Genomic DNA, 57,671 nt, shown 5'->3' with positions numbered 1-57,671 from the left:
GTGGCCTCTGGCCGCTTTGGCGTGACCGCCGAATACCTGAGCAGCGCTGACCAGATCCAGATCAAAATGGCACAAGGTGCCAAGCCTGGGGAAGGCGGTCAGTTGCCTGGCCATAAAGTGTCGCCCTACATTGCGAAATTGCGCTTCTCGGTGCCTGGCGTCGGCTTGATCTCTCCACCACCACATCACGACATTTACTCGATTGAAGATTTGGCACAGCTGATTCATGACCTGAAAAACGCCAATCCAAAAGCCTCGATTTCGGTCAAACTCGTGTCAGAAACCGGCATCGGTACCGTGGCAGCGGGCGTGGCCAAGGCCAAGTCCGATCACATCGTGGTCGCTGGTCATGATGGTGGGACAGGCGCTTCACCAATTTCTTCGATCAAACACGCAGGCACGCCATGGGAGCTTGGTCTGGCCGAAACCCAGCAGACCCTCGTACTCAACCAGTTGCGTGGTCGCGTCGTGCTGCAAGTCGATGGCCAGATGAAAACCGGCCGTGACGTGCTGATTGGCGCCCTGCTGGGTGCAGACGAATTTGGCTTTGCCACCGCACCGCTGGTGGTTGAAGGCTGTATCATGATGCGTAAGTGTCACTTGAACACTTGCCCGGTCGGTGTTGCCACCCAAGATCCAGAACTGCGTAAGAAGTTTACCGGCCAGCCTGAGCATGTCGTGAATTACTTCTTCTTTGTCGCTGAAGAAGTGCGTGAACTGATGGCCAGCATGGGCATTGCCAAGTTTGATGACTTGATTGGCCGTGCCGATTTGCTGGACATGAAAGCCGGCATCGAGCACTGGAAGATCAATGGCCTGGACTTCAGCAAAGTATTCCACTTGCCAGACATGCCAGCCAGTGTGGCACGCAAAAACAATGACGTGCAAGATCACGGCATCGCCAAAGCATTGGATAACAAATTGATCGCATTGGCTAAACCGGCGTTGGAAAAAGGCGAAAAAGTTACGCTTGAGTTGCCAATTGTGAACACTAACCGTACAGCAGGTACCATGCTGTCACACGAAGTGGCGAGCCGTTATGGCAACGCCGGTCTGCCCGACGGTACCATCCACGTCAAATTCACTGGCACCTCCGGTCAGAGTTTTGCGGCATTCCTGGCCAAGGGCATTACCTTTGAGCTGACAGGTGAAGGCAACGACTACGTGGGTAAAGGCCTGTGTGGTGGTCAGATCATTATCAAACCACCTGCAACATTCCGTGGCTTATCCTATGAAAACATCATCGTTGGTAACACCGTGATGTACGGTGCGACCACAGGCAGCAGCTTCTTGAGCGGTGTGGCGGGTGAGCGCTTCTGCGTACGTAACTCAGGCGCAACTGCCGTGGTTGAAGGCGTAGGCAACCATGGTTGCGAATACATGACTGGCGGGACCGTGGTGGTACTGGGTCAGACCGGCCAGAACTTTGCAGCCGGGATGAGTGGCGGCATTGCCTATGTTTACGACATTGACGGCCAGTTTGCCAAACGCTGCAATATGAGCATGGTGTCACTGGAAAAAGTCGAAGCGGCGGAAGCAGATGTTGGCAAAGTACAACACCTAGGCCTGCCAGACGAAGTGATTCTTAAAGGCTTGATCGAGCAGCACCTGGCGTTGACAGGCAGCCCTCGAGCAAAAGAACTGTTGGCCGACTGGTCAGCCGCGCGTGCAAAATTTGTTAAAGTATTCCCGAACGAATACAAACGCGCACTGACCGAAATGGCTGCAGCCTCCGCCAAGCAAGCCGCATAATCGTTTTTGTTAATTGAATGCCCCGCGTGATTGGCGGGGCTGTTTAAAGTTGTGTCTGTCACGAGCAACTGGGAAGAGATGATTTCACATGGGTAAAGTCACAGGTTTTATGGAATTTGACCGACTGGCAGAAGAAAATCTGCCCGTTCAGGATCGCGTCAAGAACTACAAAGAGTTCGTCCTGCATTTGACAGACGACCAGGCCAAACAGCAAGGGGCACGCTGCATGGATTGCGGCATTCCATTTTGCACCACCGGCTGTCCAATCAATAACATCATTCCTGACTGGAATGACCTGGTCTATCATCAGGACTGGCGCAGCGCGATTGACGTGTTGCATTCCACCAACAACTTCCCGGACTTTACTGGCCGTATCTGCCCCGCCCCTTGCGAGGCAGCCTGCACCTTGAACATTAATAACGACGCCGTCGGGATTAAGTCCATCGAGCACGCCATCATCGACAAAGCTTGGGAAAACGGTTGGGTCACACCACAAATCAACCCGAACAAAACTGGCAAAACAGTGGCGATTGTGGGGTCTGGCCCCGCAGGCCTCGCCGCAGCACAACAACTTGCTCGCGCGGGCCATGCCGTGACCGTGTTTGAAAAAAATGACCGTATCGGCGGCTTGCTGCGGTATGGCATTCCTGACTTCAAACTGGATAAAGCAAACATTGACCGCCGGATGGCGCAGATGGAAGCCGAAGGCGTGACCTTCAAGGTGAATCAGCATGTCGGTGAAAACGTCAGCGCGGCCGATCTGGAGCGTGACTTTGATGCCGTCATCCTGGCAGGTGGCGCAGAACAGCCACGTGACCTGCCCGTGACAGGTCGTGAACTCGATGGTGTTCATTTCGCCATGGACTTCCTGACCCCTAACAACAAAATGGTGGCCGGCGACAACGTCCCTAACCAGATTAAAGCCACCGGCAAACATGTGGTGGTTATCGGCGGTGGCGATACCGGTTCTGACTGCGTAGGCACCTCCAACCGCCATGGGGCAGCCAGCATCACCCAGTTCGAGTTGATGCCTCAGCCGCCTGAAAAAGAAGACAAATTTATGGTGTGGCCAAACTGGCCACTCAAAATGCGCACCTCCAGCTCGCATGAAGAAGGCGCGAATCGTGACTGGTCGGTCACAACCAAAGAGCTGATCGGCGAGAACGGCAAGGTGAAAGCCCTTAAAGGTGCACGTGTGGAATGGAAAGATGGCAAAATGTCTGAAATTCCAGGTTCAGAGTTCACCATTCCTGCTGATCTGGTGTTTTTGGCCATGGGCTTTGTCTCACCGGTACAAAAAGTGCTGGATGCATTTGGCGTGGAAAAAGACAACCGCGGCAATGCCAAAGCCACGACCGATGGCGAAGGCTGTTACAAAACCAGCAAGGACAAAGTCTTTGCTGCCGGTGACATCCGTCGCGGCCAGTCTCTGGTAGTCTGGGCGATTCGTGAAGGCCGTCAGTGCGCACGCGAAGTCGATGCGTTCCTGATGGGCAGCTCTACTCTGCCACGCTAGTCCAGGTTGCCGTGAGACGCAAAACGCCGATGGTTTTCATCGGCGTTTTTATTTGTCATATCGCAAAAAAACCGCATTCTTTCAGGTGAAACAACGGCTTGGCCTTTATAATCATGCTTTTAGCTGATGTGCGTACGACCACAGCAGCACAGGCAACCGAAACCAGAGCAAATGACCACTCTTCAAAATGACACTTTTCTGCGCGCCCTGTTGCGCCAGCCTACTGAATATACCCCGGTGTGGATGATGCGCCAGGCAGGCCGCTACCTGCCTGAATACCGCGAAAGCCGCAAAACCGCGGGCAGCTTTATGCAACTGTGCCAGAGCCCGGCCTTTGCCACCGAAGTGACCCTGCAACCGCTGGACCGCTATCCCCAACTGGATGCGGCCATTCTGTTCAGCGACATATTGACCGTCCCTGATGCCATGGGACTGGGCTTGTATTTTGAAGAAGGGGAAGGCCCCAAGTTTGAGCGGACTTTACAAGAAGAGGCAGACATCCTCAAACTGGAAGTGCCTGACATGGCCAAACTGCAATATGTATTTGATGCTGTCAGCAGCATCCGTCAAGCACTGAATGGCCGTGTTCCTTTGATCGGTTTTTCAGGCAGTCCATGGACACTGGCCACCTACATGGTGGAAGGCAAAGGCGGCACCGACTTTTTGAATACCAAAAAAATGGGCTATGCCAGACCCGAATTACTGCACCGCATTCTGGAAATTACGGCGCAAACGGTGACGCAATACCTCAATGCACAGATTGCGGCCGGTGCACAGGCGGTGATGATTTTTGACTCTTGGGGGGGGGCCTTATCGCATCAAGGCTATCAGGAGTTTTCACTGCAATACATGCAGAAAATTGTCGCTGGCCTCACTAAAACCGCAGAAGGCAAACCGGTGCCCAGCATCGTGTTTACCAAAGGCGGCGGGTTGTGGCTGGAGTCACAGGCGGCTATCGGTGCCGATGCCCTCGGATTAGACTGGAGCGTGGATCTCGGCCAGGCACGGGCACGCGTGGGTAACAAGGTTGCCTTGCAAGGCAATATGGACCCGGCGATCCTGTTGAGCTCTCCTGCCGCCATCGAAAAAGAAGTCGCGCAGATTCTGGCCAGCTACGGCCATGGTCACGGCCATGTCTTTAACCTGGGCCATGGCATCACGCAATGGACACCTCCTGAGCATGCGGCCTGCATGCTTGAAACCCTGCGCAAGCTCAGTCCACAGTATCACGTGTAAACGTCGTCACCGCGCGAGCTTATTGCGGCCAGACTGTGCTGTGATGAGCTCACGAGGCCTTGTTTTGGCGAGGCAAAAACGTGAGACTTGCGCGGGACTGAATCGCCACAAGTAGTGATCTCGCACAGTGGCGATCGGCGCGATGCCGGCGAGCATGGGTAAATGGCTGGCGTTACCAGAGTCGCCCGCCACCCAAACGGCCTGCTTCCGCCCTAGCTGGCAAACGTGTTGTGTCAACACACTTTCGGTCAACAACTGGTTTGCCGCTGTTTGCGGGTCAAAATGCTTGGCCTCTATCAGCTCCTTTTCCCAACTGTCGTCCAACACCTCATACTCAGCAGTGCGCCAATCAGCCACCATCCAGGCGGGATGCGATAACCGCAGATAAAACATCAAGTCAAACTGGTATTTATTGAGCAGAATCAATTGATCCTGTTTGCTAACCAAGGGCTGGACCTTGGTTGCCAGCAGGAAAGAAGCTGTTTTTTGCGCGTGCTGAATCACCATACCCATGGCTATCACACAGGTCACGGCCGCCGCCAAAAATGTGACCCACAAACGCTTGGGGAAGCGGTGCTGCCAGGCTTGCCGCATACCCATGGCTGTCAAGACCGCCATTGCCGGCAAAACTGGCATGATGTAGCCCAGTGGTTTGGAAACCGGGATCGAAAAAAATAGTAGGATCAATGCCAGCCAACATACCATCAGCCAGGCCACATCCTGCTGCCGTGAACTCCAGCGCTGGACTTCTCGCTTGCGCAAGCGGGTCAACCACAGAGAAGCGGGTAAGGTCAGCGCCAATAGCACGGGCAGATAAAACCAGAACGGCTGCTGATTGTTAAAGTGCGTGCCGGTGAAGCGCTGCACATGGTGATGAATAAAAAAGTACTCCAGAAAACCCTTAAACTGCGATTCCATGCATAAAAACCAGGGACTGGCCATCAGAAAAAACAATACCAGCGCTGGCCACCATAAGAAATACTTGAGAGACGCAAGACGGCGACTCACCAGCAGCCAGCCACCAACGACCAGCACAGGCAAGACCATGCCAATCAGGCCCTTGGCCAGAACGCCTCCGGCAGCAAACACCATCGCCATACACAGATATTTTCGCTCCAGCTGGCCTTGTTCAATACTCCAGATAAATTCTGCTGCCAGCATGATCGTCATGGCAATCATGCTGGCAACCAACATATCCAGATTGGCAAACTGGGCACTGGCAAAAAAGAATGGCTGCGTCACGAGGGCGACAAAAGCCAGTACCGCAGTTTTTTTGTCCAGATGCCTGGCTGTAAACCAATACAGCGCGATCGCCATCAATAAGGCAGCCAGCAAGGAGGCCAGCCTGCTAGCAAGCAGCGAAGGGCCAAACAGCTTGAAACTGGCCGCCGTGATCCAGTAAAACAAAGGCGGTTTATGAAAATATGGCAAGCCATCCAAATGAGGAATCGCCCAGTTTCCAGAGGTCAACATCTCCCAGGCAATGCCGACATAGCGGCCTTCATCCGGCAGAGTAAGTGGCCGACAAACGGCGGCTATGCCCAACCAAAGCAGGGTGACCGCTAACCACAGGAAGTGACTCAAATGACTGTTTTGTTTTATTTGTACTGGCGACATGCCTATCCGCTTGTGATTGATGAACGACTGAATGGCGAGTCAGGATTCATCACACGCTGATAGGCGCCATGTTAATTCCCGACATCCAGCACTCACCAGCAAGGCGTATGCCAAATAAAATCACATTTACAATCAACCACCTATAATCAAAACCAATTTACTCTGTGCATTTTTTGCAGGGCTATAAATGCGTTTAATCAGCCGGGTGCACTTTTTGCAGTGCGCTTGGGCACCATCAGCCGAAAAAGGAAAATAAAAAAGCCTGCAATCGCAGGCTTTTTTCAGGTAATCCTCTTTCTACTTCAGAGACATGCGCGACATGGTCTCGTCTTTATCTTTCCACTGATGTTTGAGTGCCCCAAGCACATGCACGATAAATGCAGCCAGCATCAGGTTGGCAAATAACTCGTGAGACTCTTTAAACACATCGCGCAAATCGGCATTATCCAGCCCGCCGAACACCTCCAGCCCAAACCACTTCAAGCCGAACTTGCTGTAAAGCGTCATGAGTACGCCGCTCAATGGGATCAAGACCATCAGCAAATACAGTATGTGATGCACGGCTGTCGCCAACTTACGCTCCAGCGCTGAATAGCTGGCCAGCATGGCAGGCGGGGTATGTGTCACACGCCAGTAGACACGGAAAATCACCAGCCAGAGCAAGGTAAAGCCGATGGACTTGTGCAGATTAAAATACAGTGTCCGGGCTGTGGCCGGCTCGTCCATCTGCCAGGTGACGATCCCCAGATCGAACAGATCAAAGGCCGTTTGTTTTGGCCCGTCTTTCGGCAACTCGCCCATGTACCAGCCCAGGGCAAACATGCCAATAATGACCAGTGCGATGAGCCAGTGCAGAATAATCGCCACCTTGGTATAACGCTGGGTTGAACTCATTGAATCTCCTTTGTAGATGAATCTGACCAGCCTGTGACAGCGGTCACTATGACTGCATGCATGAATTGTTTATGATGCATGAATCATTCATGGGTAAGCTGTCATGTTATCAAAAATCAACCGCTTTGGTGTGCGTCTTGTATACGTATTTGTAACGCTGTGTAGCCAGGCCTGGGCCGACGACTTTGAATTTAAACAGGTGGCGGACGGCATCTATGTGCACCATGGCAAGCATCTGGATATTGATGATGGCTATCAGGGCGACATCTGCAACCTCGGCGTCATCATTGGCCAAGAGGCCATTGCCGTGATTGACAGTGGCGGCAGCAAACATACCGGTGACCAATTACTCGCCGCCATTCGCCGCATCAGCCCCTTGCCTATCCGATATGTCATCAATACCCATGTCCATCCAGACCACACCTATGGCAACGCCGCTTTTCAAAATGGCACTACCCACTTTGTCGGTCACGAAAAACTGGCCACCAACATGCTGCTGCGCAAGGAGCAATATGAAAAACTGAATGCGCGCCTACTGGGGGCTGACGGTGCGGCAAGCCCCACCATCCCCCCGGATACCCTTGTGCATGCTGAGCAGACGCTGGACCTGGGGCACCGCATCCTGCAACTACAAGCGCGCAAGGTGGCCCACACCCATACTGACCTCACTATTCTAGACACGCAAACCAATACCCTGTTTGCGGGCGACTTGCTGTTTGCGCAACGGACGCCAGTGGTAGAAGGCGACCTCAAAGGCTTGATCGCCGTGCTGGAGCAAATCAACCAGCAACCATACTCGCTCATCGTCCCCGGCCATGGGTTAGAGAGCAGCGACCAGAAAACCATCATTGGCAACGAGTTACGCTATCTCAACTTGTTATTAAGCGATATCAGAACCAGCATCAAAAAAGGCATCAGCATGGAACAAACCATGGACACTGCAGCCGCCTCTGAGCATGACAACTGGGTATTGTTCGACATCGCCAACCGGCGCAATGTCAATGTGGTTTACCCGCAACTGGAATGGGAATAAGTCAAGCTACAAAAACCGCTTCGCCAGCCTCGCTTGTTGCTTCAAGCCGAGATTCACTAGCCTCGGCGCCAGTCCATTCAACCAGGCAAAAAAGCTTTGCGGTTGACCGATAAACAGCTCTTGTTGGTCTTTGAGCAGCGCCTGGATAATTTTATCCGCAACAAATTGCGGTTCATCAATGGCTTGGCCGGACGCTTGCCACATGGCATTGGTGCGGTCGTCATTCATAGGCGTGGCGATAGCGCGTGGGGCGATATAAGTGACCCCGATGTTGCTATCGATGAGCTCACGCCGCAAGGCCTGGCTAAAGCCATGGATGGCAAATTTGCTGGCGCAGTAGGTGGCAAAATGCGGAAACCCCAGCGAACCAAAAATAGAGCCGACAAATGCCAGATGCCCGCGGCCGCGCTGGCTAAAATAGGTGACAAATTCACGGCTTAATACCAAGGTCGCCGTGACATTGGTATGAATCATGTTGTCAATGTTCACTTCGGCCTGCTTGGCAAACTCGGTGAACTCAATGATGCCAGCATTGTTCATCAGCAAATCGACATGCCCCATCTCGCGCAAAGACTGCGTGAGCACTTGACTGGCCATATTCGGCTGCGCCAGATCGGCAACGATAATGTGCGCCTTGCCACCCTGACTGGTAATTCTTTTTTGCAAGACATGCAGTTTAACCGGATCTCGGCCAACGAGCCCGACGACGGCCCCTCTTGCACTCAACGCAAGCGCAAGCACCGAACCGAGGCCACCGGTCGCACCGGTCAATACCACATGTAAATTACGCAACTCCATGACTGATGGCTCCTAAGCTGCTTGTTGCAGCGTGTGATTGATCGCCGCTTGTGCCGCGACATGTTTAAAGATCTCGCCATACAAGCGGTAAAACCGTTTGGCCGCATGAATGATCGCTTGCTGGTCTTCTGCTTTGGTCACTTGATTCATGAGACTTTCGTAGAAAGTGACATGGCTAATATCCAGCGACCCATGCGAAAACAGATAGCTAAAAGCTTTTTTGGGCAACTGCAGTGCCTGCATGATTTTTTCGCCGGCCTGGGTGGCCACCGCTGTGCTCGTGCCTTCAAGCACTAACACCATGCCAAAAAAGCCCAGTGGATTCACGCGGTGTATCATGTCGTAGGCATAAGCCACCATCACCTCGGTTGCATGGCAAGCGGCATCTTGCTCGGTTGCACTGTGACGCACAGACTCCTTGTCGCCACCGCAGGCTTCAATATCATTCAGCACCCATTCCTGATGCCCCATTTCTTCTTCGATATATTCACCAATCGCGGTCCGCAACCATTCATACTCACCGCTCAACCGGCCGCCGCAGGCCATCAGTAACGGCGTGGTGTGCTTAACATGATGATAGGCTTGCGTCAGAAAAGCACGATAGGTTTCCAGGGTGATGTTGCCCTGTGCGCCTTGTTGAATCAAGGGCAAAGTCATTAAGGTGTTGCGCTCCTGCTCAGTGGCGCTCAATAATTGCTGATAAAAACTCATGCGGAAATTCCTTCATAAAGGGCGTTGATTTCTGCGGCATACGCGGCAGCAATCACATCGCGTTTTAAACGGCCATTGGCCGTCAGTTGTCCGTTTTGTGGGGTAAAGGGCTGCTTGGCATATATCACATCGCCCACTTGCGCATAATCAGGCAAGCCCTGATTCGCCCGTGCAATGCCTTGCGCCACTTGCGCCTGACTTGCCTGTGGTGCAAGCACCACCACCGCCACGTTATACGGCCTCGCTTCTCCAAACACACAGGCCTGTAACAATCCGGCCTGCTGAATCAATGTCGTTTCGACCCACTCTGGCGACACGTTGCGCCCGAATGAAGTAATAAACAGATTTTTTTTGCGGCCAGACAGGATCCAGTGACCTTCGGCATCCTGGTAGGCCAAATCGCCGGTCGGCAAGTAACCGTCCACATCAAGCGCTGGTTCAGTGATCGTCCCATCTGCCGCCATATACCCAGCGTAAATGGCTCCTTTGACCCACAACTCGCCGTGGCTATCCACGCGCAATTGCACGTGCGGCAAGGGCTGACCAATACTGCCTGGCTGATTGGCCAGTGGGGTATTCAGTGTGACCACCGAGGCACATTCGGACAAGCCATAGCCTTCGTATACCGGCAACCCCAGTGCATGTGCCTGTAACAGCAGCTCTGGCGCCACCTTGGCGCCCCCCACTGCGACAAAGCGCAACTGAGCCAGGGCCAGCTGACCGGCTTGCAGGCAAGCCACCAGCGCACGCAACAACTCTGGAATCAAAATGGCCGTGGTAGCCTGGCTGGCTTGCAGGCCACGGTAGAGCTTGAAGATATCAAACTGGCTACCGCTAAAGCCAACGGCCTCGCAGCTGTAGACCACGACGGTGGTGCCAGAGATCAGGCTGGCATAAACGCCGGCGACATTTTCCAACAAGGTGGCAAGTGGCAACACGCAAAAATGGCAGTCATCGTGGCCCGGTTTGACCAGTGCCCGAATCGAACTGGCAACTTCCCACATGTGGTCTTCGCTCAGGCAAACGCCTTTGGGCGCGCCGGTCGTGCCAGAGGTATAAGTAATTTTGGCCACAGGCGCCGCCCTATCATGCGCCTGCACGCGAAGCACCGTGACCATCTTGTCGGCCACCTGCCATTCAGCAACTAGCGCAGCCTCGGGGAACAGGCCTAGCCAGACTGCGGGCGTATCAGTCAACACCAGGCTGACGCCCGCATCCAGAATGGCATGCTGCTTTTGCGTTGCAGAGAAAAAGGCGGGCACCGGTACATTGGTCCAGGCCGCCGCCAGTATCGCCAGATCCAGCACGATCCAGGCCGGGCTATTATCAAGCGCCAAGGCGACACTGGCTTGCGGTGTCAACGTCATCAACGCCGAAGACACGCGCGTGATTTCTTTGGCAAGGGCAGCATAGCTCAGTTGCGTCTGTGCGCCCTGTAAGGCAATCTGCTCGGGAACTTGAGCCGCCTGCGCTTGAATTTCGTTGAGTATCATGATCGGGGCTTATAAAGGATCAGCCACACCGCGAATCGCCACAATTTGCGGGATATGTTTGTAGTAGCTGCCCCATTTTGCACGTTCTTGCGCGTCCAGACGATCAGGATTCGCCGCCGCTAATGGATATAAGTCTCGCCCACCCTTGATCAGGCCATTTTGCAAACTGTGATGTGCGGTCGCAACGCCCCATGGTAAATTCATACTCAGGCTATGTTGAATCACATGCGCAATCAGCACGCCGGCATTACGCGGATTGGCCACCGCCAGGTTACCAAAATAGGTGATTTCCTCACGTGCAATGTCGCGGCCAAGCTGGCGCGACATCAACTGCTCAATCGGCTCATCAATATACTGCTCGAGAAACAGACGGCCATGGGCGGCATGATGCAAACCAAAGGCGGCCATCAGCACACCACTGGCATCCCGCAAGGCCACTAATTGCGGCATAAACTGGCTGACTTCTGCACCATAAATCTGTTTAAACACCGCAGCAATAAAGGCCTCCACCTCCTGACGGCAGGGGCCCCCTGCTCGACCAGGTGTCCGGTAATTTCATTGACCTGATAACGCTTGGCCTGGGCAAAGTCTCTCAGCTCATAGGCAGAGGCCGCGTGATAAAATGCTGTGTTTGGTTCTGAATGTAACATGTCAACCGTCTCGCAAAGAATGCTCTTGGGCTTTCATTTGCAATCCTTATGCCAGATCAATTTATACTTATAAATCATCATCTTAATCAAAAGCCACCCCACAAACCCCTGCATATTTTGCAGCCTTTTAAAGGCTGTGTATTCAGCTTCTGCACATTTTGCAGAGGCTGATCGTCTATGAGCTGGCGCAGCCCTGTCAAGGATACAGTGTTTTCCCAATGCAAATCAGTCGTTTATCTTAGTATTAACGACGTGTACGGGAATGTGGCACACGGTTTGCATTTGATGTCCACGTTTTTGAAAACAAGAGACGCACGTCCAGCCCATCGTGCGAAGATGGATAAAAACAGGCATACACACTAAGCGATGAATACTCAAACAATAACGCAACCCTGGTTACCTGAACCGACCTTGGCCATGCTGTGGAAAGCGTGGCTGCTCTCCGCCATGGTGATTGTCTGGCTGGCCAATGGCACAAGCATAGATCTCTATCTGGCCGACCAGCACTTTGACTTTGCTCAACAGGCCTTTAGCCAAAAGCATGCTTTTTTTTACGAAACCATCATGCATGAATATGCCAAGCATCTGCTGACCTTGCTCTGGCTCACCCTGTTGTTGATCAGCAGTGTGCCTGAACGCTGGGTCGGCAAGCGGCTGACAGCCTCCATGCGCTATAAATTACGCTGGATTCTTTTTTTGGCCTTGCTCAATGCGCTGCTGGTCTCTGGCCTCAAACAACAAATGCCGCATGCTTGCCCCTGGGATGTCGTGCGTTATGGCGGCGAGCTACAGTGGGCGCCTACATTCAGCAGCCATGCCGGGATTGAAGAGGGACACTGCTTTCCAGCCGGACATACCACCAGTGGCGTCTGGCTGTCGGCGCTCTGTTTGTTGTGGCTGCCGCACGCCCCGCGTAAAGCTCTGCTGGTGGCGCTGTCTGGCCTGGCCGTCGGCTTAATGCTGGGTTGGGCGCAACAAGTCAGAGGTGCCCACTTTTTATCGCATACCCTGACATCGCTTTGGCTAATGTGCAGTTGGCTATTGCTGGTCCTTACTTATACCAAGAGTCGTATTGAATGAAACTATTTGCAAACCTCAAGCGTGCTTTGTACGTACTGTTTACCCCCCAAATCTGCCTGATTTGGGCCGTCAGCCTGTGGTTGATGCTGACCAGCAACCATGCGCTGTTTAGCCACATCCTGAATCTCTACCCCTGGAATGCAGAAAATGCGGGCTTTATTATCAGCTTGAGCCTGTTTTTCACGTTTAGCATTACCTGGTGGCTCATGCTGTTGAGCCATGGCAAATCTGCTCGCTGGGTGTTGGCGGTGATTGTGTTGTCTGCCGCCTGGGCCGCGTTTTATATGGATGAATTCGGCGTGATTATTGACCATGTCATGCTGGACAACGCCGTCAAAACAGATGCACGTGAAGTCATGGGACTGTTATCGTGGGGCTTTTTCATCAAAATGCTGTTGCTGGGTGTGATACCGGCACTGGTATTGATCAAAGCCGTGCCTGCCCGTTTTTTTGTGCGGGATGCGCTTAGCATTCGCCTCAAACAGATCGGCCTGTTGATGTTGGGCATGGTCCTGGTAGTGATCCCCTGTAGTGCAGATTACGCGACCTTTATCCGCGAACACAAACTGGTACGCATGTATGCCAACCCCACCTTTTTTCATTACTCGCTGGTGAAGTGGGCCTCGAAAAAAGTGTTTACCCGCAGTATTACCGGCTTGCAGAAAACCGCGGTAGATGCGGTCAATGTAGGGGAGCCGCGTCACCATGAACTGATTATTATGGTGGTCGGTGAAACCGCCAGGTTCGATCGCTTTTCATTGAACGGCTACCATAGGCTGACCAACCCCAGGCTGAGCAAGGAAACCGTACTGAGCTTTAAGCAAGTGACGTCTTGCGGTACGTCCACCGCAGTTTCCGTACCGTGTATGTTTTCTTTGCTGACGCGCAAGCAATATGACGAGGAGAAAGCCTTGCATATGGAAAATGCACTGGACGTCCTGCAAGCGCATGGCGTAAGCGTACTTTGGCGTGACAATAACTCGGATTCAAAAGGGGTGGCGCTGCGCGTACCGTATGAGGATTTCAAATCACCAATACACAACCCGGTCTGCAGTGATAACGAGTGCCGTGACATTGGCATGCTGAGCGGCCTGGACAAATTTGTCGCAAAAAACAAAGACAAGGATATTCTGATCGTGCTGCATCAGATGGGTAATCACGGGCCGGAGTATTACCGTCGCTATCCCGATGAATTCAAACGGTTTACGCCCGTGTGTAAAACCGGTCGCCTGTCGGAATGTACACAAGAAGAAATTGACAACTCTTACGACAATGCCATTTTATACACCGATTATTTCTTATCTGAAGTGATTCAGTTTCTGAAAAAATATGACGACCAGCGTGAAACAGCAATGCTCTATGTCTCTGACCATGGTGAGTCATTAGGCGAACACGGGATTTACCTGCATGCGGCGCCCTACATGATTGCGCCGCAGCAGCAAACACATGTGCCGGCTATTTTGTGGCTGGGGCAGCACTTTGACTATCAGCTGTCGCAAGTGACCCCTTATGAAAACTATCCGCTCAGCCACGACGATGTGTTCTGCACACTGCTCACCGCCTACGAGCTGAAATCAGAAGTGTGTCATGCCGAATTTAGCTGGTTGGCACAAAACCGTGAATTGATCGAGGAGCAAAGAAAGCACCTGATCCCACAACCGGGGCAGGCTGCCATCCCGGCAAACTAATTCGTATCACACCTGATCGTGGGCGCATCCGCGCTCACTTTGCCGGAGGACAGCCACAACACGGGTTTGACACGCTCATCCACATGGCAGGCATCAATGTAGCCGACGGCGCCATCGGTTTCAGCCACGTAACGAATCATCGCTTCTTCGGATTGCACCGTGTATGGCGGCTGCACCCCGTGGAAGTAGAGCCCGTTCCAGTAGTTGATTTGTGAGCGCGGCGTACTATGCAATACCCATTGTGAAAACTTGAGCCGCAGTGGGTGCTCACTGTGCAGATTGACAGGATGCAGCGCCTGCCCATGCTCGGCATACAGTTTCTTGCGCCAGAAAATCAGGCCCAGCTCATCGGCATGGATGCTGGGGGCCAGCCCCGCTTGTGCAGGCACAATCACGGCAATAGGCCGGTTGTCGTCTGCCGCCTGTACGCTTGCCGCCATGAGCATCAGCATGCTCAGCAGACTGACGAGTCTACGCAGGCGATGATGTCTTTGCTGTAACAACATTAAAACATCACCGCAAAAGAGGTTACAAACCCGCGCGGCACATCGCTGTACTCCCCGCTGCCCCCAATAAACTCAAACTTGAGCAACTGGTTGGGTTTGACGCGCTTGGTCATGCCTAATACCCAGCGGTCTGCATTTTTGCTTTCCACTTCATGCAGCGTTTCCAGGCGGGTGATCCAGTACCACTCCTGACCTAGCGCATAGGCACTCTGCACGTAGCCGCCGCTGCCACCGTCATCGCCCGCCGTGGTTCTGCGCTCATACACTTCACCGCTAAACTCCCAGCGGTTGAGTTCAAGCAAAAAATCCAGGCCAAAGACATGATACGTGGGTGAGCCAGCATAGTTTTTCTGATAGCTCATCACATTGAGGCCCAAGGTATTTAAACCAGCATTGGCGCCGGTCAGGCCTAAAATGTTGTTGAAGGCGACGCGGGCTCCCATGACGTCGCGAAAGATGATTTCGTCGCCATCCTGATGCTGATCCTTGAGGGCTTCTGCATATACCTGATACTCAAGATCTACTTGCTTGACCGGCAAACTGCCAAACAACATGGCACCGTTGATGCCATAAGGGAACATGCGACGTGTGACCAAGGGCCGGCTGGCGGTCCATACCAGCGGCGGCGCATGCAGTTGGTTCCAGCGTCCGGCAGGGGTTAGAAAACGTCCCAGCCTGACATTGGCTTTGTCATTCAGGTTGTAATCAAAATAAAAACGCTCGAGGTCAACGTAGCTTTTTTTGGTATTGACGCCCTGATGATGGTCGTAAGACAGCGGGTCTTCCAGCTCCAGCTCGCTAAAAAATTTGACACGCCCCCCCTGGTCCCAAGTGGTGATCATGCTGATCTGATTCAGCGTAAACTGGGTGGATTGCGTGCGAGGGACGCGAATGTCAGCACTGGTGTAGCCCCCCACATGAAACGCATTCCAGAATGCATCCAGGTCTTCGGCGGCCACCGGCTTGCATAGCATACTCAGGCTGATTACACTGAGCATGACTCGAATACTGAGCACAACCCGACTGAAGCTGTTTAACATATCTGACCCATGATGATCGTCCCGGCTAAAACCATTTGATGCGTATTTTCTCACATCTGCCGCGCTTGCAAACGCCACTCACCATCCGCAAAATGCTTTTAATTGTATTTTTGCTGGCGGGCCTGTTGCCGGCACTCATGGTTAGCCTGATCAGTTTTTACCAGGCAAGGCAGGCGCTACGCGTAGAAATCAAGCACGACCTTCAAACCACCGGTAAAGCGGTTGCCGAGCACGTCGACCGGGTGTTGAACGAGCGTGTACAGAACGTCCGCAGCTGGAGCCAGCTTGGCATCATGCAAGACTTGCTGATAGAAGACATTGATAAACGCTTGTCGATGTTTTTGGCCGAGACGCGTAAAAGCTACGCCGAGCAATACCTCAGCCTGGATGTCATTAACCTCAAAGGGCATGTCGCAGCCTCCAGCGAACCCGCGCATATCGGCCAGCACCTGGCAATTCCGCCTGAGTGGATGCGGTTCCAGGATGATGATCAGGTAATCACGCTTTACCGGCTGGATCATCAGCAGCTCATGATTTCGGCCCCCATCCTGTCGCAGAATACCCTGCAACCGCTTGGCACCCTGGTCGTCACCTTTAACTGGCGCGTGATTGAAAATCTGCTCGACCATGCAGCCCAACACAGCACCGAGCTGGCCTTGTTTGATCAAAAATTAAACCTGTTGGCTCAATCCAGCCACTGGTCCGATCAACAGCATAGCCTGCATGCTCAGGCACCGCTGATCAGCCGCCTGCCGTTACAGGGCTGGCAGGTACATCTGAATAAAGATCACGATGAAGCCGTCGCGCCTGTGCATAGGCTGGGCATGATTTTTATTGTGGTGCTGGGGGTGACGCTGGTCTGCTCCATCCTGCTGGTGCGCCCGATCGCGCAAAACATCAGCCGACCACTGGAAGCTTTGACCCGTTATGTACAACGCTTTCGCCAACTCGACGCCATTGCCCCGGTCTCCAGCGGGCCGGTCGAGGTGCAGTCCTTGCACCAGGCGTTTACCGACATGGTGGCAGAGCTCGCCGCCTCGGAGCAGCAACTGACACGCGCGGCCAAGCTGGCGGTGGTCGGTGAAATGGCAGCGGCCATGAGCCATGAAGTCCGCACCCCCTTGGGTATCATGCGTTCGTCCGCAGATGTCTTGTTACGCGAACCGAATCTTTCAGAAGATGGCCGAGAAGTGCTGGGCTTCATTATTTCTGAAACCGAGCGCCTGAACAAACTGGTCAGCACGCTGATAGACTCTGCCCGTCCGCGTGCGCCCAGTAAAATCCCGCTCGACCTGCAAGCACATTTGCAGCATGTGATCGCCCTGCTGCAGGCGCAGGCACAATCCAAACAATTGACCTTGTCGCTCTCTGCCTCAGCGGCCGTGGTGGTGGAGGCGGACCAGGACCAGATGACGCAGGTCCTGCTCAACCTGCTGATGAACGCCATCCAGATTTTGCCCAAGGGGGGCCACATCGCCCTCAGCTTGTGGTCAGATGCGACACATGCCCATATTTCGGTGGCAGATGATGGGCCAGGGGTGCCCCCTGCACAACAAGCCCATCTGTTTGAAGCCTTTTTTACGCAACGCGCGGGCGGCGTCGGGCTGGGCCTGGCGGTGGTCAAACAAATCATGGAGACCCACGGTGGTACAATCCAATACTCAACCAGCCCCTGGCATGGGGCGCAGTTTAACCTGACCTTGCCACTCGCAAACCCTTGATTATGTCCAGTCCACAACACACCATTTTAGCCGTTGACGATGAACCCCATATGCGCAGGCTGCTCGAAATCAGCTTGCGGCAAGCCGGCTACAAAGCGCTTTCGGCAGGCAACGGCCGCGAAGCGCTCGAGCTTGTCCAGCAACAGCAGATTGACTTGGTCGTGAGCGACCTGCATATGCCGGGCATGAGCGGCTTGCAGTTGCTTGAGGCCTTGCGCAAGCAATTTGAGCGCCTGCCATTCATCATGGTCACCGCCCAGGGCGAAATCAAAACCGCCGTCGAAGCCATGAAGCTGGGCGCCAGTGATTATATTTTGCGTCCGTTTGAGCTTGAAACATTGGAAATCGCGATTCAGAAGGCACTGGCAATCAACCGGATTCAACTGGAAAACTCGTTTTTCAAGGAGAGCAGACAACCCACGGTCACCGGCCTCATCGGCGATAGCGCGCCCATGCAGTCGCTGAAACAAATGATCCAGCAAGTGGCGCCGGAAAGGGCCACCGTGTTTATTGTCGGTGAAACCGGCACCGGCAAAGAGCTGGTCGCTAAAGCCCTGCATGATGCTTCGCCCAGAAAAACCGAATTATTTGTTGCAGTGAACTGCGCAGCGATCCCGGCAGACATTCTTGAGTCAGAATTATTTGGTCATGAAAAAGGCGCATTTACCGGGGCGGTAAAAGAGCGCGTTGGCAAGTTTGAGCTGGCCAATGGCGGCACGCTGTTTCTGGATGAAATCACCGAAATGCCGATTCAACTGCAGTCGAAACTGCTGCGCGTATTGCAGGAGAATGTGGTGGAAAAACTGGGCGGCAACCGCCAAATCGCGCTTGATGTGCGCGTGGTGGCGGCGACCAACCGCGACCCCATGCAAGCCGTCAAAGAAGGCAAACTGCGCGAGGATTTGTATTACCGGCTCAACGTGATTCAACTGCAAGTGCCGCCATTGCGCGAGCGGGGGGAAGATGTCGGCTTGCTGGCAGCGTATTTTCTGGCTAAACGCCACGGCCAACTCAGCGAAAGCGCACGCCTGTGTTTGCATCAATATCGCTGGCCGGGCAATGTCCGTGAGCTGGAAAATATTCTGGAGCGCGCCGCGATTCTGGCAGGCAGCCAAACCATCCAGCCCCAGCACTTACCGGCGGACATTGCGCAATCGCCCGGGCTTGGCCCGGCTTCGTCCACCGCCAATCTAGACACGTCCGCGACACCGGTAGAAAATGACCTCTCGATTCCGCGTGCCACGGAAGCCATTGAACGCCGCTTAATTCTCAAGGCACTTGAAGCCTGCCAGGGCAACAAAACCAAAGCCGCCAAGCAGTTAGAGATTAGCGAGCGCTCACTGTGGAACAAACTGAACCAGTACGGCCTGCGTTAATCGGCCATCCTCAACCCTGAGCGGTCCACAAGTAGGCATCCATGGCCAGAATGCCATAGGTGGTTTCGGGCGTGTAGCGTTGCGCAGGTCCACACACCGTTCCAGGCGCCGTGCCCGACACACTGCCTGCGGCGACGAATAGCGGCATCAAATGATCTTCGGTGGCATGCGCTTGCCGTGCCCAGACACATTCATTGCGGTAATTGCACAGCGAGTCCCATTGCTGTTGCGCAATGCGTGCCGCCATCCAGTCGGCAAATGCATGCACATAAGCCAGCGGGGGTGCATTGCGATCTGCGCTAAAAAAATCCGACAAATTATGCGTGATGGCGCCTGAGGCGAGGATCAGGATATTTTGCGCATGCAGCGCTTGCAAGGCCTGCCCCAGCGCAAACTGGGCAGCAGGCGAGCTGCGGCTCTGGATTGAAAGCTGCGTCACCGGAATATCGGCTTGCGGATACATGAGCATCAAAGGCACCCAGGCGCCGTGATCCAGCCCGCGATCAGGATGCGCTTGTACAGGTAAATCATGCGCCTGCAGCAAAGCGAGCACTTGCTCCGCCAACCAAGGCGCGCCAGGTGCCGGATAGGTTTGTGTATACATGGCCGTGGGAAAGCCCGCAAAGTCATGCATGGTCTGTGGCTGGCTAGCCAGGCTCACCGTTGGCACACGCGTATCCCAATGCGCAGACACCACCAGGATCGCCTCAGGCCGGGGCAAACTGGCAGCAAGCGCGGCCAGCATTTGCCCGGTCAGGCCCGGCGCTAACGCCAGCGATGGCGCGCCATGCGAAACAAACAAAGTACTCATATCAGCCTTGACCGCAACCTAGCGGCGACGATTATCAACACTCAACGCCCCTGGCCCGAATGCAACAACCATCAACAACCCACCGACGATGGTCAGATTTTTCAAAAACATGATCTGCTGGATTTGGTCTGCCATATTGTTGTGAAACATGAACGCGGTTGCCACGGTAAATACGGCAATCCCCGCTGAGGCCAGACGGGTTTGATAGCCAACCAGCAAGGCGATGCCCAGTACCAGTTCGACAAACAAGGCAATCGCATAAGCCACTTCAGGCATAGGCGCGCCGACACTTTGAATATAGCCGATGGTTCCAGCGGGATTAGCAGCTTTGCTCAAGCCACTGATGATAAAAATATGTGACAACAAAATACGGCCGGTCAGACTGGCGGCGGATTGCAAAGCATTCATGGGTAGGCTCCTAAAAGCGTGTGCAGGGGAATCTGCCAGCACGCATCTCATTAAAAAAGTCGGGTTCATCCGGCTCACTGACAAAACGCATTGTATGCCCGCGCCATAAAAATGATAATTACCCTATAATGCGTAAAACTGTCTCATAAAAGTTGACAATAGATGACCTCTTTTGAAGATTTGCATTTCTTTGTCGAAGTGGTGAAGCATGGCAATTTCACCACCGCGGCGCACTCGCTGGGGATTTCCAAACAGCTGGTGAGCCGGCGCATTATTGCGCTGGAAGCGAGATTGGGCATGCGACTGCTGCAACGCACCACCCGCAAATTGTCTGCCACCGAAACTGGCAAAGTGTTTTTTCAGCGTGCGCAAACAATTCTGCAAGCACTACATGAAGCGGAGCTGGAGGTCAGTAACCGCTCAGGCGATCTGCGCGGCCTGCTGAAAATTTCAGTGCCACTGTCTTACGCCAGCTTGCGCCTGGCGCCTGCTTTAACCGCATTCATGCAGCAACACCCGCAACTGGAAATCTGGCTGGATGCCGATAATCGGCATGTGGATATGGTCAGCGAAGGCTATGATATGGTGATACGCGTGACTGACCAGCCAGAGGAAGGCATGGTGGCACGCAAGCTGGAAGACGCCGCGATGAGCTATTGCTGCAGCCCGGCGTATATTGCACAGCATGGCATCCCATCGACCCCGCAGGCGCTGGCCAAGCATATTTGCCTCACCCATCGCGCCAGCGAGTGGCAGTTTGTCGAGCATGACCAGATCCACCGCATTCCCATCCAGCCCAGGCTCAAGTCCAACCACGGCGAAGTCTTGCGTGATGCTGCCCTGGCCGGACTCGGCATCACCGGTCTGCCGGCGTTTTATGTGGCAGCCGACCTGCAAGCAGGCCGTCTGGTGGAAGTGCTGGCCGACTACCGGCGGCCGCAGGGGGGTATTTACGCCATGTACCCTTATCACAAACAGGTCTCAGCCAACACGCTGGCCTTGATTGAGCATTTGCGTCAATGGCTGCAAGCACCGCCTGCGGGGACAGCGATCACTGCGGCAACATAATGCGCTTGCCGCCATCCACACTGTAGCCACCTGGACCAAAGGCAATCACAATCAGCAAACCACCGACGATGGTCATGTTTTTAAGAAACATAATGACTTGCAGCGGGTCGGCCATATTGCTGTGAAACACCAGCGCAGTGACAAAGGTAAACAGCGCAATGCCAGCCGCAGCCAGCTGTGCACGAAACCCCAGCAGCAAGGCAAAACCCAAGCCAAGCTCAACCACCAGCGCTACGGCATAAGCCAGCTGCGGCATCGGCAAATGCGCACTTTCGATATAGGCCAGCGTGCCCGCAGGATCCAGCACCTTGCCCACCCCACTCACAATAAACACCAACGATAACAACACACGCCCCAACAAACTGATCCACCGTTGCCGTACATTCATCTTGATCGCTCCTTGTCATTATTTGGATTGCGCAAGCGTCGCCCGCCCCCATGATTCCACCGGCCAGTGCATTGCGGCAATCTTAACCCGCGGTGCAGCTCAAAACCGAATACCGGTGTATCACATTTGTTACTCTGCACCATTCAGCACAGAATTACCAGCACCCATTGACATTAAATAATTACAGTGTTAACTTAACATCGTTACATTTAATTTCATTGGTCAGCCATGCCCCCCAAGGTTAAGACAGAAGTCGAGAAGCAAGCGATCAGGATGCTGATCATGGATGCTGCCCGCGAACTGTTTATTCACCAGGGGATAGAAGCGGTCACCATGCGCGCGGTCGCCCAACGGGTAGGCTATACCGCCACCAGCCTCTATCTGTATTTCAGTGACAAAGAAGCCCTGATCCGGGCGGTGGTCGATGCCGACTTCCTCAAACTGGCGCAGGCACTCAAAAGCACCTTTGAAATCAGCGACCCCTTGCAGCGATTTTTGCAATTTGGCCAACACTACATCGAGTTTGCACTGAAGTATCCCAATCACTACCGCATGATGTTCATGACGCCTCATCCGCCTTTGGCACCGGAACTGTCCAGCATCGAGCGTCACAACCCGGAGCAGGATGCTTACGCGCAGCTGATTGAAGTGGTGACCAGCGCCTGGCAGGCAGGCATCTTCCGGCCGACACTGACTGACCCGGTGCTGATTGCGCAGACGGTATGGTCCGCCATGCATGGTCTCTGCGCCTTACAAATCAATATGTGCCATGACACCTGGGTCAACTGGCGGCCTCTAGAATCGCGCATGCAGGCCATGGTACAGATGTGGACGAATGGTTTTTTGAAAGCCCCTACCCATGAATAACGCTCGCCTTTATTTATACAGCCTGGCCCTCATGACCGTATTGAGCGGCTGCCAACCTGAGACAGAGGCGCCAGCTGCGCCTCGCCCGGTGTGGGTGATGACCATCGCAGACAGCGCAGTCGCAACCACCGCCCGCTACACCGGCGAAGTGAAGTCGCGCTATGAGTCGAATATTGGCTTCAGAATTAGCGGCAAAATCATTACGCGTGCCGTCAATGTTGGTGAGCTGGTTAAAAAAGGCCAACTCATTGCGCAACTGGATCCGAGCGATACCCGTTTGAATGCCCAATCGGCCAGCGCCGAAGTGCAAACCGCACAGGCCAACCTGGCGCTGGCGCAAACTGAGCTGGCCAGACGCCAGCAACTTTACCGCCAGCAATTTATTTCAAAATCGGCCCTGGATAGCTACGAGACACAAGTGAAAACCAGTGCAGCCAGGCTAGAGCAGGCCAAATCGCAAGCCGCAGTCAGCCAGCATCAAACAGGCTACACCCAACTGCTGGCAGACCGTAGCGGTGCCATCGGCATGATACAGGCCGAGCCGGGACAGGTGGTGGCAGCCGGACAAACCATTGCCCGGATTTACGACTTGCAAACGCTGGAAATCCAGATTGCCGTCCCCGAAACCGTGATTGATACCCTGCACCCCGGTGATCAGGCCAGCGTAACGCTGCAGGGCCTGCCCCACGCCTATCAGGGCCGTATTCGCGAAATTGCGCCGGCAGCCAATAGCCAGACCCACGCCTTCGATCTGCGCATCCAGTTGCTGGATGCTGATGCCAAAGTCAAACTGGGCATGACCGCAGACGTGCGCTTTTTATCAGGTGCAGCCAGGCAAACTATCTTGGTCCCGAGCACGGCGGTCACCCAATTTGCCGACCACCCCAGCGTCTGGGTGATCGATGCGCAACAGCAGGCGCATCGACGTGCGGTGACCACCGGCAACGTCACTGAAGCGGGCGTAGAAATCACCTCGGGCTTGCAAGCCAACGAGACCATTGCCACCATCGGCGTGCATACCCTGACAGAGGGCATGCGCGTGCAGGCCGTCACCCCTGGCCCGGAGGTATTGCGCTAATGAGCGAACACACTACCCCAGCGCATAAAGCCGACAGCCCTTCGCTGTCGCAGCGTTTTAACCTCTCGACCTGGGCCCTCAAAAACCAGGCCCTGGTGCTGTATTTCATTTTGCTGACCTTGCTCGCCGGCAGCTTTGCCTATACCCACCTCGGGCAATCTGAAGACCCGCCCTTTACCTTTAAAGTCATGCTGGTGCGCGCCAGCTGGCCGGGCGCCTCTGCGCAAGAGGTTGAGCAGCAGATCACAGATAAAATTGAAGAAAAACTGCAAGAAATCCCGTCCATCGATTACACCAGCAGCTATTCGCGCCCGGGTGAGTCGGTGGTGTTTATTGTCATCCGCGATAATACCTTCTCCGAAAAAATCCCCGAGCTCTGGTATCAGGTACGCAAAAAAATTGGCGACATCCGCCACACCTTTCCACGTGACCTGCAAAGCCTGACCTTTAACGATGAGTTCAGCGACGTCTATGGCAGCATGTATGCCATCACCGCCGACGGCCTCACCCCGCAACAACTGAAAAGACAAGCCGAGTGGGTAAGAGCGCGTCTGCTCAAACTACCCGATGTGGAAAAAGTTGATTTGTTTGGTGAGCAACCACAAAAAATCATCATCGAAATTTCCAATCAAAAACTCACTTCACTGGGCATCACGCCGGCACAACTGGTGCAAATCCTGCAACAGCAAAACAGTGTCGTTGGTGCCGGGACCTTCGATGCAGGCCCGGAAAGAATCCGCCTGGATGTCAGTGGTCGCTTGCAAACACTAGAGAATTTACGCCAGTTTCCCATTCGGGCAGGGAATCAGAACCTGAGGCTGGGCGAGATTGCCACCATTAAACGCGGCTATGCCAACCCGCCGGCAGAGCGCATTCACTTCAACGGCACGCCCACCTTGCTGATCGGGGTCAGCATGCAGGCCGGCGGTGACGTCATTGCCTTGGGCAAGGCCATGCAAAGCACCATACGCAGCGTGCAAACACAATTACCGGTCGGCGTGCAATTGCATCTGGTCACCTCGCAGCCCGAGATCGTGCAACACTCGGTGCATGATTTTGTCCGCTCCCTCATTGAAGCCTTGCTGATTGTGCTGGCGGTGAGCTTGCTCTCCCTGGGCTGGCGGACCGGCATTGTGGTCGCCGTCGCCATCCCGATTGTGCTGGCCGGGACATTTCTGCTCATGGACTGGTTTCAGATTGGCCTGCACAAAATTTCGCTGGGCGCACTGATTTTAGCGCTAGGCTTGCTGGTCGATGATGCGATTATTGCTGTCGAAATGATGGCGGCCAAAATGGAACAAGGCTGGGAGCGTATGCAAGCCGCTTCGTTTGCCTTCACCTCCACCGCCATGCCCATGCTGACCGGCACGCTGGTTACAGTGGCAGGCTTTCTGCCGATTGCCACTGCGGTCTCCTCAACCGGCGAATATACCCGCTCCATCTTCCAGGTCTCGGCCATTGCACTGAGTCTGTCCTGGATTGCCGCGGTGATTGTGGTGCCCTTTTTAGGCTATCACTTGCTGCCAGATGCCGCCGCACATGCCCAACCTTCACTCTGGCGCCGGCTCAAGCATAAATTAGGCTTTAAAAGCGATGATCAAGAAGCGAGCGCTCACAACGAAGAGACACTGTATGCCACGCCGTTTTACCAGCGCATGCAAGGTACGGTCAGCTGGTGTGTCCAGCATAAGGGCCTGGTGATTCTGGCAACCATTGCCTTGTTTGTGGTGGCCATGCTGAGTTTTGGCAAAGTACAGCAACAGTTTTTCCCCGACTCGACCCGCCTCGAAATCGTGGTCGATTTGCGTCTGGCCGAGAATGCCAGCGACCAGTCCACCGAAGCGGCCGTGACCAAACTCGAGCGCTGGCTCAACGATTGGCAAGCAAAACATGGCAAGGTGGAGAATGTCGTGTCCTACCTGGGCTCAGGTGCACCCCGCTACTACTTGCCGCTAGACGTGCAATTGCCACACCGCGCCTTTGCCCAACTGGTGATTTTGACTAAAGACCTGCAACAGCGTGAAGCCTTGCGCACAGATCTGCTGAACTTGTTTCAACACGATTTTCCACAACTCCGCGCCTCGGTATTGCGGCTGGAAAATGGGCCACCCGTCGGCTTTCCGGTGCAGTTCCGCGTCGACGGCAAAAACCTGAAAGCGATCCGTGAGGTGGCGCACCAGATTGCAGACGCGATGCGTGCCAACCCGCACCTGATCAATGTGCAACTGGGCTGGGAAGAACCGAGCAAAGTGATCCACATTGAGGTGGACCAGCACAAGGCACGCCTGCTCGGCATCAATACACCAGACATCGCGCAGTTACTCAACACGCAGTATTACGAACAGGTGGTCAGCGAGTTCAGGGAGGCAAATGAGCGCATAGACCTGGTCATGCGAAGTCCGGTCGATGAGCATGCGCAACTGTCGCAAATCGGCCAATTAACCGTATTAAGCCAGAATGGCGAGCGCGTGCCGCTGGCGCAAGTGGCCACCATTGAATATGGGTTTGAAGAAGGCGTGATCTGGCGTCGCAACCGCGTGCCTTCGCTCACGGTGCGTGCGCATTTGCGCGGCAAAATGCAGGCACCGGTGGTCTCCGGCCAGGTGCAACAAGCCATTGCCCCGATTTTGCAGCACTTGCCGGCAGGCGTCACGGTAGAAACCGGTGGCGCGATTGAAGAGTCCGCCAAAGGCGCTAGCTCGGTGGTTAAAGGCGTCCCGCTGTTTTTAGCCGCTGTATTCACGTTGCTGATGCTGCAACTGCGCAGCTTGGCTAATGTCTTTCTGGTGGTATTGACCGCGCCCTTGGGCATGATAGGCATTAGCTTTGCCCTGCTGATTTTTAATATGCCGTTTGGCTTTGTCGCCATGCTGGGCAGCATTGCGCTCTCCGGCATGATCATGCGTAACTCTGTCATTCTGGTCGACCAGATCAATCAGGACATTGCCGAGGGCGCCTCGCTGGAGCAAGCGGTGGTGCAATCGACCGTGCGCCGCTTCCGGCCGATTGTACTCACGGCCGCTGCGGCCATTCTGGCCATGATTCCGCTGACGCGCAGCGTGTTCTTTGGGCCGATGGCAGTCGCGATTATGGGCGGGCTGGCCGCCGCCACCTTGCTGACCATTTTGTTTGTGCCGGCACTGTATGCGTTCTGGGCCCGTTTGACCGACAGAACCATGCAATCATGGCGCAATCAATAAAAGGGCGCTGCTATGCATGCAAATGGCTCAGCCAGACAAGGCGCGATTAAAAAATTTCGACGCCGCATAGATGGAATAGGTAAGGCGCAATTTTTTATGCGCAACGCAGTATCGCAACGAAAGTTGAATGAATAGAAGTGCCCTATAATGTTTTTTCTCTTTAACCGGATAGTGGGATTCAAAAATGACAGACCAGGCAACCGCACGTTTTAACATGATTGAGCAACAAATCCGCACCTGGGAGGTGCTGGACCCGCAAGTATTGGCCACGCTGAGCAACACGCCGCGTGAAGCATTTGTGCCAGACGCCTACCGTGGCCTGGCGTTTGCCGATATTGAAATCCCGCTGGACATGGGTCAGCACATGCTGAGCCCAAAAATCGAAGGGCGTTTTTTGCAAGCGCTGCAACTGCAAGCCAAAGACAAAGTGCTACTGGTCGGCGCTGGCAGCGGCCATCTGGCCGCACTGATGGCGCAACACTGCGCACAAGTCACTGCGCTGGAGATTTTCCCGGAGCTGTGCGCGCTGACCGCGAAAAATCTGGCCAAACAAGGCATCCAGAATGTACAGCTGATTGAGGCCGATGGTCACAATGGCTATGAAGCTAAAGCCCCTTATGACGCCATCGTATTTACCGCCTCCAGCCCGGTTGAGCCCGAAGGCGTGCGCTACCAGTTGAGCATTGGTGGCCGCATGCTCATCGTGCTGGGCAAAGCCCCGGTCATGCAGGCGACGCTGGTACAACGTCTGGCCGAGCACAGCTTCAAACAAGACGTGCTGTTTGAAACCAGCCTGACTGAAATGCAAAACGCCCCCCAGGCCCTGGCCTTTACTTTTTAACACCTCATATCTGTTTAATGCCCTATGCCTAGCCCTGCCTATTTGAGAGTAGCGATGCTGATTGCCAGCCTGTGGTGGTCAGCACACGCAAGTGCTGCCGCGCAAAGCCTGGTAGACGTGTATCAGGAAGCCCTCGCCAGTGATCCGGTGCTGGCCTCGGCGGGCAGTGCCAATCAGGCTGCGCAAGAAGTCATAGAACAGGCCAAAGCTGGCTACCGTCCTTCAGTGAATTTCACGGCGGGCGCGAATGCCAACCGCACCGATTTAAAAATCGTCGGTAGCCAGGCGCCCTTCCCCGGCGGGCGCAACAACTACGAAGCTTATCAGGCACAGCTACAAGCCAGGCAACCGCTTTTCCGCAAAGAAGTCCTGGAGCGCATAGACCAAAGCAAGGTGCAGGTGAGCATCGCTGACAAGCAATATCACCTGGCGCAACAAAACCTGATGTTACGCACCACGCAGGCCTATTTTGAGGTGCTGCTGGCGCAAGACCGCAACATGCTGATCACCGCGCAAAAAGAAGCCATTCAGCGCCAGCTGCAACAGGCTAAGGCCAATTTTGAGGTGGGCACCACCACCATTACCGACGTCAATGAAGCGCAAGCGCGCTATGACCTGATCGTGGCGCAAGAACTGGCCGCACTCAATGACATTGATATTGCCAAACGCAGCCTGCAGGCGATCACCGGCAAATTGCCAGAACGCCTAGCCAGTGTGCGCGAAGATATCCAGATCAGCCCCAGCCTCAAGCCCATGCAAGAATGGCAAGAGGTCGCCCATGCCAGCAACCTGAATATCCAGATTCAGCAAGAAACGGTACAGGTGAATGAAAAAGATATCGAAATCGCGCGCGCCGGGCATTACCCCACCGTAGATGCCGTCGCCAACTATCAGGACAGCTATGCCAATGGCGGCCAATACGGGTTTGGTGCCGATCTGAAAAGTGCCAGCATAGGCGTGGAAGTCTCTGTGCCGCTCTATCAAGGGGGGGCCGTGAATTCACGCGTGCGCCAGGCCGCCTACAATCGGCAAAAAGCCCTAGATGACTTGCAAAACGTCATGCGCCAGACCACTCTGGAAACCCAACGCGCCTACCTCAACCTGAACACCAGCATCGCCCAGGTAAAAGCGCTTGAGCAAGCGCTCAAGAGCAGCCAAAGCCAGCTCGACTCCACCAAGCTCGGTTACGAAGTCGGCATACGCACCAGCGTAGATGTACTCAACGCCCAGCAGCAATATTACAGCGCCAACCGTGATTTATTGCAGGCCCGCTATAACTACCTGGTGAATATCATTCGCCTCAAAACCGCCAGCGGCATCGTCTCCGAAGCCGACCTGCAAGATATCGACCAACAACTCGCCAAGAGATAAGCCCATGAAGCCAGTCATTGCCACCACAGATGCCGTTTGGATGCTGATTGATATACAAACCCGGCTCTGTGACGCGATGCAACCTGAGCCCATGGCCGCCGTCATCAAAAACATCCAGCGCCTGATTCAAGGCGCCCAGCTCCTGAATATCCCGCTCTGGGTGACTGAACAATACCCGGAAAAACTCGGCGCAACCCTGCCCGCGCTGCAAACCCTCTTGCCCGATTACACCCCTCGCACCGCAAAACTCGCCTTCTCCGCCTGGCACGAGTCCAGCTTTCAGGAGTCCTCTGTCAGCGTCGCCCCGCAAGTCGTTCTGTTCGGCCTGGAGACCCATATTTGCGTGCAACAAACCGCCCTAGATGCACTGGCCGCAGGCAAACAAGTGTTTATCGTAGAAGATGCCGTCATCTCACGAAATGAGGCCAACCGCAACAATGGCATCGAGAGAATGCGTAATGCCGGTTGCATCATCACCAATACAGAATCCATGCTGTTTGAGCCCATGCAAGGCGCCACGCATGCACAATTCAAGGCCGTGTCGGCACTGATTCGCTAGCTAGCTGGGTGCACCAACGCCTTTAGCGTATTTGGTTGTGGGAAATAAATACTTCGTTACCATTTTTCAGGCTTAGTCAGAGATGAAAATATATTCGGTGAGATATATTTTCATCTCTTCCTCTCTAAAATCATAAAATATATGCGTTCCGATATATTCCTTTATTTTGAAAAAGATCTGGAATAGAATATATTCGATCATATATTTTTGGAGAATTCGCATGAAGGTTCCGATTAACTCGCCAGCAGATTTGGGCGAAGTCATTCGCGCTACACGCAAATCAAATAATCTTCGTATGGATGATTTGGCTGGTATTGCTGGCGTGGGGCATGTTTTCGTGGGCGATGTCGAATACGGAAAAGAAACCGCCCAAATCGGCAGAGTCATGCGGCTTTTAGGAGAGCTGGGAATAAAACTGTCTGCCGAGGTTCCAGCTTCTGCAGAAGCCTATCTGGGCAAGATTCGTGACCAGAACGGCTTGGTACGTCCCAGCCAACGCAAGACCCAAAAAGGTACTCAATGAAGCGAATATTGCTCGCTTATATCAACGATGCCCATGTCGGCACATTGGTCGCTGAAGACAATATCTGGAGGTTTGAATACACAGATACCTGGGCCACGGATAACAAGGGATACGATCTTTCTCCAAATCTACCCAGAGTAGATGCTGAAGGCAAACCCAGCATTCACATTGACGGTAGCACGACAAGACCTGTGCAATGGTATTTTGATAATTTGCTTCCTGAGGAAACGTTACGAACGATCCTAGCTAAGGAAGCCAAAGTAGCCATAGAAGATGCGTTTGGATTATTAGAAGCTTATGGTCGAGAATCTGCGGGATCGTTAACGCTCCTTCCTGAGGGCGTACTTCCAGAACAGGGAGGAAAGAGAAAGCTCTCCCTAAAAGAGCTATCTGATCGCATTAAAGCGATGCCCAGAATTCCCTTGAACGCAGATTCACCGAAGAAAATGTCCCTAGCCGGTGCTCAACATAAGCTAGCAGTCATCTATCGAGATGGGGAAATTTATGAGCCAGATGGCAAGGCAGCCTCAACACACATCTTAAAACCTGAGCATCCAGAAAAAACCCGCTACCCGTCGACCGTTATCAATGAGTACTTCACCATGCGCGTTGCAAACCTGGCAGGATTGGATGTGCCTAAAGTATATCGACTATTTTGCCCAGAGCCGGTGTATCTCATTGAGCGTTTTGACAGGGTCATACATCAAGATGGCAGAGTCGACAGGCTCCATGTGATTGATGGATGCCAACTCCTCAACATAGACCGCGTGTTTAAATATGATGCAGCCAGTACTGAATCACTTGCAAAGTTAGCTCAGCGCCTTTCAGTCCCGGCTGTCGGAAGGCTATGGTTTTTCGATTGGATAGTCTTTAACATTCTGATGGGTAACGGAGATAACCACCTCAAAAACATCTCTTTCATGGTTTCCCACGATGGCATTCAAATTTCACCATGTTATGACCTTTTGAGTACAGCCGCTTACGAGACGCAAGCCATAGATAAAGAACATGCTAGCTGGCCTAAAACAGATTTCCCCATCAGACTGGGCCAAACGCAAAAGTTTTTTTCAGAGATTACACGGGAAGATATTATCGAAACCGGTAAAAAACTAGGGTTAAGTGGAGACACTGCCACCCGCAGATTAAATAATCTGCTCAAGAAAGTACCGCAGGCATTCAGTCATCTGAAAAGTGAAATTACCAACGAAAACGCTAAACTACCTGAGGACGCACGCTGGAAAGTAGAGGGTGATGGCCGCATGATAGGGATTATGGAAAAATACATCATGCATCCGATGGTGAAACAACTCAGCGGGATGGATGGCAGAAACTAACCGAAAAATGCCGTCGAAAGAATATGCCATCCAAGGCAGTGATGGCATTGCTTCGCTCGCTCCTGATTAAAGTCTTCTGCGATAATGCCCGGTTATTTTAGAAAGCTGGGCATATGAATCAAATCGAATGGAATGACTTCACCAAGGTTGAATTACGCGTTGGACGTGTGACTTCGGCAGAAGTGTTTGCAGAAGCACGCAAGCCAGCCTATAAACTACATATCGACTTTGGCCCCGAGATCGGCATGCGCAAATCCAGCGCCCAGATTACAGCGCACTACACCCCTGAAAACCTGATCGGCAAACTCGTTGTCGCCGTGGTGAATTTCCCACCCAAACAGATTGGGCCATTGATGTCAGAATGCCTGGTGACGGGTTTTCATGATGCTGAGGGGAGAGTGACTTTATGTGTGCCAGAACATGAGGTTCCGCTCGGCACAAAGTTGTTGTGATCATTTTAAAATAATCAAAGTACGGGAATAATGACTATTTTTAATAACTCAATTGATGCGTCAAAAAAATGATGGTATGAGCCTTAGCCTTGGCCTCCAAAGCGCTCAATGATTTCAATGAGTGCCATCATTAATGTAATCAATTCGTCACAATTGGATAAAAATAATGAGCACAACATATGACTTTCAATCCTTATCTCCCGAGGATTTTGAAAGGCTCAGTAGAGATCTTTTAGCAGCCGAGTGGAATCTACCAATCGAAACTTTTAGACCAGGCCGCGATAAAGGTATTGATGCTCGCTACTATCATCCTATCAGTGGTGAACTGGTGATTATTCAATGTAAGAGGTATCAACCCAGCGCATTCTCGCAACTTAAGAATAAAATGAATGATAGCGAGTTACCTAAAATTGAAAAACTGAAGCCCACTCGCTATGTACTACTTACTGCAGTTTCATTTGCTGTGGGTCAAAAAGACGAGCTGTTTGAGTTGATAAAGCCATGGTGTAAGACTCCAAGTGACATTCTTGGATCAAGTGAAATAAATGGTCTTTTAGTTAAACACCCAAATGTTGTGAGAGCACATTTTAAGCTTTGGCTAAGTAGCACGGTGGTACTTGAGCTCATTCAAAATGCGAATATTTGGAATAGAACAAAAGCTACTTTGCAAGAAATTGAAAGGGAGTTATGCCGTTTTGTAATCCATGACGGTTTTGCCCAGGCATCAGAAATTCTAGAAACTCACAAACATTGCATTATTGTTGGTCTGCCGGGAATTGGTAAAACAACGATGGCAAAAATTTTATTGTCTCAATATGTAACATACGGTTATGAAGCAGTAGTCGTCTCAGGTGATGTCGAGGAAGTCTGGTCAGTCGCAACAGAAGCTGTGGATGGATCTAAAAAGCTAGTAATTCTCTATGATGATTTTCTTGGCCAAATAAGTTTTGAGCACCTTAAGTTTGAAAAAAATGAAGAGCATCGTTTTTTGCAACTTCTTAAATTAGTCAAAAATAATAATAATTTAAGATTTATCCTCACGACAAGAGAATACATTTTGGCAGATGCAAAAAGGCAGCATGCTGTACTTGAAAAAGCAGGGCCAGATCTTGAGCAATTTACACTGACTTTAGAACATTACTCCAAAGTCAGTCGTGCACGAATACTATTCAACCATTTATTTTTTTCGGACCTTCCAAAGAGTAGGCTTGAAGCGATTGTAAATAGCAAAGTCTATAACGATATAATTCAGCATGAGAATTACAATCCTAGAACTGTCGAAAGTATTTGTCAGAATTCAAACTTTAAGAGTCTTAGTGATTCTGAGTACATTGAAAGAATAGGCATAGAGTTCAACGACCCTAGTTTAATTTGGGATCATGCTTTTCGCACCGACATTCATCCCAACTCAAGAACACTTTTATATATCCTTTGGACTTTTGGCGAGTACGCAACTCTAACAGCACTTAAGAAATCATTTTCAAAAATGGTTACGTCCTCTTTGAGCGATTCGCATAGTGATCTATTCTCAAGGGCTATCAAAGAGCTGGATGGAAACTTCATAAGCTCTGAAAGAATAGGGTTTATAGGTAACACGTCCATTCATGATCTCAAAATTAGTTATCAGAATCCTTCTATAAGAGATTACATCGATAAAAGAATTCATGATGATTTGGATACACGTATTATGGTATGCAAATCTTGTGTCACATTTCTTCAGGTCCAAGAAATTTACGAGCAAACTAGGGCTAATCTAACTGAACATCAAGTAATCGATAAACAATTGTATGAATTCGCATTACAGTTTATTGAAGCTGAGGACTATTCAATTGTTTATATGTATGGAGAGCCTAAATTTTTAGGAAATCGAGACAGAAAAAGATCTGAGCGATTAGGCTTACTCGTTCAGATTGGGGACTCTTTCGATGAGCACCAAAGAAATTTTGCTATTTTAGATAGCTGGATATTTTCATCCGATAATTTGTTTGAAATGATGAATTGGGGTTCATTTCAGAATATATCAGCGCTTGTTTCGATCTTGCTTAACAGTCCATCATTAAATGATGAAAAGCGGTTGCAATTTAAAAAGTCATTTGAAGTTGCCATAGTTGAATACTTAAACTCTAGAGATTCGGTCTTTGAGTTGGACAATGCACTATATTTCTTAAAAGAGAATTCTGGTGTTTTTGATACATCTAGTTTCAATCCCTACAAAAAGATTGAAGATATCGTAAAAGAGATTGGGGACACTCCAAGGGAAAGAATTTCAATTACCACAATCGAAGACGAAGTAACAGCCTTGGATAGTTGCAAACAAATATTAGGTGAGGACTTCGATCATGAATTTGGAGTACTAAATGGGCTGTTAGATAGCATGTACGAATTTTCGCAAAGTGAAGAAGATTTCAATGATGAGATGAATACACTGACTTCGGAAGATATTGAGAAGGACTTCGACATCGACAAATACTTTTCAGGATTGATATCTTACTGAAGTCAGGCCTTCAATTCGGCCCCCATCAGTTAGCTGCTGCTATTTAATCTCTAATGACACTTCAATAATTCTATCGTGGAATAATATGCACCTTCGCATGCGTCACTCCCGTCTGTGATGAGATCGCATTCACACAAGCCTCCACCTCGGCAATCTTGCCTTTAAGAATCACCGTCTCCATACAGTTGTCATGATCCAAATGCACATGTTGGGCAGTGATAATCACGTCATGGTGGTCGTGCTGTAGTTGATTCACCCGGCTGGCGAGCTGGCGTTCGTGATGATCATAGACATAACTGAGCGAGGCGACGCATTCAGCTTCCGCGTGATCGGCATCTTCAATTACCGCTTCATCGAGTGCTTTACGCACGAGGTCACGAAAGGCTTCTGAGCGGTTGACGTAGGCCCGCACGGCGACCAGTTGGTCAAAGGCGTCGGCCAGGTCGTCTTCAACTGAAATTGTAATGCGTCGCATAGATCATGCTCCTCGTTAGAACTGATAGGTGAGTGTCAGTCGTGCAGCCCTTGGCTCTACAGGGTGAAAGTGAATATCGCTGACCGGTGCAGCCTCGCCTTTGAGTTGTGATTCGTAGTAGTAGTCGATGTCACTGGCTTTGCGGTTAAACAGGTTAAATATGTCTAACGTCATGGTGGTTTTCGGGTTAAAGCGGTAGCCGACGCGGGCATAGGTGAGCAAGGTCGCATTTGACTGGACCGTATTATCTGCCACCAGTGGCCGTGGGCCAAAGTAGCGGAGTTGCACGGCGCCGAACCATTGACCCCATTGGGTCACGGTGGCGCCTAGCGAGGCCACTTTATTGATGGATCCGGGAATAAAGTGGCCTGGGTCATTGGGGTCTTGTTGGGTAAAGCGTGCTTTGGAGAGCGCAATATCCATATCCAGCAGTAACCAGTCATTCACCACATAATGGTTGTTCCACTCCACGCCATAGCGACGGCTGGCCAGGCTGGGTTCGGTTTCACCAGCGTCGCCGACAAAGACCAGCTCAGAATCAATATCCAGTTGCCACACCGCCAGCGAGCTTTGCAAGCCGGGCATCCATTCGCTGCGGATGCCTACTTCACTGCCACGGGTGCCGACCAGGGGCGTGACGGGTGAGGCTGGGTTGCCATCGGGCAAGCGGGTTTGCGTGGTGCCGCGGGCATCGTTACTGTGAAAGCCCTTGCCGAGATTATAGAAAAATTCGGTATGGGCCCACGGCCCGAAAATCACAGAGAATTTTGGCGAGACGATGCCGTCACTGACACGGCCTGAATTACCCTGAAGTGAGCTGTTCACGTCGAACTGGTAGCGGTCATAACGCAGGCCAGCGACCGTGCGCAGTTTGTCGTGCCACCAGACGGTGTTTTCGGCATAGAGGCCCGCGCTGCTTTCTTCTACTTTGTCTGAGCGGATCAACGACAAGCGCTGTTTTTGTGCCGTGTTGTATAGCGCAACCGGTGACAGTTTGTCGTAACGCGTCTGCAGCCCCAGCTTGTTTTCGACAGGCAGGCCAGCAAGCTCGCCGAGCCAGGTCTTACTGAGATGAGCCCCCAGCATGGTGCGTTTTTCACTTTGGTTAAACTGGTCGCCATTGACTGGATCATTGAGAAAGTAGGTGAAATTGCTATATAAATCGAGCGCGGAGCGCACGGCATAGGCATTGATTTGCCAGCCGCCCTGCGCGTCACGGTGCTGCTTGCTAAACGACAGGCTGTAACGCGATGCATCGCCGCCATCGGTCGGATCTATGGTATCAAAACGGCTGATCTGCCCGGAACGGACGGCGCGTAGCGGGATCTGGTCGGTGCTGTTCCAGCGGTTGTGATAGGCCATGGCGGTCAGGCTCATGTTGTCGTGCGCATCCCCTGTACTAAACCGCAGGACGCCATTGTATTTTTTGACGCCTTCGGCCACTTGCCAGGGGCCGTCATAGCGATTGAGCTCCAGCGCATAGAGGAGCTGGCCGTTGTGCAGGGCCTGTGAATCTGCCACCAGCATACGTTGATAGTCGTAACTGCCCAGCGTGAGACTGGCGATGCCTTGCGGCAGTCGATTGACCAGGTGCAAGTGCGCAGCACCGGCAGAGGAAAAATCCCCCTCCTCTGCTGAGTAAGTGCCTTTTTTATAGTGGATATGGCTGACCAGCTCGGGGATCAGGAAATTCAAATCGGTGTAGCCTTGGCCATGTGCATGGGTGCGCATATTGACCGGCATCTCGTCCACATAGGTGGCAAAGTCGGTGCCGTGATCAAGGTTAAAGCCGCGCAAAAAATACTGGTTGGCTTTGCCACTGCCGCTGTGCTGGGTGACGATCATGCCGGGGACAAATTCGAGCACCTCTCCCACCCGTGAAATGGGCCGGTTTTGAATCAGGCTGGCATTCACCCGCCCCTCGCTGGCGGCATCGGACGAACCGACCGCGTTGTCATAATGCGCACGCACGGGCACGTCATCGAGCGTGAGCGCCTCACTGGCGACAGTCAACCGGGATAACAGCACCGCAACCAGGCCGACACTTAGCCGTATGATTTTTTTGTTATTTTTCATACGGCGGCATTATGCGCGAAAGCAAGGTGACACCCTATAAGTAAATTAACGCAAGACGCGGTGCGCTGACGCCAATAAAAAAGCCCGCTGGCGCGGGCTTTTTTAGATCAGAGCGGGCAACTTATTCAGCTGCTGGCGCTTCTTCTCTTGCTGGTGGATCGATCAGGGCTTTCATGCTCAAACGCACTTTGCCTTTGTCGTCCAACTCAACCACTTTCACTTTCACAATGTCACCCTCTTTGAGGTAATCGCTGACCGCTTTCACGCGTTCGTGGGCAATTTGTGAAATGTGTACCAGACCATCTTTACCTGGCATCAAGGTCACCACTGCACCGAAGTCCAGAATCTTGACCACTGGGCCTTCGTAGATCTGGCCGACTTCCACTTCTGCGGTGATCTGCGCAATCCGGCGTTGTGCTTCAGCGCCTTCGTCCGCATTGGTACAAGCGATCTTCACGGTGCCGTCATCTTCGATGTCGATGCTGGTGTTGGTTTCTTTGGTCAGTGCCTGAATCACGGCGCCACCTTTACCGATCACGTCACGGATTTTGTCCGGATTGATCTTCATGGTGATGATACGTGGGGCAAACTGTGACATTTCGGTGTTTACGCCAGACACGGCTTGTTTCATCAGGCCCAGAATATGCGCGCGGCCTTCTTTGGCTTGTGCCAGGGCCACTTGCATGATCTGTGCCGTAATACCAGTGATCTTAATGTCCATTTGCAGGGCAGTCACGCCTTTGTCGGTACCAGCCACTTTAAAGTCCATGTCACCCAGGTGATCTTCGTCACCCAGAATGTCGGTCAGCACCGCAACGCGGTTGCCTTCCTTGATCAGACCCATGGCCACACCAGCCACGTGGGCAGTCAATGGCACACCGGCGTCCAGCATGGAGAGGCAGCCACCACAGACAGACGCCATGGAGCTGGAACCGTTAGACTCAGTGATCTCGGACACGACACGCAGGGTGTAGTCAAAGTCTTCTTTCTTAGGCAATACGGCTTTCAATGCGCGCTTAGCCAGGTTACCGTGGCCGATTTCGCGGCGTTTTGGTGAACCGACACGACCCGTTTCGCCAGTGGCGAACGGAGGCATGTTGTAGTGCAGCATGAAGTTTTCGTAGTATTCGCCAGCCAGCGCGTCAATGATTTGCTCATCTTTGCCTGTACCTAAGGTGGTCACGACCAAAGCCTGTGTTTCACCACGGGTAAACAGCGCAGAACCGTGGGTGCGTGGCAATACGCCGGAACGGATGGTGATTGGACGCACGGTACGTGTGTCACGGCCATCAATCCGTGGTTCGCCGTTCAAAATCTGGCTACGTACGGTTTTCGCTTCCAGCTTAAAGAACTCGTCTTTAATCTTGTTGGCTTCCAACGTAGAAGTTTCTTCAGTGATCAAGGTGCTCATGACGCGGGACTTGATTTCGTCCAGCTTGGCAGAGCGCTCACCTTTGGATTTGATTTTGAAGGCAGCGTTGATATCTTCAGCCGCAATCGCTTCCACTTTTGCAATCAGCGCAGTGTCTGGCTCTGGCGGTGTCCAGTCCCAGGCATCTTTACCAGCTTCAGCAGCCAGTTCGTTGATCATTTTGATCACAGGTTGCATTTGCTCGTGACCGAACACAACCGCACCCAGCATCACGTCTTCTGGCAATTCTTTGGCTTCGGATTCCACCATCATCACAGCGGTTTCAGTCGCAGCCACGACCAAGTCCAGCGCGGACTCTTTCAGTTGTGTCGCCGTTGGGTTCAAGACGTATTCGCCATTGATATAACCCACTTTGACCGCACCCATTGGGCCGTAGAAAGGGATACCTGCCAGCGCAACCGCAGCAGACGCACCAATCATGGCCGGGATGTCAGCATCAATTTCCGGATCCAGGGACAACACGGTCGCCACAATCTGCACTTCGTTATAAAACGCATCCGGGAACAGTGGACGCATAGGACGGTCGATCAAACGTGCCGTCAGGGTTTCTTTTTCGCTAGGACGGCCTTCACGTTTGAAGTAGCCGCCTGGAATGCGGCCAGCCGCATAGGTTTTTTCCTGATAATCCACAGTCAATGGAAAGAAATCCTGACCTTCTTTGACTTCGGTTTTTGCAGTTGCAGCCACCAGGACTACTGTATCGCCATAGCTCACCATGACGGCGCCATCTGCCTGACGTGCGACTTCCCCGGTTTCAATGGTCAGGGTATGCGCACCAAGCTGGAGGCTTTTTCTCGTAATTTCAAACATTGTTTTTCCTTTATCTACCATGGCTATTCACTACCTAATAGCCAATCTCAACAATGAAAACCAGACTGACAGTGCCGACACTCCACGCATGTGCATAGCATTGTGCGCGACAACTGACGCCCGGTTTCCCGATTTGCGGTGACTTCCATCAGCACGCTTTTTGTACAAACCCTGCACAAAACGCACTCACAGAAGCCACCCCAGTTGGTGATATGAAAATCCCGAATATCAGCAATCTCAGGATTTTTAAAGCAAAAAAGCCGAGGCAGTCACCATGCCATCGGCTTTTATTTCGTTAAAAGTGAACTGGATTAAACGTCACTTTTAGCCAAATTATTTACGCAGGTTCAAGCGCTCGATCAGCGTTTGATAGCGGCTAACGTCTTTACCTTTGAGGTAGTCGAGCAAACGACGACGCTGGCTGACCAACGCCAACAGACCACGACGGGAGTGGTTGTCTTTTTTGTTGGATTTGAAGTGCTCGGTCAGGTAGCTGATACGGTATGTCAACAAAGCCACTTGTACTTCTGGGCTCGCTGTATCGTTAGCACTGCGTTGAAAATCTTTAATGATTTTTGCGGATTGTTCTGCGGTAATCGCCATCTTTATTGTCCTTGAGTTAGCGTCAATATCGTCGCAGCCAGACAACCCATTTGCCTACCGCACCGACATTCAATTTACACGAAACGCGCATTATAGCGGCAAGCGCCAGCCTTGCATAGGTTTTTATCACATTAAGTTTCTGTTTTTATGAATTAATTTAAATATCGCAGCTCTTTGAAGGCTCTATAAAAAGTCATCATAAAAATCGGCAGTCGCTGGCACCGCCCCGCGAATGCCACAAATGGAGGCGGCGAAACTGGCCGCGCGGGTCAGGATGGTGGGGCGTGACCAGCCCGCCAGCAAGCCGCGAATCACCACCGAGGTATAAGCATCGCCAGCGCCTACACTATCGACAAATGCCGTGCTCAAGCGCACCGGCGGCACGCGAAAGCCCTGACCAAACCGGTCCAGCCAGAAACTGCCCTCTTCACCACAGGTGACAAACATTTCAGTCAAGCCACACACCATCAACAAGCGCCGGGCCAGCTCATTCACATCTGCCGCACCCGGCAGTCCAAGCAAATTACAGACTTCTGGCAACTCTTCATGATTGATTTTGAGAATATCGGCGGCCTGCAAGGCCATGCGTACGCTCTCCGCGTCATACCAGGGCGCACGCAGGTTGATGTCACACAGCACCGTGGCGGGCTGGCACAGCGCCAACCACTGCGCGGCAAGCGCCTGCATGGGTGCATGGCGCAAAGCCAGTGACCCGAAATACACCAGCCTCGGGGGATGTTTCAAGGTGAGCGCCTCGACAGGCGGCCATTGCAGGTCATCATAGGCCTGCTGATCCAGAATCTCGAAGCGATGACCATCGGGGCCCAGATGCACCTTGACTTGCCCGGTCGGCAAACGCTCAGAGTGCTGCACCCCTTCGGTAGGCAGGCCAGTCGCTTGCATTTCGGCCACAATACGTTCGCCCAGGGCATCCTGGCCGATGGCAGTGAGAAAGTGCACGGGCAAGCCAAATGCGTGACAGTGGCGGGCAACATTATAAGGTGCGCCGCCGATGACCGTTTGCTCGGGAAACACATCCCCCAGCACCTCACCCAAAATCATGATCGAATCTGACATCTGCTTATCCTGCCTTTAATAACCAACCAATTGCCATACACGCTGGCAACAACCAAAGAATTGAAATCCGCTTGCCGACCAACAACCACAGCGACAGCACCACCATGCTAGCAGCGGCGACATCTGGCGCATCGGGCCAGACCACGTGCCGGCTCAACGTGAGGGCCAGCGCCACCATGCCCGCGATCACCGCCGCACTGATAGCATGCAGCGGCGCAGTCCAACGCCATTGCTGGCGGGTACGCTCTATCCAGGGCGCCCCCAAAAACACCATGACAAAACTGGGCACAAACGTAAACCAGGTCACAATCGTCGCCCCGATCAACCCCGCCTGCCAATCAGGCAAGGCCAGCCCGGCCTGCCAGGCCGCAACAAAGCCAATATAGGTGACCACCATAATCAGCGGGCCCGGCGTACTTTCGCCCAAGGCCAGGCCATCCAGCATCTGCTCCGTCGTCAACCAGTGGTAATGCTGCACACTGGCATCAAACACATAGGGCAAAACGGCATAGGCGCCGCCAAAAGTGAGAAACGCAGCCTGGCTAAAAAAAGCTGCCAGGCGGGTAAATAGATGTGACGGCCCATAATAAAGCACTAAGGCCGCAGCGACACCTAAACCACATAGCGCGCCCCAGATCAGCACTGTCGCTGTCCACCGACGCAAATCAGCCAGCCCGGCCAGCGCCGTGTTGTCATCAATCACACTTGGCGCCGTCTGCATGGCCCTTGCCGCCGCATGGCCAACTGACGTTTCGACCCACTGCGGCCAATATTGTTGCACAGCAACGCCCAATACCGCGGCCAGCAGAATAATCACCGGGAAAGGCAGATGGAACGTTTGCATGACCAAGGCCAGCAAAAACACGCCCCACAACCAGCGGGCGATCAGCACTTTTTTAGCCAGGCGCCAGGCGGCACAGCAGACCAGCGCGACTACCAGCGGCTTAACCCCATACAACAAAGCCGCGACGGCGGGCTGACTGCCCCACTGCATATACCCCCACGCCAGCGAGACCAGCAAGCCAAACGCAGGCAACACAAACAAACTGCCAGCCACAATGCCACCCCATGCACCATGCAATAGCCAGCCCATATAGACCGCCATTTGCTGCGCCTCGGGGCCTGGCAACAGCATGCAATAGTTCAAGGCATGCAAAAATCTGGCCTCTGAAATCCAGCGCTTTTCTACCACCAGCGCCTGGTGCATCAAGGCAATTTGTGCCGCAGGCCCACCAACACTAATACAGCCCAGGCGCAACCAGTAGGCCCAAAATGCCTGTGCAGAAGGCTTCGCTGGCGCCTGCATTTCAGGCGGCGTCTCGACAATAGACATCAACCATTCCTTTTTAAAACAGCGGCCTCAAATACCGCCTCGCAAGCATATCAGGATTTTTTTTAACTTTTGTGTGCATTCTTGGCGTTCTTTGCTATAATGCGCGTCTTGCGATTCGGGACACACCCAAATTGCTGTTGGCCAGATAGCTCAGTCGGTAGAGCAGAGGATTGAAAATCCTCGTGTCGGCAGTTCGATTCTGCCTCTGGCCACCACTCCTCTTGCCTTTCGGCACATTTCTTTTTCTGGGTTTGTTGATGTCATTAAAACACTTAACACCGGATGAATTACAGCCATTACTCAATGATCCCTCATTGTTGCTGATTGATATCCGCAATGATCACGAGCTTGTTTCCGGTATCTTGCCTGGTGCCATGCATTTGCCATTAGGACATCTGGCGACGATGTTTGATCAACTGCCGCAAGACAAAAAAATCGTGTTTTACTGCCGTAGCGGTGTACGCTCCATTTCTGCAGGTGAGTTTGCCTTGGCGCAAGGCTGCCACGATGTCTCGCATTTGGCGGGCGGCATTCTGGCTTGGGCTCAACACGGCTTGCCCATCGAGCCCGCTTAATTCAGAGACTCAGGATTGTTTATGCAATACGACAAAGAAGTAGATGCCCGCCACCTGAATTGCCCCCTGCCCATTTTGCGCTGCAAAAAGGCCCTGAACGAGTTGCAAGCAAATCAGGTACTCAAAATCACGGCCACGGATCCTGGGTCAAAGAAAGATTTTGATGCCTTTTGCCGCCAAACCGGCCACACCCTGATCGAGATGCAAGAGGCAGAAGGTGTTTTTACCTTCTGGCTACGCAAGCGCAGCCAGTAAACCGCTCTCCCGCGGACTGACACTCAGCCACCAACCGCACCCACCATCCATCCATTCATCCGCTGCAGCGCAAAAAAAGGGCTTCCGAAGAAGCCCTGTGAGGAACGACGTTAACCCGTGGGTTAACGTGGTCTGCATGCCGAAACAACGATTGCCCCACTGGCGACTCAGGGACTCAACCTGACTTGCAGTTTGCCGGCATGGCTTCCGACAATCTGCACACTCCAGACGCAATCATTGTTATCTAAAGATGATTTCGGCAGCTTCACGCAAAACTTTAGGGCGCGCTCAAAAAAATTTAAATAAAAAAGCCCGCCGATGAGGCGGGCTTGTTCAACCAATTGAAACGCGATTGGAAATAACGTTATTTGGCGTTTTCCAGACTACCCATGGCTTTAGGGAAGGTCACCACGCCCCATGGCATGTTTTTCACTTCAATCTGGTTCGTGACTTCAAGCTTATCTGCATCAATGACGAATACCGCATCAGACTTGCCGCAAGCCAACAGCACCTGCTTGTTGTCCGGGGTAAAACTAAAATGCCAGCACCGGTTACCGGTCGGCACTTCCTTGATTTTTTCAAAGGTCTTGGCATCAAACACCTGCAACAGTTTTGCCTTGTTGGTGGCCACAAAAATCCGCTCACCCTTGCTGTCGTAGGCTATGCCGTATGGGGTTTCAGCCGTGTCTACCGTGCGTACCACATTAAAGTCTTTGTCCATGACCATAAACTTGTTACCAAACTCCAGCGTGGCCAGATAGGTATTGCCATCCGGAGAGACTTTGATGCCGCGCGGACGATCTCCATATTGATGGGTGGAAATGGTTTTGACCAGATCGCCAGTTTCGATATTGTGTACAGTGACGGTATTGTCAGCTTCGTTCGTAATCACCAGCTGCTTGCCATCGGCCGAAAACTCCAGGCCTTCGGTTTCTGGCCCGCCGGTAATTTCGCGGACTTTTTCACCTTTGGTCAGATCAACAATCGCAATCTTGGCCGGGACTTTTTCTTCATCGTCGTCATCGTCTTCTTCTGGCTTGCTGCCCGGCTTGGGGGGCGGACCGGCTTTGGCGCTAGGCTCGGACGAAACAAAGGCATAATTACCACTCACCCGCACAAACTCAGGGTTTTTGCCGACTTCGATCTGCTTGACGACTTCGCCTGTGGCGGTATCAATCACGGACACACTGCCATTTTCACGCGTAGCGACCACCAGTTGCTTGCCATCGTCTGTCAGCGCCAGGCCACGCGGGCCCTTGGCTTTCACATCCAGCATGCTGGTCACTTGCATGGTCGCCAAGTCAATCACATCGACGCCAGCATCCTGGGTGGACACATAAGCCAACGTCTTACCAGAAGAACTTTCGCTAACAGCGCTCGTGGCCGCTGGCGTTTCCGGGGTTGGTGAGGACTCTTCTTGCTTGTTACAAGCGGTAACGCCAGCGAGCAAGGCCAGCAACCACACGCTAGTGCGCGCACGACGCGCCAATGATGAATTCAACATTTGCATTTATCTCCTGATTATTATTTAAGTCTCATCGCTCTAAAGTGCAGGCATTCCCTGCAAGAATCGTTCTCAGCCATCCAATCAACGCCGTGGCACGTATTCAGCTGACATCACCCACGGCGCTGGCTGCAAACAACCACCATCATGGCTGCTATCAGCCCAAAAATAAACGATACGCCGGATTATGGCTCTCATCCCAGTACGGGTAACCCAATTGCTGTAAAAACTGGGTAAAGGCGACCTGATCCTCGGGCGGCACCTGCATGCCCACCAAAACCCGGCCAAAATCTGCCCCATGATTACGGTAGTGAAACAAACTGATGTTCCAGTTGTGACCCATGGATTCGAGAAAGTTCATTAAGGCGCCGGGTTTTTCAGGAAACTCAAAACGGTAAACCACCTCGTTTTGGACTTGTGGCGCATGCCCGCCCACCAGATGGCGCAAATGTAACTTGGCCATTTCGTTGTCGCTCAAATTAATGGTGGGCAAGCCCGCCGCCGCCAATTTGCCCGCGATAGCATCTGCCTCGGTCGGGTGATGCACCGCCAACCCGACAAAAATATGCGCTTGCTCGGTGTCAGCAAAACGGTAATTGAATTCGGTAATATTGCGCTGCCCTAACAGGCGGCAAAAACGCTTAAACGCGCCGGGGGTCTCAGGAATGGTGACGGCAAAGACCGCCTCCCGGCGTTCCCCCAGCTCCGCGCGCTCGGCAATAAAGCGCAAGCGGTCAAAGTTCATGTTGGCACCTGAAGCAACTGCGACCAGGGTTTTACCTTGACACTGTTCGCGTTGACTGTAAGCCTTCAAGCCAGCCACGGCCAGCGCCCCGGCCGGCTCAAGAATGCTGCGCGTATCCTCAAACACGTCTTTGATGGCGGCACAAATCGCATCATTATCAACCACGATCATTTCATCGACATATTGCTGCACGAGCGCAAAGGTATGCTCGCCCACTTGCTTGACCGCAGCCCCATCTGCAAACAGGCCCACTTGTTCCAACATGACACGTTGGCCGAGCTTCAGCGATTCGGTCATGGCTTCGGCATCCTGCGCTTCGACGCCGATGACTTTGATTTCGGGGCGGACCGCTTTCAGATAGGCCGCCATCCCAGCCAGCAGGCCACCACCGCCGACGCAACAAAACACGGCTTCAATCGGCGCCGCATGATCCTGCACCAACTCCAGCGCAATCGTGCCCTGGCCAGCAATGACATCCGGATCATCGTAAGGATGCACAAAGGTCAACTCTTCCCGTTGCTCGAGATCGAGCGCGTGCAAGTAGGCATCGGAGTAACTGTCGCCAAACAACACTACTTCGGCACCGCGTGCGCGCACCGCATTGACCTTGATCGCTGGCGTGGTGGTCGGCATCACAATGACGGCACGGCAGCCCATTTTCTGCGCACTCAAGGCCACGCCTTGCGCATGGTTACCGGCGCTGGCGCAAATCACGCCACGCTGCAAAGCCTCAGCCGAGAGGTTGGCCATTTTGTTATAGGCACCGCGCAGTTTGAATGAAAATACCGGCTGCATATCTTCGCGCTTGAGCAACACCCGGTTATTCAGTCGCGAGGACAAGTTGGGCAATTCATCGAGCGGCGTATGTCTGGCAACGGCATAGACGTGGGAGTGTTCGATTTTTTCGCGGTAATTGATGGTCATGAAATGCGTGGAGATTTTAAAACCGCAAGGTTGCAGTGTATGATAGAGAATTGTTTGTATTATAAAGAATTAATCAAGGATTGAAGCACATGGCGATGGATAAAGCACAACAAGACGCATTGAAACTCGAAGTGGCAAAAGCAGCAGTGAATTATGTCAAGGATGGCATTATTGGTGTGGGCACCGGCTCAACCGCCAACTTTTTTATCGACGAACTGGCCAAAGTCAAACATAAAATCACCGGCGCAGTCGCCAGCTCCGAAGCTACCGCGCAACGCCTGCGTAACCACGGTATCGAGGTCTTTGACTTGAACAGCGTCGACAGCATGGATATTTATGTAGATGGCGCCGATGAAATCACCGAGCACATGCATATGCTCAAAGGCGGCGGTGGTGCATTGACCCGTGAAAAGATCGTGGCAGCTGTGGCCAAATCTTTCATCTGTATCTGCGACGAAAGCAAATTTGTACCCGTATTGGGCAAGTTTCCCCTGCCAGTAGAAGTATTACCGATGGCTCGCAGCCATGTGGCACGTGAACTGGTAAAACTGGGTGGTCAACCCCAATTGCGCGACTTCACAACTGACAACGGCAACTTGATCCTTGATGTGCATGGCTTGAGCATTACCGACCCGATTGCAATGGAAGCCAAGATCAACCAGATCGTAGGGGTGGTGACTAACGGCTTGTTCGCAGCACGCCCGGCCAATGTGTTGCTGCTGGCCACGCCAAATGGCGTTAAAACTCTGACCAAGTAATTGCAACTTCTGCACACTGAAAATTATCATACAGTTGTCATATTGGGCTGGTAATCTGCACCGGCACAATAATTAGGAAAAATTTGTCATGCAATTTGAACACACCTCTAAGCAATATGATGTTGAACTGGAGTCCGTCCGGGCCAAGGTTCTGGAAATGGGCGGGGTCGTTGAGCAGCAAATCGTCAATGCACTGGAGTCGCTGACCAACGCGGATGTCAATCTAGCCAAAGACGTCATGGAGCGCGATGCGCGTGTCAACGCTTTAGAGGTTCAGGTGGATGAAGACTGCAGCCATATTATTGCGCGCAGACAACCTGCAGCACGTGATTTGCGCATGATCATGATGATGGTGAAAACCATCACGGATCTGGAGCGGATTGGTGATGAAGCCACTAAAATTGCACGGACTGCCCAGCGCATCTACGAGCAAGACCGGATGTACAAACCACGGTTCAACGAGATCAAAACCATGGTTGGCATTGTGCGTGAAATGCTGCGTACAGCGCTGGATTCATTTGCACGCCTGGATGTCAGCCAGACCGTGGAAGTCGCCAGACAAGACGAGCAGGTGGATGAACAATTCCGCGCCGCCATGCGTCAGTTGATCACATTCATGCTGGAAGATCCACGTACGATCTCGATGTCACTTGAAGTACTGTTTGTGGCAAAAGCCATTGAGCGCATTGGCGACCATGCGAAGAACATCTCGGAGTACGTGGTCTATATGGTCAAAGGCAAAGATATCCGTCATACCAGCCTGGAAGATATTCAGCGCGAGACGCAGTCGTAATAGACCGCAAATAAAAAGCACTCCGAGGAGTGCTTTTTATTTTTGTTGGCCGGGATACGGTTAAAGCCTCATCGCATTAACCATTTTCACTAGGCAGAAGGAGGCACATAGCCAGTGGCAACATCTGCGCCTTCGCCAAAAAAGTACTTTTCGGTTTGCTCGGATAGATATTTACGTGCACTCGGGTCCGCAAGGCTCAAGCGGTTTTCATTGACCAGCATGGTCTGCTGTTTTAACCAGCCTGCCCAAGCTTCTTTAGACACATGCATATAAATCTTTTTACCCAGTTCTCCCGGATAAGGCGGAAAATCCATGCCTTCGAGCTCTTTGCCCAGTTTCACACATTGCACCAATCTTGCCATGTTCGATCCTCACTACACTGCTAAAAGCGCTATCATAGCGCATGTTAAAATCTGATGTTCGCAATTTTAGAGATAAGCCATGCAAAACAACACCCCTTCAGGTCACCAGGAAAGTCCATTCAAAGGCAAAACCGGCCTCCGGCGCTTGATTAATGCCTTTGGCTACTCCATGGATGGCTTCAAAGCCGCTTATAAGCATGAAGATGCTTTCCGTCAGGAGGTCTGGCTCTCGCTGGTGCTGATTCCTCTGGCATTTTACCTGGAGTCTGAAGCCCTGCACCGCATCCTGATGGTGGGCAGTGTGTTGCTGGTCATGATTGTGGAGCTGCTGAATTCGGCGGTTGAAGCGGTGGTAGACCGCGTGTCGATTGAACGGCATGCACTGGCCAAGCGAGCCAAAGATATTGGCAGTGCTGCCGTGTTGTTGGCATTGATCAACTTGACGGTAGTCTGGGGCTTGATTTTATTCAATTAAATGACAACAGGCTGACCAAGTCAGCCTGTTGCTTTGATCTGTCGCGCCTCTGCGCGCCGCGTAATGCGGCGTCCAGAGGGCGCAGTTAGTCCCACCGCTTAAAAGTCGGCGCGGGCGCCCACCAATACCGCCCTCGCGCCTGACGGGGCAATATCCTTCAGAAAAGAAGCGTGCTCACGGATCTCTTCATTGAGCAGGTTATTCGCCTTGGCAAACAACTCCACGTTATACTTCACCGGCAACTTGTATGCAACCAATGCGCTAACATTAGTATACGCATTGGTTTTGAGCTCGTTCTCGGCCACGTTATTCTGCTTAAAGGCATGCAGCACATCGAGGCGAGCATTCCAGTTACCCAGGCGATAATCTAACCCACCGCCCAAACGCAAGGGCGAAATCCTTGGCAAGTATTGATTATTACGCGTGTCTTTGGCATGCACGTAGTCACCGCGCATTTTTAATGTCCACTCGTCGTTCAAGGCAAACTTGCCTTCTAACTCCAAGCCCTTGAACAAGGCCGGAACCGCTCTAAACTGTGCTTCAGGCAATAGCTCGCCATCCACCGGCACCTCAATGCCTGTATTAAACAAGCCGATAAAGTTTTTAAATTTGGTGGCATACGCGCCTAGCGTCACACTGTGACCACCTGACTTCCATTTGAGCTGCGCATCAATACCGTTGGAGCGCTCTTTGCTGAGGTTAGTATTACCGACCTCCACCTGCCCAGTCGCAATATGTGGTCCATTCGCATACAGTTCAAAATAGCTAGGTGCACGCTCGTTATGCGACAAGTTAGTCGTCACACTCCAGGATTCATCAATGGTGTACAGCCCCCCCAGCGCAAAGCTATTGGGGTTAAAGTGTTTGCTAAACGCCTGGGTGAATTTATCATCGACATGGGAGTCTATCGAGGTCTCGCCAAACCGCCCGCCAAAGGTGACTTTGTGTTTATCGATTGCATACTCTTCGTAGACATAAGCCCCTTGGTCCACGGTGGTGACACTAGGCACAAATGCCTCTTCGCCCAAGGCCTGAAAACGCGTGTTCTGGAACTGATAGCCGACCACTCCATTCAAGCCAGCCAGTGGGACATGGGTGGCTTCGAGGCTACCCTGTAAACCACGGTTTTTAAAAGTGGTACTCGGGTCGCCATTCTCCACTTCTACATGCTCATAATTGGTATAAGCCATTCTCACCTTGATTTTTTGCACAGGCCCCTTGAGTTCTCTCACCTCACCTGCCAATTCCGTACGTTTGTTTTCCATATTGATTCTGACCCCCTCTTCCGCCACGGTGCCATAGTGGTTGTTGGAGTCCGCATAGGAAATCCCCAGATAGCCTGTATCAAAGGTCCAGGAAGCACCCAATGCGCCGCCATTGGCCAGCGCAGAACTATTATTGAGCTTGTCCTTGCCGCGACTATCGCGCGCAGTACCATCGGCCAAACTCTTGCGCTTGGAAAGCGCATAGCCAGGAATCTCAAGATTGCTGGTTTCACGGCTGTAGATATCGGCATGCAATGCAAACAGGCCATTGCCCACATCGACCACCGCAGCGCCATTGCGCGTATTGTCTGGCCCGCCAAACCTGGTTTCAGCGCGGCCGGTATAGCCATTAAGGGATTCTTTAGGGATACGGTGGTCAATCGCGTTGACGACACCGCCCATGGCACTGCCGCCATACAGCAACGCTGCCGGACCTCGCACCACATCAATTTGCTCAATAATCAATGGATCCACGCCCACTGCATGGTCAAAACTCAGTGACGAGGCATCCAGAATGCCGACACCGTTTTGCATGATACGCACACGCTCGCCGTCCAGGCCACGGATAATCGGACGCGAAGCATTTGGACCAAACTGCGTGGCCGTCACGCCCGGAATGCCATTCAGGGTTTCGCCCAGAGTCCCCTGACGACGCAAACTGAGCTCACGTCCGCCCAGTACCGAGACCGGCACCACCATATCATCCGATGCCACGCCCAGGGGATTGCCCGTGACAGGCACATTATCAATATCAAGGGTTTTCGCGTCTTCTGCCGAGACCAGCATGGGCGAGCTCAACGCCGCCATCAATGCCAGCCATAATGATTTTTGCTGCCCACGTGCAGACATCCTCTTTTGTAACATTTTCATTGTTTTTTCCAGACAAGGTCAGGCAGTGCTGTGTGCACTGCATAAATAGCTCACTCCAGCCGCAAGCGCGACCTGGAGAATGTATCGTCAAGGGTTAAACAATGGCAGGAGGGGCGCGTGCGGCATAGGCCGCGAGCGTTGGGCGCTGTATGGCAATCGCCAGGGCGCTGATGACAGCAAGATAGCTAAGCTCTGGCAAGCTCCATTGCTGGGCCTGCGTCATCACCCCGACGAGATGCGCGTAGGCGACACAGAGCCGGCATTGGTCTTTGCTTTGATGTTTGTCAGATTGCGAGTGTTGCGTCAGCTCTTTGAGATGGGTAATTTCATGTGTGACAAGGCCTGTCTGCGTGATCGCAAACAACACTGCCAATAGAAAATACACATAAAAGCGCTTTAACATGTTGAATATACTAACATAAATTCTTGCCCACAGAATGCAACTCTATTGCATTTTTATGCAAAAGCCATGCGTTTTAGCGAGATGAGCAAGTGAAAAGCTAGAGATTAACGACGCGCTTGGGGGCAATACGGCCATCGCGCTGCTGCTGGCCGACCCCAAGAAACAAGCCGGAAGCACTATAAATACGTAAATCGCCCGCTGGGATAACGCCAGCCAGCCAGACTGGATTGCCTTGTTTGAAATAATAGGCGGCATCCTGATGCAGCTCGACTTTAGGCAGGATTTGAATAGCACTATCGACAGGCAGCAGCAACGCATCGCGCTGCTCAATAGACATCTGCTCCAGAGCTTCTATCGTCACGGTCTCGGCGATTTGATAAGTGGCGGTCGCCGTACGGCGTAAAGCTGTGAGGTGCGCACCCACATTGAGTGCTTTACCGATATCCTCGCCTAAGGTGCGGATATAAGTGCCTTTGCTACAACAGACTTCGATTTCTGCACTATTCTCAGCACAGGCCAAGACACGCAATGCATGAATGGTTACCTGACGCGGTGCACGTTCTAGCTCGACACCATTACGCGCGTATTCATACAAAGGCTTACCGTTTACCTTGAGCGCAGAATACATGGGAGGCACTTGTGTAATTGACCCCATAAACTGCGGCAACACGCGCTCAATCTCTGCACACGACACCTGGCAAGCCACCTCACTGACGACGTCACCCTCTTTATCTCCGGTGGTGGTGGTCACACCAAACTTGACGGTCGCCACATAGGTTTTGTTTTCATCTGTCAGGTGTTGTGCAAATTTGGTGGCTTCGCCCAAACAGATCGGCAACACGCCAGTTGCAAGAGGATCCAAGGTCCCGGTATGTCCGGCTTTTTGGGCCTGATATAACCATTTGACCTTTTGCAGGGCCTGATTGGATGAAAAGCCATAGGGCTTGTCCAGCAACAACACGCCACTGACGGCACGTTTAATGCGTTTGGTTTGCATAGCGCGAAAGGAGGTGAAAATTATTCTTGCGGAGGGGTATCAGACAAAGCGTCGCTGATCAGCTTGTCCATGTGCATCCCACGATCTATGGATTCATCATAGACAAAATGCAACTGCGGGACAGTACGGATCATCATGCGCTTGCCCAGCTGCGTACGCAAAAAGCCGGCGGCTTTTTCCAGGCCGGCTTGCAGGCCTTTGCTATTCTTCTGCGCGGTGTAAAAGACCTTGGCATGTGCCATATCCCCCGCCACCTCAACCCCGGTCAAGGTGACCATCTGCACACGCGGGTCCTTGATCTCAAACATGAGCAAATCCGCCAGTTCACGGCGCATTTGCTCAGAGATGCGGTCATTTCTTGAAAATGCTTTAGCCATTAGAGTGTTCTGGCCACTTCAACGACTTCATAAACTTCAAGAATATCGCCGACTTCAATCTCATTGTAGTTCTTGAGAGACAAGCCGCACTCAAAGTTATTTTTAACTTCTTTAACGTCATCCTTGAAGCGTTTCAGGGAGTCCAACTCACCGGTATGAATAATCACATTGTTACGCAACAAGCGGACTTTGGAGTTACGTTTAACCACGCCATCCTGTACATAACAACCGGCCACTGCACCCACTTTGGAGATCCGGTATACCTCGCGGATTTCTACCGTACCAATCATTTGCTCTTTCTGCTCGGGTGCAAGCATGCCACCCAGCGCCGCTTTGATCTCGTCCACAGCTTCGTAAATGATGTTGTAGTAACGCAGGTCGACATCCAGATTCTCAACCAGCTTACGTGCCCCGGCATCAGCCCGGACGTTAAAGCCGATCAGCACCGCACTTGAAGCGGCAGCCAGGTTCACATCTGACTCACTGATGGCACCCACGCCGGTGTGAATAATATTCACACGTACTTCGCTGGTAGACAGTTTTTGCAGGCTGGTGGTCAAGGCTTCGTAAGAACCCTGTACATCTGACTTGATAATCAGGTTCAGGGTTTGTACTTCGCCTTCAGCCATCTGCTCAAACATGTTTTCAAGTTTGGCAGCCTGCTGCTTGGCCAGTTTCACATCGCGGAACTTGCCCTGACGGAACAAGGCAATTTCACGCGCCTTGCGCTCGTCGTTCAAGACGATGGTTTCTTCACCAGCACTTGGCACATCAGACAAGCCCAGAACTTCTACCGGAATAGACGGGCCGGCTTCTTTAATGTCGTTGCCATTCTCGTCAAGCATGGCACGCACACGGCCATAAGCCGTACCTGCCAGCAGCATATCGCCGCGGCGCAAGATACCGGACTGCACCAGTACGGTAGACACCGGACCACGCCCTTTATCCAGGCGACCTTCAATGACCAGGCCTTTGGCTGGCGTATTGAGCGGGGCTTTCAACTCAAGCACTTCCGCTTGCAGCAACACTGCTTCCAGCAACTCATCAATGCCTTTACCGGTTTTGGCAGACACTTCACGGAACATGGTATCGCCACCGTACTCTTCAGGCACCACTTCATGCGAGATCAGCTCGCTTTTCACGCGTTCAGGCTGCGCTTCAGGTTTATCAATCTTGTTAATCGCTACCACGACAGGCACGTTACCGGCCTTGGCATGGTGAATCGCTTCAATTGTTTGTGGCATCACGCCATCATCCGCGGACACCACCAGAATCACGATATCGGTCGCCTTCGCACCACGGGCACGCATAGCGGTAAAAGCCTCGTGACCAGGGGTATCCAGAAAGGTCACCATGCCACGTGGTGTTTCCACGTGATAAGCACCGATATGCTGGGTAATGCCACCAGCTTCACCTGACGCCACGCGACTGCGGCGGATATAGTCCAGCAAGGAGGTTTTACCATGGTCAACGTGACCCATGACCGTGACCACCGGTGGACGTGATTCCAGAATCGCTTCAACGCCTTCGGTTTCTTCCAGGAAGCTTTCAGGATCATTCGCAGCCGCGGCTTGCGCTTTGTGACCCATTTCTTCGACCAGAATAATCGCAGTGTCCTGATCCAGCACCTGGTTGATGGTCACCATCATGCCCATTTTCATTAAGGCCTTGATCACTTCCGCCGCTTTGACAGACATTTTGTGCGCCAAATCCGCAACCGAAATGGTCTCCGGCACCATCACCTCTTTGATGATAGGTTCGGTTGGTGCATTAAAGGCGTGCTGATCATCTTTATTGGATTTGTGATGCTTGCCCTTAGGGGTGCGCCAGCCTTGAGCGCCGCCAGCAGGTGCATCCCCGCGTGTTTTAATGCCGCGTTTTTTGTTCTCGTTTTCATTCCAGTCGCGGTTGTCGGTCTTGGCTTTTTTATCTTTATTTTCTGGCTTGTCTGTTGCTTTGGCAGCGGGCTTGTGTAGCGTCCCTTCAGACAACTTGGTGGCTGCGGGTTTATTCTTCGCAGCCTCGGCCTCTGCCTGGCGCTTGGCTTCTTCTTCTGCGCGACGTTGTGTCAACGCTTGCTTGCGCTTGATATCTTCTGCCTGCAAGGCAGCCAGCTTGGCCGCACGCGAAGCTTCTTGTTCACGTAAGGCAATCTCCTGCGCCGACAGAACCACGCCTTTTTTCACAGGGGCTGGGGCTTCTACGACTGGTGTAAGTGCTGGTGCCTCAACTACTGGCTCAGGCTCTGGCTCTGGCTCAGGTTCAGCCACGACCTCAACGATCTCTTCGATCACAGGTTCTTCCACCACGACCGGCTCAACCTCTACGGGCAAGCTCTCCAGAACTTCTGCTGGTACTGGCTCGGCTTCATCATAAGCAGCGGCATCCACAGGCGGCTCATAGCCCAGCTCAGGGCGCTCCAGCACGCGTTTTTTACGCACTTCCACCTGAATCGTACGGGCTTTACCTGAGCTATCCAGCTTTTTGATTTCGGTGTTCTGCTTACGGGTCAGTGTGATCTTGTTTTTAGGCGCGTTACCTGCCCCATGCTCTTTACGCAAGTAATCCAGCAAGGCAGCCTTGTCACCCTCTTCCAGGAAATCATCCACAGACGTTTTATGAACGCCTGCGCTTTTCAGTTGCTCGATAAGAAGAGTCGTTGGAAGACCCAGCTCGGCGGCAAATTGTGCGACGGTTGAAAGTGCCATGTACTGCTCCAGTTCAATTACTTTATTTTTTAATTAAGAGGTATGCATGATGTTTTAAACGCATAGGTTATTTAAAACGCCTGGTTACTTAAACCAGGGTGCTCGCGCCGTCATAATCAATGACTTCGCACGCTCTTCATCTATTCCGGTCAACTCAACCAGCTCATCGACTGCCAGTTCGGCCAGATCTTCGCTGGTATGAATCTCGCTGGCTGCCAGTTTATGGGCAGTGTCTGCATCCATACCATCCAGCGTCATCAGGTCGTTGGTGTCTTCTTCAACTTTTTCTTCTTTGGCAATCGCCTCGGTTAACAAGGCAGCACGTGCGCGTGAACGTAACTCATTGATCGTGTCTTCATCAAAGGCCTCGATTTCAGCCATCTCTGCCAAAGGCACGTAGGCAATCTCTTCCAGTGTGCTAAAGCCTTCCTGCACCAGGATATCCGCCACTTCTTCGTCCACATCCAGCTTCTCGATAAACAATTGGCTGATTTTGGCATACTCGTCCTGACTCTTCTGCGCAGCCGCTTCTTCGGTCAGGATATTCAGGTTCCAGCCAGTCAGTTCCGACGCCAGACGCACGTTTTGACCGTTGCGCCCAATCGCTACCGCCAATTGCTCTTCGTTCACCACCACATCCATGCTGTGTGCATCTTCATCGACCACAATCGACGTCACTTCAGCTGGCGCCAAGGCATTAATGACAAACTGTGCCGGATCCATGCTCCACAATACGATATCCACGCGCTCGCCACCGAGCTCAGAAGTCACCGCTTGTACACGGGAGCCACGCATGCCCACGCAAGTCCCCACAGGATCCAGGCGCTGGTCATTGGTTTTAACCGCAATTTTGGAACGCAAGCCAGGATCACGCGCCGCAGAACGAATCTCCAGCAGGCCTTCTTCGATTTCAGGCACTTCCAGCTCAAACAAACGCTTGAGGAACTCGGGAGCGACACGCGACAGGATCAGTTGCGGCCCACGGCCACCACGGTCCACGCGTGACAGATAAGCACGCACACGGTCACCCACGCGCAGGTTTTCTTTTTGAATCATGGCTTCACGTGGCAGCAGGCACTCAATACGGCCTACTTCAATAATCGCATTGCCTTTTTCCATCCGCTTGATCACGCCAGTGACCAGGCTTTCGCCACGCGCCAAAAAGTCCTGGATCATTTGCTCACGCTCAGCTTCGCGCACCTTCTGCAAAATCACCTGTTTTGCTGCCTGTGCGCCAATGCGGCCAAACGAGATCGACTCTAATGGCTCTTCGTAATAGTCGCCAATTTGTCTGCCAGCAGCACGTTCGTCTTCTTCATCAAACTGGTAAGCCGAGCTTTCCAGCAGGTCATATTCTACATATTGCCAGCGTCTAAAGGTTTTGTAATCTCCGGTTTCACGGTCAATTTCGACACGAATATCTGCGCCTTCTTCATGGTTCTTTTTCGTCGCCGAAGCCAATGCCAATTCCAGGGCAGTAAAGATTACCTCTTTATCCACGTTTTTTTCATGGGCCAGGGCATCAACCAACAACAATAATTCACGACTCATCGTAATCTCCAACTCACCGTACGGATTAGCTAAAACAAATTAATCAAAAACCGGGCTCAATCGAGCCTTATCTATATTATCCAGCGACAATCTATAAACCCAGCCATCGCACTCAATCAACACTTTCCCCTCGTCAACGCCTTGCAACTGTCCCAAAAAAGTCTTTCTGGGCAATGTGGTTGGCGTTGCTTTAGGGCCATCATCCGGAATACCCACTCGCAATTTGATTTGTGCACGCTCACCAGTAAAACGCATAAAATCACGTTCCTTGCGCAACACACGATCCAGACCGGCAGAAGAGACTTCCAGGCGGTCATAATCGATATCCAGTTCTACCGTCAGCACGTTGCCAAGCTGGTTGCTCACCAGAACACAATCATCAATCGTAACGCTGTCCTTATTGTCTTTGGGTGCCAGCTTGTCGATGAACACGCGCAATAATTTGCCACGATTGGCTGCCTCAAAATCAACCAGCTCGTATCCTAACTGCGTGACTGTCTTTTCAACTACCGAATGCAAATTTTGCATACGCACCCTTAATTCAAAACGTTACGTCCAAAAACAAAAAATGGGCGTAACGCCCATCTATCATTTTGATTATACCAAAATTCCTTTTAAATTCAAAGTAACAGATGGCGCAATGACTGGGTCGGGCGGGTTTTGTTTGACGTCTACAGCCTGTAGTAGCCCGAACGGGTCAATGACATACGCCTGTGTATTTTTTAAGATGTGTGTAAAAGAGGGAGAAGCAGCAGATCAACAACCGCTTGAGCGGTGTCAATTATATTTTACGCTGCA

General features: G+C 52.5%; 51 protein-coding genes and 1 tRNA gene (1 of these 52 running past the window's edge). 25 read left to right on the top strand and 27 right to left on the bottom strand.

Features of this window, described 5'->3' with window-relative positions; genetic code table 11:
- The 3 genes from ACFQ1T_RS00260 to hemE form a co-directional block, all read left to right on the top strand.
- Positions 1–1,752 carry the final stretch of a glutamate synthase-related protein gene (locus tag ACFQ1T_RS00260; protein ID WP_379073746.1) on the top strand. 2,898 nt of this gene lie to the left of the window's left edge, so only the last 1,752 of its 4,650 coding nucleotides appear in the window; its start codon lies beyond the left edge, outside the window; it ends in the stop codon at positions 1,750–1,752.
- A gap of 88 nt (positions 1,753–1,840) precedes the next feature.
- Positions 1,841–3,268: a glutamate synthase subunit beta gene (locus ACFQ1T_RS00255; protein ID WP_338656177.1), complete on the top strand. Its 1,428-nt coding sequence runs from the start codon at positions 1,841–1,843 to the stop codon at positions 3,266–3,268.
- Between the two features lie 171 nt (positions 3,269–3,439).
- Positions 3,440–4,504, top strand: a complete 1,065-nt coding sequence (hemE, locus tag ACFQ1T_RS00250; protein ID WP_379073361.1) for a uroporphyrinogen decarboxylase — start codon at positions 3,440–3,442, stop codon at positions 4,502–4,504.
- Positions 4,505–4,510: 6 nt separating this feature from the next.
- Here the strand turns inward: hemE and ACFQ1T_RS00245 are convergent, their stop codons facing one another.
- Together ACFQ1T_RS00245 and ACFQ1T_RS00240 are read right to left on the bottom strand one after the other, a co-directional pair.
- Positions 4,511–6,121, bottom strand: coding sequence for an ArnT family glycosyltransferase (locus ACFQ1T_RS00245; RefSeq protein WP_379073360.1), 1,611 nt, complete (start codon positions 6,119–6,121; stop codon positions 4,511–4,513).
- Between the two features lie 297 nt (positions 6,122–6,418).
- Positions 6,419–7,015, bottom strand: a complete 597-nt coding sequence (locus ACFQ1T_RS00240; RefSeq protein ID WP_379073359.1) for a cytochrome b — start codon at positions 7,013–7,015, stop codon at positions 6,419–6,421.
- A 103-nt stretch (positions 7,016–7,118) separates the two neighbouring features.
- On the opposite strand from ACFQ1T_RS00240, the gene ACFQ1T_RS00235 reads away from it, so the two are divergent.
- Positions 7,119–8,048, top strand: a complete 930-nt coding sequence (locus ACFQ1T_RS00235) for a quinoprotein relay system zinc metallohydrolase 2 (RefSeq protein WP_379073358.1) — start codon at positions 7,119–7,121, stop codon at positions 8,046–8,048.
- Positions 8,049–8,054: 6 nt separating this feature from the next.
- Here ACFQ1T_RS00235 and ACFQ1T_RS00230 read toward each other — a convergent pair whose 3' ends face one another.
- The 4 genes from ACFQ1T_RS00230 to ACFQ1T_RS00215 are packed head-to-tail and all read right to left on the bottom strand — an operon-like array spanning position 8,055 to position 11,560.
- Positions 8,055–8,846, bottom strand: coding sequence for an SDR family oxidoreductase (locus tag ACFQ1T_RS00230; RefSeq protein ID WP_379073357.1), 792 nt, complete (start codon positions 8,844–8,846; stop codon positions 8,055–8,057).
- Between the two features lie 12 nt (positions 8,847–8,858).
- Positions 8,859–9,557, bottom strand: coding sequence for a TenA family transcriptional regulator (locus ACFQ1T_RS00225; RefSeq protein WP_379073356.1), 699 nt, complete (start codon positions 9,555–9,557; stop codon positions 8,859–8,861).
- Positions 9,554–11,050 (bottom strand): AMP-binding protein, encoded by a 1,497-nt coding sequence (locus ACFQ1T_RS00220; RefSeq protein ID WP_379073355.1) that lies wholly within the window; start codon positions 11,048–11,050, stop codon positions 9,554–9,556. Before ACFQ1T_RS00220 ends, ACFQ1T_RS00225 begins: the two co-directional genes overlap by 4 nt.
- A gap of 9 nt (positions 11,051–11,059) precedes the next feature.
- Entirely contained in the window at positions 11,060–11,560 is a 501-nt protein-coding gene (locus tag ACFQ1T_RS00215; RefSeq protein ID WP_379073354.1) for a thermostable hemolysin, read from the bottom strand.
- 506 nt (positions 11,561–12,066) lie between these two features.
- Between ACFQ1T_RS00215 and ACFQ1T_RS00210 the strand changes: the two genes are divergently transcribed.
- A complete protein-coding gene (locus tag ACFQ1T_RS00210) occupies positions 12,067–12,780 on the top strand; it encodes a phosphatase PAP2 family protein (protein ID WP_379073353.1) in 714 nt (237 codons plus the stop codon).
- A complete protein-coding gene (locus tag ACFQ1T_RS00205; protein ID WP_379073352.1) occupies positions 12,777–14,468 on the top strand; it encodes a phosphoethanolamine transferase in 1,692 nt (563 codons plus the stop codon). The genes ACFQ1T_RS00210 and ACFQ1T_RS00205 overlap by 4 nt, the downstream gene beginning before the upstream one ends.
- On the opposite strand, the gene ACFQ1T_RS00200 is transcribed toward ACFQ1T_RS00205, so the two are convergent.
- Both ACFQ1T_RS00200 and ACFQ1T_RS00195 read right to left on the bottom strand, forming a co-directional pair.
- Positions 14,465–14,974, bottom strand: a complete 510-nt coding sequence (locus ACFQ1T_RS00200) for a hypothetical protein (protein WP_228518958.1) — start codon at positions 14,972–14,974, stop codon at positions 14,465–14,467. The genes ACFQ1T_RS00205 and ACFQ1T_RS00200 overlap by 4 nt on opposite strands.
- The gene (locus tag ACFQ1T_RS00195; protein WP_194749744.1) at positions 14,974–16,014 is read right to left on the bottom strand and encodes a hypothetical protein; all 1,041 of its coding nucleotides are present in this window, start codon (positions 16,012–16,014) and stop codon (positions 14,974–14,976) included. The genes ACFQ1T_RS00200 and ACFQ1T_RS00195 overlap by 1 nt, the downstream gene beginning before the upstream one ends.
- A 38-nt stretch (positions 16,015–16,052) precedes the next feature.
- Between ACFQ1T_RS00195 and ACFQ1T_RS00190 the strand changes: the two genes are divergently transcribed.
- Together ACFQ1T_RS00190 and ACFQ1T_RS00185 are read left to right on the top strand one after the other, a co-directional pair.
- The gene (locus ACFQ1T_RS00190; protein ID WP_379073351.1) at positions 16,053–17,735 is read left to right on the top strand and encodes a sensor histidine kinase; all 1,683 of its coding nucleotides are present in this window, start codon (positions 16,053–16,055) and stop codon (positions 17,733–17,735) included.
- Between the two features lie 2 nt (positions 17,736–17,737).
- A complete protein-coding gene (locus ACFQ1T_RS00185) occupies positions 17,738–19,111 on the top strand; it encodes a sigma-54-dependent transcriptional regulator (RefSeq protein ID WP_379073350.1) in 1,374 nt (457 codons plus the stop codon).
- Between the two features lie 10 nt (positions 19,112–19,121).
- Here ACFQ1T_RS00185 and ACFQ1T_RS00180 read toward each other — a convergent pair whose 3' ends face one another.
- Together ACFQ1T_RS00180 and ACFQ1T_RS00175 are read right to left on the bottom strand one after the other, a co-directional pair.
- Positions 19,122–19,922, bottom strand: a complete 801-nt coding sequence (locus ACFQ1T_RS00180; protein ID WP_379073349.1) for a dioxygenase family protein — start codon at positions 19,920–19,922, stop codon at positions 19,122–19,124.
- Positions 19,923–19,940: 18 nt separating this feature from the next.
- On the bottom strand, positions 19,941–20,330 hold the full coding sequence (locus tag ACFQ1T_RS00175; RefSeq protein ID WP_379073348.1) for a DoxX family protein: 390 nt from the start codon (positions 20,328–20,330) through the stop codon (positions 19,941–19,943).
- 162 nt (positions 20,331–20,492) lie between these two features.
- On the opposite strand from ACFQ1T_RS00175, the gene ACFQ1T_RS00170 reads away from it, so the two are divergent.
- On the top strand, positions 20,493–21,398 hold the full coding sequence (locus tag ACFQ1T_RS00170; RefSeq protein WP_379073347.1) for a LysR family transcriptional regulator: 906 nt from the start codon (positions 20,493–20,495) through the stop codon (positions 21,396–21,398).
- Here the strand turns inward: ACFQ1T_RS00170 and ACFQ1T_RS00165 are convergent.
- Complete coding sequence (locus ACFQ1T_RS00165; protein ID WP_338656148.1) at positions 21,382–21,786, bottom strand: DoxX family protein; 405 nt, start codon at positions 21,784–21,786, stop codon at positions 21,382–21,384. The genes ACFQ1T_RS00170 and ACFQ1T_RS00165 overlap by 17 nt on opposite strands.
- A 282-nt stretch (positions 21,787–22,068) precedes the next feature.
- Here ACFQ1T_RS00165 and ACFQ1T_RS00160 point away from each other — a divergent pair, with 282 nt between their 5' ends.
- The 10 genes from ACFQ1T_RS00160 (at position 22,069) to ACFQ1T_RS00115 (ending at position 34,505) form a co-directional block, all read left to right on the top strand.
- Positions 22,069–22,653, top strand: coding sequence for a TetR/AcrR family transcriptional regulator (locus tag ACFQ1T_RS00160; protein ID WP_379073346.1), 585 nt, complete (start codon positions 22,069–22,071; stop codon positions 22,651–22,653).
- Positions 22,646–23,731 (top strand): efflux RND transporter periplasmic adaptor subunit, encoded by a 1,086-nt coding sequence (locus ACFQ1T_RS00155; protein ID WP_379073345.1) that lies wholly within the window; start codon positions 22,646–22,648, stop codon positions 23,729–23,731. The genes ACFQ1T_RS00160 and ACFQ1T_RS00155 overlap by 8 nt, the downstream gene beginning before the upstream one ends.
- Positions 23,731–26,931, top strand: coding sequence for an efflux RND transporter permease subunit (locus tag ACFQ1T_RS00150; protein ID WP_379073344.1), 3,201 nt, complete (start codon positions 23,731–23,733; stop codon positions 26,929–26,931). The genes ACFQ1T_RS00155 and ACFQ1T_RS00150 overlap by 1 nt, the downstream gene beginning before the upstream one ends.
- A 184-nt stretch (positions 26,932–27,115) precedes the next feature.
- Positions 27,116–27,772 (top strand): protein-L-isoaspartate O-methyltransferase family protein, encoded by a 657-nt coding sequence (locus ACFQ1T_RS00145; RefSeq protein ID WP_194749753.1) that lies wholly within the window; start codon positions 27,116–27,118, stop codon positions 27,770–27,772.
- 24 nt (positions 27,773–27,796) lie between these two features.
- Positions 27,797–29,143, top strand: coding sequence for a TolC family outer membrane protein (locus tag ACFQ1T_RS00140; protein WP_379073343.1), 1,347 nt, complete (start codon positions 27,797–27,799; stop codon positions 29,141–29,143).
- A gap of 4 nt (positions 29,144–29,147) precedes the next feature.
- The gene (locus tag ACFQ1T_RS00135; protein WP_194749755.1) at positions 29,148–29,702 is read left to right on the top strand and encodes an isochorismatase family protein; all 555 of its coding nucleotides are present in this window, start codon (positions 29,148–29,150) and stop codon (positions 29,700–29,702) included.
- A gap of 220 nt (positions 29,703–29,922) precedes the next feature.
- On the top strand, positions 29,923–30,225 hold the full coding sequence (locus ACFQ1T_RS00130) for a transcriptional regulator (RefSeq protein WP_275356422.1): 303 nt from the start codon (positions 29,923–29,925) through the stop codon (positions 30,223–30,225).
- Positions 30,222–31,559 (top strand): HipA domain-containing protein, encoded by a 1,338-nt coding sequence (locus tag ACFQ1T_RS00125; protein ID WP_379073342.1) that lies wholly within the window; start codon positions 30,222–30,224, stop codon positions 31,557–31,559. The genes ACFQ1T_RS00130 and ACFQ1T_RS00125 overlap by 4 nt, the downstream gene beginning before the upstream one ends.
- Positions 31,560–31,672: 113 nt before the next feature.
- Entirely contained in the window at positions 31,673–32,011 is a 339-nt protein-coding gene (locus tag ACFQ1T_RS00120; RefSeq protein ID WP_379073341.1) for a tRNA-binding protein, read from the top strand.
- 166 nt (positions 32,012–32,177) lie between these two features.
- Entirely contained in the window at positions 32,178–34,505 is a 2,328-nt protein-coding gene (locus ACFQ1T_RS00115) for an nSTAND3 domain-containing NTPase (protein ID WP_379073340.1), read from the top strand.
- Between the two features lie 70 nt (positions 34,506–34,575).
- On the opposite strand, the gene nikR is transcribed toward ACFQ1T_RS00115, so the two are convergent.
- The 6 genes from nikR to chrA form a co-directional block, all read right to left on the bottom strand.
- Entirely contained in the window at positions 34,576–34,980 is a 405-nt protein-coding gene (gene nikR, locus ACFQ1T_RS00110) for a nickel-responsive transcriptional regulator NikR (RefSeq protein WP_379073339.1), read from the bottom strand.
- A 15-nt stretch (positions 34,981–34,995) separates the two neighbouring features.
- The gene (locus ACFQ1T_RS00105; RefSeq protein WP_379073338.1) at positions 34,996–37,056 is read right to left on the bottom strand and encodes a TonB-dependent receptor; all 2,061 of its coding nucleotides are present in this window, start codon (positions 37,054–37,056) and stop codon (positions 34,996–34,998) included.
- Between the two features lie 121 nt (positions 37,057–37,177).
- Positions 37,178–39,298: a polyribonucleotide nucleotidyltransferase gene (pnp, locus tag ACFQ1T_RS00100; RefSeq protein ID WP_379073337.1), complete on the bottom strand. Its 2,121-nt coding sequence runs from the start codon at positions 39,296–39,298 to the stop codon at positions 37,178–37,180.
- A 333-nt stretch (positions 39,299–39,631) separates the two neighbouring features.
- Positions 39,632–39,901 (bottom strand): 30S ribosomal protein S15, encoded by a 270-nt coding sequence (gene rpsO, locus ACFQ1T_RS00095; protein ID WP_194749762.1) that lies wholly within the window; start codon positions 39,899–39,901, stop codon positions 39,632–39,634.
- Positions 39,902–40,084: 183 nt separating this feature from the next.
- On the bottom strand, positions 40,085–40,978 hold the full coding sequence (locus tag ACFQ1T_RS00090) for a PfkB family carbohydrate kinase (protein WP_194749763.1): 894 nt from the start codon (positions 40,976–40,978) through the stop codon (positions 40,085–40,087).
- Between the two features lie 4 nt (positions 40,979–40,982).
- Complete coding sequence (gene chrA, locus ACFQ1T_RS00085) at positions 40,983–42,311, bottom strand: chromate efflux transporter (protein WP_379073336.1); 1,329 nt, start codon at positions 42,309–42,311, stop codon at positions 40,983–40,985.
- 139 nt (positions 42,312–42,450) lie between these two features.
- Here chrA and ACFQ1T_RS00080 point away from each other — a divergent pair.
- From ACFQ1T_RS00080 to ACFQ1T_RS00070, 3 genes are all read left to right on the top strand, one after another.
- Positions 42,451–42,526, top strand: a tRNA-Phe gene (locus ACFQ1T_RS00080).
- Positions 42,527–42,568: 42 nt separating this feature from the next.
- Positions 42,569–42,886 carry a rhodanese-like domain-containing protein gene (locus ACFQ1T_RS00075; protein WP_275356412.1) on the top strand — a complete coding sequence of 106 codons (318 nt, stop codon included), beginning with the start codon at positions 42,569–42,571 and terminating at the stop codon, positions 42,884–42,886.
- 21 nt (positions 42,887–42,907) lie between these two features.
- Positions 42,908–43,141 (top strand): sulfurtransferase TusA family protein, encoded by a 234-nt coding sequence (locus tag ACFQ1T_RS00070; protein WP_275356411.1) that lies wholly within the window; start codon positions 42,908–42,910, stop codon positions 43,139–43,141.
- 364 nt (positions 43,142–43,505) lie between these two features.
- Here the strand turns inward: ACFQ1T_RS00070 and ACFQ1T_RS00065 are convergent, their stop codons facing one another.
- Together ACFQ1T_RS00065 and ilvA are read right to left on the bottom strand one after the other, a co-directional pair.
- Positions 43,506–44,651, bottom strand: coding sequence for a YVTN family beta-propeller repeat protein (locus tag ACFQ1T_RS00065; protein WP_379073335.1), 1,146 nt, complete (start codon positions 44,649–44,651; stop codon positions 43,506–43,508).
- 151 nt (positions 44,652–44,802) lie between these two features.
- On the bottom strand, positions 44,803–46,314 hold the full coding sequence (gene ilvA / locus ACFQ1T_RS00060) for a threonine ammonia-lyase, biosynthetic (RefSeq protein ID WP_379073334.1): 1,512 nt from the start codon (positions 46,312–46,314) through the stop codon (positions 44,803–44,805).
- Positions 46,315–46,409: 95 nt separating this feature from the next.
- Between ilvA and rpiA the strand changes: the two genes are divergently transcribed.
- A complete protein-coding gene (gene rpiA / locus ACFQ1T_RS00055; protein ID WP_194749787.1) occupies positions 46,410–47,072 on the top strand; it encodes a ribose-5-phosphate isomerase RpiA in 663 nt (220 codons plus the stop codon).
- Between the two features lie 88 nt (positions 47,073–47,160).
- Positions 47,161–47,865: a phosphate signaling complex protein PhoU gene (phoU, locus tag ACFQ1T_RS00050; RefSeq protein WP_194749768.1), complete on the top strand. Its 705-nt coding sequence runs from the start codon at positions 47,161–47,163 to the stop codon at positions 47,863–47,865.
- A gap of 89 nt (positions 47,866–47,954) precedes the next feature.
- On the opposite strand, the gene ACFQ1T_RS00045 is transcribed toward phoU, so the two are convergent.
- Positions 47,955–48,227 carry an oxidative damage protection protein gene (locus ACFQ1T_RS00045; protein ID WP_194749769.1) on the bottom strand — a complete coding sequence of 91 codons (273 nt, stop codon included), beginning with the start codon at positions 48,225–48,227 and terminating at the stop codon, positions 47,955–47,957.
- A gap of 79 nt (positions 48,228–48,306) precedes the next feature.
- Between ACFQ1T_RS00045 and ACFQ1T_RS00040 the strand changes: the two genes are divergently transcribed.
- Positions 48,307–48,702 carry a diacylglycerol kinase gene (locus tag ACFQ1T_RS00040; RefSeq protein ID WP_275356407.1) on the top strand — a complete coding sequence of 132 codons (396 nt, stop codon included), beginning with the start codon at positions 48,307–48,309 and terminating at the stop codon, positions 48,700–48,702.
- 98 nt (positions 48,703–48,800) lie between these two features.
- Here the strand turns inward: ACFQ1T_RS00040 and ACFQ1T_RS00035 are convergent, their stop codons facing one another.
- The 7 genes from ACFQ1T_RS00035 to rimP all read right to left on the bottom strand — a co-directional run bounded on the left by ACFQ1T_RS00035 (position 48,801) and on the right by rimP (position 57,401).
- On the bottom strand, positions 48,801–50,831 hold the full coding sequence (locus tag ACFQ1T_RS00035; RefSeq protein WP_379073744.1) for a TonB-dependent receptor: 2,031 nt from the start codon (positions 50,829–50,831) through the stop codon (positions 48,801–48,803).
- Positions 50,832–50,931: 100 nt separating this feature from the next.
- Positions 50,932–51,240: a hypothetical protein gene (locus ACFQ1T_RS00030; RefSeq protein WP_194749771.1), complete on the bottom strand. Its 309-nt coding sequence runs from the start codon at positions 51,238–51,240 to the stop codon at positions 50,932–50,934.
- Between the two features lie 97 nt (positions 51,241–51,337).
- A complete protein-coding gene (gene truB, locus ACFQ1T_RS00025; RefSeq protein ID WP_313986116.1) occupies positions 51,338–52,237 on the bottom strand; it encodes a tRNA pseudouridine(55) synthase TruB in 900 nt (299 codons plus the stop codon).
- Between the two features lie 20 nt (positions 52,238–52,257).
- A complete protein-coding gene (gene rbfA, locus ACFQ1T_RS00020) occupies positions 52,258–52,614 on the bottom strand; it encodes a 30S ribosome-binding factor RbfA (RefSeq protein WP_194749773.1) in 357 nt (118 codons plus the stop codon).
- Positions 52,614–55,322: a translation initiation factor IF-2 gene (gene infB / locus ACFQ1T_RS00015; protein ID WP_379073333.1), complete on the bottom strand. Its 2,709-nt coding sequence runs from the start codon at positions 55,320–55,322 to the stop codon at positions 52,614–52,616. The genes rbfA and infB overlap by 1 nt, the downstream gene beginning before the upstream one ends.
- A gap of 84 nt (positions 55,323–55,406) precedes the next feature.
- Positions 55,407–56,873 carry a transcription termination factor NusA gene (nusA, locus tag ACFQ1T_RS00010; RefSeq protein WP_194749775.1) on the bottom strand — a complete coding sequence of 489 codons (1,467 nt, stop codon included), beginning with the start codon at positions 56,871–56,873 and terminating at the stop codon, positions 55,407–55,409.
- A 39-nt stretch (positions 56,874–56,912) separates the two neighbouring features.
- Positions 56,913–57,401, bottom strand: coding sequence for a ribosome maturation factor RimP (gene rimP, locus ACFQ1T_RS00005; RefSeq protein WP_379073332.1), 489 nt, complete (start codon positions 57,399–57,401; stop codon positions 56,913–56,915).
- Positions 57,402–57,671: the final 270 nt, after the last annotated feature.

Source organism: Methylophilus glucosoxydans (assembly GCF_042676145.1).
In the GTDB taxonomy this organism is placed as follows: domain Bacteria; phylum Pseudomonadota; class Gammaproteobacteria; order Burkholderiales; family Methylophilaceae; genus Methylophilus; species Methylophilus glucosoxydans.
The sequence above is the reverse complement of the archived record's forward strand: the minus strand, read 5'-3'. Positions and strand labels throughout refer to the sequence as shown.

Excerpts from the sequence above, each read along its gene's own strand:
- ACFQ1T_RS00255 (WP_338656177.1), top strand. The coding sequence starts at position 1,841 with ATGGGTAAAGTCACAGGTTTTATGGAATTTGACCGACTGGCAGAAGAA.
- hemE (WP_379073361.1), top strand. The coding sequence starts at position 3,440 with ATGACCACTCTTCAAAATGACACTTTTCTGCGCGCCCTGTTGCGCCAG.
- ACFQ1T_RS00245 (WP_379073360.1), bottom strand. The coding sequence starts at position 6,121 with ATGTCGCCAGTACAAATAAAACAAAACAGTCATTTGAGTCACTTCCTG.
- ACFQ1T_RS00240 (WP_379073359.1), bottom strand. The coding sequence starts at position 7,015 with ATGAGTTCAACCCAGCGTTATACCAAGGTGGCGATTATTCTGCACTGG.
- ACFQ1T_RS00235 (WP_379073358.1), top strand. The coding sequence starts at position 7,119 with ATGTTATCAAAAATCAACCGCTTTGGTGTGCGTCTTGTATACGTATTT.
- ACFQ1T_RS00230 (WP_379073357.1), bottom strand. The coding sequence starts at position 8,846 with ATGGAGTTGCGTAATTTACATGTGGTATTGACCGGTGCGACCGGTGGC.
- ACFQ1T_RS00225 (WP_379073356.1), bottom strand. The coding sequence starts at position 9,557 with ATGAGTTTTTATCAGCAATTATTGAGCGCCACTGAGCAGGAGCGCAAC.
- ACFQ1T_RS00220 (WP_379073355.1), bottom strand. The coding sequence starts at position 11,050 with ATGATACTCAACGAAATTCAAGCGCAGGCGGCTCAAGTTCCCGAGCAG.
- ACFQ1T_RS00210 (WP_379073353.1), top strand. The coding sequence starts at position 12,067 with ATGAATACTCAAACAATAACGCAACCCTGGTTACCTGAACCGACCTTG.
- ACFQ1T_RS00205 (WP_379073352.1), top strand. The coding sequence starts at position 12,777 with ATGAAACTATTTGCAAACCTCAAGCGTGCTTTGTACGTACTGTTTACC.
- ACFQ1T_RS00200 (WP_228518958.1), bottom strand. The coding sequence starts at position 14,974 with ATGTTGTTACAGCAAAGACATCATCGCCTGCGTAGACTCGTCAGTCTG.
- ACFQ1T_RS00195 (WP_194749744.1), bottom strand. The coding sequence starts at position 16,014 with ATGTTAAACAGCTTCAGTCGGGTTGTGCTCAGTATTCGAGTCATGCTC.
- ACFQ1T_RS00190 (WP_379073351.1), top strand. The coding sequence starts at position 16,053 with ATGCGTATTTTCTCACATCTGCCGCGCTTGCAAACGCCACTCACCATC.
- ACFQ1T_RS00185 (WP_379073350.1), top strand. The coding sequence starts at position 17,738 with ATGTCCAGTCCACAACACACCATTTTAGCCGTTGACGATGAACCCCAT.
- ACFQ1T_RS00180 (WP_379073349.1), bottom strand. The coding sequence starts at position 19,922 with ATGAGTACTTTGTTTGTTTCGCATGGCGCGCCATCGCTGGCGTTAGCG.
- ACFQ1T_RS00175 (WP_379073348.1), bottom strand. The coding sequence starts at position 20,330 with ATGAATGCTTTGCAATCCGCCGCCAGTCTGACCGGCCGTATTTTGTTG.
- ACFQ1T_RS00170 (WP_379073347.1), top strand. The coding sequence starts at position 20,493 with ATGACCTCTTTTGAAGATTTGCATTTCTTTGTCGAAGTGGTGAAGCAT.
- ACFQ1T_RS00165 (WP_338656148.1), bottom strand. The coding sequence starts at position 21,786 with ATGAATGTACGGCAACGGTGGATCAGTTTGTTGGGGCGTGTGTTGTTA.
- ACFQ1T_RS00160 (WP_379073346.1), top strand. The coding sequence starts at position 22,069 with ATGGATGCTGCCCGCGAACTGTTTATTCACCAGGGGATAGAAGCGGTC.
- ACFQ1T_RS00155 (WP_379073345.1), top strand. The coding sequence starts at position 22,646 with ATGAATAACGCTCGCCTTTATTTATACAGCCTGGCCCTCATGACCGTA.
- ACFQ1T_RS00150 (WP_379073344.1), top strand. The coding sequence starts at position 23,731 with ATGAGCGAACACACTACCCCAGCGCATAAAGCCGACAGCCCTTCGCTG.
- ACFQ1T_RS00145 (WP_194749753.1), top strand. The coding sequence starts at position 27,116 with ATGACAGACCAGGCAACCGCACGTTTTAACATGATTGAGCAACAAATC.
- ACFQ1T_RS00140 (WP_379073343.1), top strand. The coding sequence starts at position 27,797 with ATGCCTAGCCCTGCCTATTTGAGAGTAGCGATGCTGATTGCCAGCCTG.
- ACFQ1T_RS00135 (WP_194749755.1), top strand. The coding sequence starts at position 29,148 with ATGAAGCCAGTCATTGCCACCACAGATGCCGTTTGGATGCTGATTGAT.
- ACFQ1T_RS00130 (WP_275356422.1), top strand. The coding sequence starts at position 29,923 with ATGAAGGTTCCGATTAACTCGCCAGCAGATTTGGGCGAAGTCATTCGC.
- ACFQ1T_RS00125 (WP_379073342.1), top strand. The coding sequence starts at position 30,222 with ATGAAGCGAATATTGCTCGCTTATATCAACGATGCCCATGTCGGCACA.
- ACFQ1T_RS00120 (WP_379073341.1), top strand. The coding sequence starts at position 31,673 with ATGAATCAAATCGAATGGAATGACTTCACCAAGGTTGAATTACGCGTT.
- ACFQ1T_RS00115 (WP_379073340.1), top strand. The coding sequence starts at position 32,178 with ATGAGCACAACATATGACTTTCAATCCTTATCTCCCGAGGATTTTGAA.
- nikR (WP_379073339.1), bottom strand. The coding sequence starts at position 34,980 with ATGCGACGCATTACAATTTCAGTTGAAGACGACCTGGCCGACGCCTTT.
- ACFQ1T_RS00105 (WP_379073338.1), bottom strand. The coding sequence starts at position 37,056 with ATGAAAAATAACAAAAAAATCATACGGCTAAGTGTCGGCCTGGTTGCG.
- pnp (WP_379073337.1), bottom strand. The coding sequence starts at position 39,298 with ATGTTTGAAATTACGAGAAAAAGCCTCCAGCTTGGTGCGCATACCCTG.
- rpsO (WP_194749762.1), bottom strand. The coding sequence starts at position 39,901 with ATGGCGATTACCGCAGAACAATCCGCAAAAATCATTAAAGATTTTCAA.
- ACFQ1T_RS00090 (WP_194749763.1), bottom strand. The coding sequence starts at position 40,978 with ATGTCAGATTCGATCATGATTTTGGGTGAGGTGCTGGGGGATGTGTTT.
- chrA (WP_379073336.1), bottom strand. The coding sequence starts at position 42,311 with ATGTCTATTGTCGAGACGCCGCCTGAAATGCAGGCGCCAGCGAAGCCT.
- ACFQ1T_RS00075 (WP_275356412.1), top strand. The coding sequence starts at position 42,569 with ATGTCATTAAAACACTTAACACCGGATGAATTACAGCCATTACTCAAT.
- ACFQ1T_RS00070 (WP_275356411.1), top strand. The coding sequence starts at position 42,908 with ATGCAATACGACAAAGAAGTAGATGCCCGCCACCTGAATTGCCCCCTG.
- ACFQ1T_RS00065 (WP_379073335.1), bottom strand. The coding sequence starts at position 44,651 with ATGCAAATGTTGAATTCATCATTGGCGCGTCGTGCGCGCACTAGCGTG.
- ilvA (WP_379073334.1), bottom strand. The coding sequence starts at position 46,314 with ATGACCATCAATTACCGCGAAAAAATCGAACACTCCCACGTCTATGCC.
- rpiA (WP_194749787.1), top strand. The coding sequence starts at position 46,410 with ATGGATAAAGCACAACAAGACGCATTGAAACTCGAAGTGGCAAAAGCA.
- phoU (WP_194749768.1), top strand. The coding sequence starts at position 47,161 with ATGCAATTTGAACACACCTCTAAGCAATATGATGTTGAACTGGAGTCC.
- ACFQ1T_RS00045 (WP_194749769.1), bottom strand. The coding sequence starts at position 48,227 with ATGGCAAGATTGGTGCAATGTGTGAAACTGGGCAAAGAGCTCGAAGGC.
- ACFQ1T_RS00040 (WP_275356407.1), top strand. The coding sequence starts at position 48,307 with ATGCAAAACAACACCCCTTCAGGTCACCAGGAAAGTCCATTCAAAGGC.
- ACFQ1T_RS00035 (WP_379073744.1), bottom strand. The coding sequence starts at position 50,831 with ATGTTACAAAAGAGGATGTCTGCACGTGGGCAGCAAAAATCATTATGG.
- ACFQ1T_RS00030 (WP_194749771.1), bottom strand. The coding sequence starts at position 51,240 with ATGTTAAAGCGCTTTTATGTGTATTTTCTATTGGCAGTGTTGTTTGCG.
- truB (WP_313986116.1), bottom strand. The coding sequence starts at position 52,237 with ATGCAAACCAAACGCATTAAACGTGCCGTCAGTGGCGTGTTGTTGCTG.
- rbfA (WP_194749773.1), bottom strand. The coding sequence starts at position 52,614 with ATGGCTAAAGCATTTTCAAGAAATGACCGCATCTCTGAGCAAATGCGC.
- infB (WP_379073333.1), bottom strand. The coding sequence starts at position 55,322 with ATGGCACTTTCAACCGTCGCACAATTTGCCGCCGAGCTGGGTCTTCCA.
- nusA (WP_194749775.1), bottom strand. The coding sequence starts at position 56,873 with ATGAGTCGTGAATTATTGTTGTTGGTTGATGCCCTGGCCCATGAAAAA.
- rimP (WP_379073332.1), bottom strand. The coding sequence starts at position 57,401 with ATGCAAAATTTGCATTCGGTAGTTGAAAAGACAGTCACGCAGTTAGGA.